The 57,493-nt window shown below is 72.7% G+C and carries 52 protein-coding genes (1 of these 52 cut by a window edge); 19 read left to right on the top strand and 33 right to left on the bottom strand.

Features of this window, described 5'->3' with window-relative positions; translation table 11 throughout:
• Positions 1-2,311 carry the 5' portion of a LamG-like jellyroll fold domain-containing protein gene (locus tag AB0J67_RS08540; protein ID WP_363478102.1) on the bottom strand. The gene continues 1,673 nt to the left of window position 1, outside the view, so only the first 2,311 of its 3,984 coding nucleotides appear in the window; it begins with the start codon at positions 2,309-2,311; its stop codon lies beyond the left edge, outside the window.
• Positions 2,312-2,413: 102 nt separating this feature from the next.
• Here AB0J67_RS08540 and AB0J67_RS08535 point away from each other — a divergent pair, with 102 nt between their 5' ends.
• The 3 genes from AB0J67_RS08535 to AB0J67_RS08525 are packed head-to-tail and all read left to right on the top strand — an operon-like array spanning position 2,414 to position 5,697.
• Entirely contained in the window at positions 2,414-3,283 is an 870-nt protein-coding gene (locus AB0J67_RS08535; RefSeq protein ID WP_363478099.1) for an AfsR/SARP family transcriptional regulator, read from the top strand.
• Positions 3,284-3,337: 54 nt separating this feature from the next.
• Positions 3,338-5,449 (top strand): caspase family protein, encoded by a 2,112-nt coding sequence (locus AB0J67_RS08530; RefSeq protein ID WP_363478096.1) that lies wholly within the window; start codon positions 3,338-3,340, stop codon positions 5,447-5,449.
• Positions 5,446-5,697 carry a hypothetical protein gene (locus tag AB0J67_RS08525; protein ID WP_363478093.1) on the top strand — a complete coding sequence of 84 codons (252 nt, stop codon included), beginning with the start codon at positions 5,446-5,448 and terminating at the stop codon, positions 5,695-5,697. Before AB0J67_RS08530 ends, AB0J67_RS08525 begins: the two co-directional genes overlap by 4 nt.
• Here the strand turns inward: AB0J67_RS08525 and AB0J67_RS08520 are convergent.
• Both AB0J67_RS08520 and AB0J67_RS08515 read right to left on the bottom strand, forming a co-directional pair.
• Entirely contained in the window at positions 5,638-6,672 is a 1,035-nt protein-coding gene (locus AB0J67_RS08520) for a hypothetical protein (protein ID WP_363478090.1), read from the bottom strand. The two genes, AB0J67_RS08525 and AB0J67_RS08520, sit on opposite strands and share 60 nt — an antisense overlap.
• A gap of 779 nt (positions 6,673-7,451) precedes the next feature.
• Entirely contained in the window at positions 7,452-8,420 is a 969-nt protein-coding gene (locus AB0J67_RS08515) for a hypothetical protein (protein WP_363478087.1), read from the bottom strand.
• 457 nt (positions 8,421-8,877) lie between these two features.
• Here AB0J67_RS08515 and AB0J67_RS08510 point away from each other — a divergent pair, with 457 nt between their 5' ends.
• Complete coding sequence (locus AB0J67_RS08510; RefSeq protein ID WP_363478084.1) at positions 8,878-11,559, top strand: tetratricopeptide repeat protein; 2,682 nt, start codon at positions 8,878-8,880, stop codon at positions 11,557-11,559.
• A gap of 4 nt (positions 11,560-11,563) precedes the next feature.
• Here the strand turns inward: AB0J67_RS08510 and AB0J67_RS08505 are convergent, their stop codons facing one another.
• Together AB0J67_RS08505 and AB0J67_RS08500 are read right to left on the bottom strand one after the other, a co-directional pair.
• On the bottom strand, positions 11,564-12,406 hold the full coding sequence (locus AB0J67_RS08505; RefSeq protein ID WP_363478081.1) for a hypothetical protein: 843 nt from the start codon (positions 12,404-12,406) through the stop codon (positions 11,564-11,566).
• A complete protein-coding gene (locus AB0J67_RS08500; RefSeq protein ID WP_363478078.1) occupies positions 12,403-13,995 on the bottom strand; it encodes a hypothetical protein in 1,593 nt (530 codons plus the stop codon). The genes AB0J67_RS08505 and AB0J67_RS08500 overlap by 4 nt, the downstream gene beginning before the upstream one ends.
• Before the next feature lie 155 nt (positions 13,996-14,150).
• On the opposite strand from AB0J67_RS08500, the gene AB0J67_RS08495 reads away from it, so the two are divergent.
• Positions 14,151-14,993: a hypothetical protein gene (locus tag AB0J67_RS08495; protein WP_363478075.1), complete on the top strand. Its 843-nt coding sequence runs from the start codon at positions 14,151-14,153 to the stop codon at positions 14,991-14,993.
• A 16-nt stretch (positions 14,994-15,009) separates the two neighbouring features.
• On the opposite strand, the gene AB0J67_RS08490 is transcribed toward AB0J67_RS08495, so the two are convergent.
• Together AB0J67_RS08490 and AB0J67_RS08485 are read right to left on the bottom strand one after the other, a co-directional pair.
• Positions 15,010-15,768, bottom strand: a complete 759-nt coding sequence (locus AB0J67_RS08490; RefSeq protein ID WP_363478072.1) for a hypothetical protein — start codon at positions 15,766-15,768, stop codon at positions 15,010-15,012.
• Between the two features lie 157 nt (positions 15,769-15,925).
• Positions 15,926-16,498, bottom strand: coding sequence for a hypothetical protein (locus tag AB0J67_RS08485; RefSeq protein ID WP_363478069.1), 573 nt, complete (start codon positions 16,496-16,498; stop codon positions 15,926-15,928).
• Positions 16,499-16,577: 79 nt separating this feature from the next.
• On the opposite strand from AB0J67_RS08485, the gene AB0J67_RS08480 reads away from it, so the two are divergent.
• A complete protein-coding gene (locus AB0J67_RS08480) occupies positions 16,578-16,808 on the top strand; it encodes a hypothetical protein (RefSeq protein WP_144121103.1) in 231 nt (76 codons plus the stop codon).
• 16 nt (positions 16,809-16,824) lie between these two features.
• Here the strand turns inward: AB0J67_RS08480 and AB0J67_RS08475 are convergent, their stop codons facing one another.
• The 4 genes from AB0J67_RS08475 to AB0J67_RS08460 form a co-directional block, all read right to left on the bottom strand.
• Positions 16,825-17,295, bottom strand: a complete 471-nt coding sequence (locus AB0J67_RS08475) for a ribose-5-phosphate isomerase (protein WP_363478066.1) — start codon at positions 17,293-17,295, stop codon at positions 16,825-16,827.
• Positions 17,296-17,407: 112 nt separating this feature from the next.
• Positions 17,408-18,601 carry a DUF1015 family protein gene (locus tag AB0J67_RS08470; protein ID WP_363478064.1) on the bottom strand — a complete coding sequence of 398 codons (1,194 nt, stop codon included), beginning with the start codon at positions 18,599-18,601 and terminating at the stop codon, positions 17,408-17,410.
• Between the two features lie 57 nt (positions 18,602-18,658).
• Positions 18,659-18,865 (bottom strand): hypothetical protein, encoded by a 207-nt coding sequence (locus AB0J67_RS08465; RefSeq protein WP_363478061.1) that lies wholly within the window; start codon positions 18,863-18,865, stop codon positions 18,659-18,661.
• A gap of 93 nt (positions 18,866-18,958) precedes the next feature.
• Complete coding sequence (locus tag AB0J67_RS08460) at positions 18,959-19,591, bottom strand: disulfide bond formation protein DsbA (protein WP_363478058.1); 633 nt, start codon at positions 19,589-19,591, stop codon at positions 18,959-18,961.
• Positions 19,592-19,770: 179 nt separating this feature from the next.
• Here AB0J67_RS08460 and pepN point away from each other — a divergent pair, with 179 nt between their 5' ends.
• Positions 19,771-22,326, top strand: coding sequence for an aminopeptidase N (gene pepN, locus AB0J67_RS08455; RefSeq protein WP_363478055.1), 2,556 nt, complete (start codon positions 19,771-19,773; stop codon positions 22,324-22,326).
• A 180-nt stretch (positions 22,327-22,506) separates the two neighbouring features.
• Here the strand turns inward: pepN and AB0J67_RS08450 are convergent, their stop codons facing one another.
• The 14 genes from AB0J67_RS08450 to AB0J67_RS08385 form a co-directional block, all read right to left on the bottom strand.
• Positions 22,507-22,905, bottom strand: a complete 399-nt coding sequence (locus tag AB0J67_RS08450) for a DUF5130 family protein (RefSeq protein WP_363478151.1) — start codon at positions 22,903-22,905, stop codon at positions 22,507-22,509.
• A 49-nt stretch (positions 22,906-22,954) separates the two neighbouring features.
• Positions 22,955-23,239, bottom strand: coding sequence for a hypothetical protein (locus tag AB0J67_RS08445; RefSeq protein ID WP_363478052.1), 285 nt, complete (start codon positions 23,237-23,239; stop codon positions 22,955-22,957).
• Between the two features lie 92 nt (positions 23,240-23,331).
• Positions 23,332-24,072, bottom strand: coding sequence for an alpha/beta hydrolase (locus tag AB0J67_RS08440; RefSeq protein WP_363478049.1), 741 nt, complete (start codon positions 24,070-24,072; stop codon positions 23,332-23,334).
• Positions 24,069-25,076: an amidohydrolase family protein gene (locus tag AB0J67_RS08435; protein ID WP_363478148.1), complete on the bottom strand. Its 1,008-nt coding sequence runs from the start codon at positions 25,074-25,076 to the stop codon at positions 24,069-24,071. Before AB0J67_RS08435 ends, AB0J67_RS08440 begins: the two co-directional genes overlap by 4 nt.
• On the bottom strand, positions 25,073-25,594 hold the full coding sequence (locus tag AB0J67_RS08430) for a 3-hydroxyanthranilate 3,4-dioxygenase (protein WP_363478046.1): 522 nt from the start codon (positions 25,592-25,594) through the stop codon (positions 25,073-25,075). Before AB0J67_RS08430 ends, AB0J67_RS08435 begins: the two co-directional genes overlap by 4 nt.
• Complete coding sequence (locus AB0J67_RS08425) at positions 25,594-26,016, bottom strand: RidA family protein (protein ID WP_363478043.1); 423 nt, start codon at positions 26,014-26,016, stop codon at positions 25,594-25,596. Before AB0J67_RS08425 ends, AB0J67_RS08430 begins: the two co-directional genes overlap by 1 nt.
• 46 nt (positions 26,017-26,062) lie before the next feature.
• On the bottom strand, positions 26,063-26,791 hold the full coding sequence (locus AB0J67_RS08420) for a fumarylacetoacetate hydrolase family protein (protein WP_363478040.1): 729 nt from the start codon (positions 26,789-26,791) through the stop codon (positions 26,063-26,065).
• A gap of 58 nt (positions 26,792-26,849) precedes the next feature.
• Positions 26,850-27,905, bottom strand: coding sequence for a 4-hydroxy-2-oxovalerate aldolase (gene dmpG, locus AB0J67_RS08415; RefSeq protein WP_363478037.1), 1,056 nt, complete (start codon positions 27,903-27,905; stop codon positions 26,850-26,852).
• Positions 27,902-28,807 carry an acetaldehyde dehydrogenase (acetylating) gene (locus tag AB0J67_RS08410; protein WP_363478034.1) on the bottom strand — a complete coding sequence of 302 codons (906 nt, stop codon included), beginning with the start codon at positions 28,805-28,807 and terminating at the stop codon, positions 27,902-27,904. Before AB0J67_RS08410 ends, dmpG begins: the two co-directional genes overlap by 4 nt.
• A gap of 169 nt (positions 28,808-28,976) precedes the next feature.
• The gene (locus tag AB0J67_RS08405) at positions 28,977-29,771 is read right to left on the bottom strand and encodes a fumarylacetoacetate hydrolase family protein (protein WP_363478031.1); all 795 of its coding nucleotides are present in this window, start codon (positions 29,769-29,771) and stop codon (positions 28,977-28,979) included.
• 29 nt (positions 29,772-29,800) lie between these two features.
• Positions 29,801-31,282, bottom strand: coding sequence for a 2-hydroxymuconic semialdehyde dehydrogenase (locus tag AB0J67_RS08400; protein ID WP_363478145.1), 1,482 nt, complete (start codon positions 31,280-31,282; stop codon positions 29,801-29,803).
• A 17-nt stretch (positions 31,283-31,299) separates the two neighbouring features.
• The gene (locus AB0J67_RS08395) at positions 31,300-32,634 is read right to left on the bottom strand and encodes an NAD(P)/FAD-dependent oxidoreductase (protein WP_363478028.1); all 1,335 of its coding nucleotides are present in this window, start codon (positions 32,632-32,634) and stop codon (positions 31,300-31,302) included.
• Positions 32,631-33,911: a kynureninase gene (gene kynU, locus AB0J67_RS08390; protein WP_363478025.1), complete on the bottom strand. Its 1,281-nt coding sequence runs from the start codon at positions 33,909-33,911 to the stop codon at positions 32,631-32,633. The genes AB0J67_RS08395 and kynU overlap by 4 nt, the downstream gene beginning before the upstream one ends.
• Positions 33,912-34,010: 99 nt before the next feature.
• The gene (locus AB0J67_RS08385) at positions 34,011-34,901 is read right to left on the bottom strand and encodes a tryptophan 2,3-dioxygenase family protein (protein WP_363478021.1); all 891 of its coding nucleotides are present in this window, start codon (positions 34,899-34,901) and stop codon (positions 34,011-34,013) included.
• Positions 34,902-35,043: 142 nt separating this feature from the next.
• Here AB0J67_RS08385 and AB0J67_RS08380 point away from each other — a divergent pair, with 142 nt between their 5' ends.
• From AB0J67_RS08380 to AB0J67_RS08370, 3 genes are all read left to right on the top strand, one after another.
• On the top strand, positions 35,044-35,487 hold the full coding sequence (locus tag AB0J67_RS08380) for an Lrp/AsnC family transcriptional regulator (RefSeq protein WP_363478018.1): 444 nt from the start codon (positions 35,044-35,046) through the stop codon (positions 35,485-35,487).
• 239 nt (positions 35,488-35,726) lie between these two features.
• Complete coding sequence (locus tag AB0J67_RS08375; RefSeq protein ID WP_363478015.1) at positions 35,727-36,215, top strand: hypothetical protein; 489 nt, start codon at positions 35,727-35,729, stop codon at positions 36,213-36,215.
• A 5-nt stretch (positions 36,216-36,220) separates the two neighbouring features.
• Complete coding sequence (locus AB0J67_RS08370) at positions 36,221-36,838, top strand: class F sortase (RefSeq protein ID WP_363478012.1); 618 nt, start codon at positions 36,221-36,223, stop codon at positions 36,836-36,838.
• Between the two features lie 3 nt (positions 36,839-36,841).
• Here the strand turns inward: AB0J67_RS08370 and AB0J67_RS08365 are convergent, their stop codons facing one another.
• Positions 36,842-37,360: an HNH endonuclease gene (locus AB0J67_RS08365; RefSeq protein ID WP_363478009.1), complete on the bottom strand. Its 519-nt coding sequence runs from the start codon at positions 37,358-37,360 to the stop codon at positions 36,842-36,844.
• A 200-nt stretch (positions 37,361-37,560) separates the two neighbouring features.
• Between AB0J67_RS08365 and AB0J67_RS08360 the strand changes: the two genes are divergently transcribed.
• From AB0J67_RS08360 to AB0J67_RS08345, 4 genes are all read left to right on the top strand, one after another.
• Entirely contained in the window at positions 37,561-38,580 is a 1,020-nt protein-coding gene (locus AB0J67_RS08360; protein WP_363478006.1) for a mechanosensitive ion channel family protein, read from the top strand.
• A gap of 140 nt (positions 38,581-38,720) precedes the next feature.
• Positions 38,721-40,067 carry an MFS transporter gene (locus AB0J67_RS08355; RefSeq protein WP_363478003.1) on the top strand — a complete coding sequence of 449 codons (1,347 nt, stop codon included), beginning with the start codon at positions 38,721-38,723 and terminating at the stop codon, positions 40,065-40,067.
• A gap of 10 nt (positions 40,068-40,077) precedes the next feature.
• Positions 40,078-40,491 (top strand): globin, encoded by a 414-nt coding sequence (locus tag AB0J67_RS08350; protein WP_363478000.1) that lies wholly within the window; start codon positions 40,078-40,080, stop codon positions 40,489-40,491.
• Between the two features lie 151 nt (positions 40,492-40,642).
• Positions 40,643-41,920, top strand: coding sequence for a PKD domain containing protein (locus AB0J67_RS08345; RefSeq protein ID WP_363477997.1), 1,278 nt, complete (start codon positions 40,643-40,645; stop codon positions 41,918-41,920).
• A 178-nt stretch (positions 41,921-42,098) separates the two neighbouring features.
• Here the strand turns inward: AB0J67_RS08345 and AB0J67_RS08340 are convergent, their stop codons facing one another.
• From AB0J67_RS08340 to ettA, 4 genes are all read right to left on the bottom strand, one after another.
• Positions 42,099-42,566: a YbjN domain-containing protein gene (locus tag AB0J67_RS08340; RefSeq protein ID WP_363477994.1), complete on the bottom strand. Its 468-nt coding sequence runs from the start codon at positions 42,564-42,566 to the stop codon at positions 42,099-42,101.
• A gap of 274 nt (positions 42,567-42,840) precedes the next feature.
• Positions 42,841-43,470, bottom strand: coding sequence for a hypothetical protein (locus AB0J67_RS08335; RefSeq protein WP_363477991.1), 630 nt, complete (start codon positions 43,468-43,470; stop codon positions 42,841-42,843).
• A complete protein-coding gene (locus tag AB0J67_RS08330) occupies positions 43,455-43,856 on the bottom strand; it encodes a thioesterase family protein (protein WP_363477989.1) in 402 nt (133 codons plus the stop codon). Before AB0J67_RS08330 ends, AB0J67_RS08335 begins: the two co-directional genes overlap by 16 nt.
• 101 nt (positions 43,857-43,957) lie before the next feature.
• Positions 43,958-45,634, bottom strand: a complete 1,677-nt coding sequence (ettA, locus tag AB0J67_RS08325; RefSeq protein WP_363477986.1) for an energy-dependent translational throttle protein EttA — start codon at positions 45,632-45,634, stop codon at positions 43,958-43,960.
• A gap of 239 nt (positions 45,635-45,873) precedes the next feature.
• Between ettA and AB0J67_RS08320 the strand changes: the two genes are divergently transcribed.
• Both AB0J67_RS08320 and otsB read left to right on the top strand, forming a co-directional pair.
• Positions 45,874-47,295, top strand: coding sequence for a trehalose-6-phosphate synthase (locus AB0J67_RS08320; RefSeq protein ID WP_363478142.1), 1,422 nt, complete (start codon positions 45,874-45,876; stop codon positions 47,293-47,295).
• Positions 47,296-47,303: 8 nt separating this feature from the next.
• A complete protein-coding gene (gene otsB / locus AB0J67_RS08315) occupies positions 47,304-49,832 on the top strand; it encodes a trehalose-phosphatase (protein WP_363477984.1) in 2,529 nt (842 codons plus the stop codon).
• A gap of 173 nt (positions 49,833-50,005) precedes the next feature.
• On the opposite strand, the gene cobA is transcribed toward otsB, so the two are convergent.
• Positions 50,006-51,199, bottom strand: a complete 1,194-nt coding sequence (gene cobA / locus AB0J67_RS08310; protein WP_363477981.1) for a uroporphyrinogen-III C-methyltransferase — start codon at positions 51,197-51,199, stop codon at positions 50,006-50,008.
• Positions 51,196-52,275 (bottom strand): nicotinate-nucleotide--dimethylbenzimidazole phosphoribosyltransferase, encoded by a 1,080-nt coding sequence (gene cobT, locus AB0J67_RS08305; RefSeq protein WP_363478139.1) that lies wholly within the window; start codon positions 52,273-52,275, stop codon positions 51,196-51,198. The genes cobA and cobT overlap by 4 nt, the downstream gene beginning before the upstream one ends.
• A gap of 153 nt (positions 52,276-52,428) precedes the next feature.
• Between cobT and AB0J67_RS08300 the strand changes: the two genes are divergently transcribed.
• The gene (locus AB0J67_RS08300) at positions 52,429-54,621 is read left to right on the top strand and encodes a transglycosylase domain-containing protein (protein ID WP_363478136.1); all 2,193 of its coding nucleotides are present in this window, start codon (positions 52,429-52,431) and stop codon (positions 54,619-54,621) included.
• An 82-nt stretch (positions 54,622-54,703) separates the two neighbouring features.
• Here the strand turns inward: AB0J67_RS08300 and AB0J67_RS08295 are convergent, their stop codons facing one another.
• Positions 54,704-55,303 carry a GNAT family protein gene (locus tag AB0J67_RS08295; RefSeq protein WP_363477978.1) on the bottom strand — a complete coding sequence of 200 codons (600 nt, stop codon included), beginning with the start codon at positions 55,301-55,303 and terminating at the stop codon, positions 54,704-54,706.
• Between the two features lie 180 nt (positions 55,304-55,483).
• Here AB0J67_RS08295 and AB0J67_RS08290 point away from each other — a divergent pair, with 180 nt between their 5' ends.
• Positions 55,484-56,368 (top strand): SURF1 family protein, encoded by an 885-nt coding sequence (locus AB0J67_RS08290; RefSeq protein ID WP_363477976.1) that lies wholly within the window; start codon positions 55,484-55,486, stop codon positions 56,366-56,368.
• A 17-nt stretch (positions 56,369-56,385) separates the two neighbouring features.
• Entirely contained in the window at positions 56,386-57,411 is a 1,026-nt protein-coding gene (locus AB0J67_RS08285; protein WP_363477973.1) for a hypothetical protein, read from the top strand.
• Positions 57,412-57,493: the final 82 nt, after the last annotated feature.

Below are 57,493 nucleotides of genomic sequence, written 5' to 3'. Positions count from 1 at the left end.
ACGCGGTGGCCCGGAACGCGTACCTGGTGCCGTCGGAGACACCTGTGGTGGCGATGGTCCAGCGCGTGCCCGGGACCGCGCGGGTGCCGGTGCCCGGATAGGCCACCCACACCGAGGTGTTGGGCTGCTTGGCCACGATGTCGGGGTTGCCGTCGCCGTTGACGTCCCGGCTCACCAGGGTCTGGTATCCGGTCCAACCCCCGCCGATCTGGACACGGGTGCCGTACGGGGATCGCGCACCGCTGCCGGGGTAGATCCACATCAGGCCGGCCGCGTCGTAGATGATCAGATCAGGCTTGGTGTCCTTGTCCCAGTCGATGGAGCCGGCATAGGTGACCCCGCTGGTGCTCCAGCCTGAGCCGAGCTGGACCTTCGCGGATGAGGAGCCGCTGGGGTAGAGCCACATCACGCCGGCGCCGTCCCGGGCGATGATGTCCTGGTCGCCGTCGCGGTCCCAGTCGGCGAGGCCGGCGATGGCGTACGGGTTCCAGCCGGTCCCCCGCTGGACGCGGGTGCCGTGCCCGGTGCGGGTGCCGTTGCCCGGGTATTCCCACAGGATGCCGGTGGCGTTCTCGCGCGCGAGGAAGTCCTGCTTGCCGTCGTCGTTCCAGTCGGCCATGCCGGCGATGGTGTAGCCGCTGAAACCGTGGCCGATCTGGGTCCTGGCGGTGCGGGCGCCGCCACTGCTGCCGGGCAGCAGGTAGAGATCGCCGACGCCGTCCACCGCGAGCACGTCGGGGAAGCCGTCGTTGTCCCAGTCCCCCGTCCCGACCATCGTGTCGGAGCCTTCGAGGACACCTGCGGGCAGGTTCACCAGCGCGGTGGTCCCGGACGGGACACTGGACTGCGACACCGTCGACGACGGCGCGTAGCTCACGTCGTCGTAGCGGATGCGGGCCCAGTGGAACGACGCGGTCAGCGAGTTGCCGTCGCCGTCCTGCACACCCGCGCGCAGCGCCGGGGTGGAGGTCTTGACGAAGGGCCGGTCGTCGCCCGTCACGCAGGCCTTGCCGTCCACCGTCAGCTGCGAGGGCGCCACGGGGACCGTGTTGGTGGTGACCACCAGCTTCGCGGTCTTGGCGTCGAACTTCTTCCACCCGCTGTCACTGGTCTCGTCGGCCGCCTTCAGCCCCCAGTTCGTCTCGGTCGCGGTGCCGTTGGCCACCGTCTGCAGCGCGGTGGCCAACGAGCCGCTGAATTCGGTGAGCTTGCGCGCCCCACCCCAGTTGGCGTTGGAGACCGTGGCGGTGTTCGACCCGCTCCACGTCGAGGCGTGGTTGCTCCAGTTGGTGGCGGAGCTGAACGCGCCCACCGCGCGCAGCTCGGTCGTGCTGTTCGCGGTGGCCGCGGACCACAGCAGATCGATGGTCAGCTTCGCGGCCACGATCTGCTTGCCCTTGAAGCCCGACGTCGGGAACCGGAACATGGACCGGTAGTCCATCGTGTTGCTGTCCGGGTAGATGTTGCCCACCTTGGCGCACTCGGTGCTGTACTCGTTGCCGGTGCTGGGATCGGTGGGGCAGTCGTTCTTGTCGTAGGACCAGTACTCCTGCGTCGTGGCCGTACTGTTGATCATCGTCCAGGCGCTGTACCCGATCGTCGGGTCCAGGTGCATGGGGAAGGTCGCGGTGGGATCGGTCAGCAGCGTCGCGTCCGGGGTCAGCTCGATGCGACCGCTCTGCCGAGCCATGCCCATCGGCGCGTGGCGGCCGTTCGCGTCCCACATCATCGGCTTGCCGACGTGCAGGTCGTCTCCGCTGACCGCAGCGTCGAACGCGAACTTGCGCAGCGCCGGGTTGCGCGCCGCCGTGCGGTCCTTGACGACCAGCACCTCGCTGAAGCCGGTGTCCTGCGCCGTCACCACTAGGTCCACTCCCGGCAGCACCTCGGCGTAGGTGGCCTTCGCGCCGTCGACGGAGGGGGCGGGCAGCGTGCCCTGCCAGCTCAGGGTCGCGGCACCGCTACCGCGGCGGGCCTTGACCAGCGAGCCCGCGCCACCGCCGGACAGCGTCATCTCCACCGTGGAAGCACGAGGGGAGAGAGTGCCGTCGGGGTTCGCCACGAGCGTGGCGTCCAGCGCCGCCCAGGCACCGTCCGCGCGACGCACCCGCTGCGGGTGGGCGAACTCCTCCACCGTGCCGGTGCCGTCGGGGTTGGCGAAAATCCGGCGCGTCTCGGTGCGAGCCGAGACGTCCTCGACCGGCGTCTGGCACAGCGCTGCCGCCGTCGCCGCCGCGGTCGGCGACGGAGCAGTGTCGGTACACGCCGGACCCGCCGCCGCGGGTGCCGCCGGCACCGCGACGACCGGCAACAACGCTGCCGCTAAAAAGATCTTGAGTGGGCTTCGGAACATCCGCGCAGTGGATCAGGGGCACCTTGCCGCGCTCTTACCGCAGCCTTACCATTCCCGATCATGTACTTCCGGCTGCTCGGCCCGATGACGGCCAGTCACCCTCATGGCCGCCTTCAGCTGGGCCGCCGCCAGGAACGCTGCGTGCTCGGCCTGTTACTACTCGAGGCCCCACGAGCGGTGACCACCGAGCGGCTGATGAACCTCCTCTGGAACGAGGAACCACCGGCCGGGGCGCGGGCGACCATGCACACCTACGTGGCACGCCTGCGCGCCCTGCTGAAACCGCACGGCGTACGGATGGTGACCCGCGACGGCAGCTACGCCATGGACGTCGACCCCGGCGCCATCGACGCGCATCGGTTCTCCGTGGCGGCCGTACGTGCCCAGAACCTCCGGGACCCGCGGGAGCGTGCCGACGGCCTGGCCGCGGCCCTGCGCCTCTGGCACGGTCCGCTGCTCGCGCATGAGGCCGACGACCTGCTGCGCAGCCGGATCGGCGCCCGGCTGGAAGAGCAGCGCCTCACCGCATCGGAGCTGTATGCCGAAGCCGAGCTGGCCTGCGGCCGGCACCGGCACCTGCTCGCGGCACTGGCCGAGCTCGCCGCACAGCATCCCACCCGGGAACGGCTGACCGGCCTGTTCATGCTGGCCCTCTACCGGGACGAGCGGCAGGCTGACGCGCTTGCCGCCTATCAGCGCACCCGGCGCATGCTCAGCAGCGAGCTCGGCCTGGAGCCGGGATCAGACCTCACCCTGCTGTACAAACAGATCATCACCAAGGATCCGGCGCTGGCGGCCCAGACCCCGCCGAGATCCGCGGTGACCCGCACCGCCAACCCGCTGCACGGTGGTGAGCCGGGCGCAGCTCGCTCGGGCAACGCCGGATACCCCTCGGCCGCAGGGACGTCCCGGCGGAACAGCCGCTGGTAGCGCTGGTCGTCCACACCTTTCGCCGTCGGCAGCCCCGAGCGAGCACGGCCTGCGGTGGCGCACCGCCGGAACGGGCCGAACCGCCGATGGGGGCATCGCACGTTGGTCGGCACCGGGTGGTCCGAGTCGGCTGTCCGTCAGAAGGAGGGCGGATACACCACGACAACCCGGCAGGGAGAACCCGTGAACCGTGTGTACGCCCTTCTCGTGGGGATCGACGCATACCCGGACCCGGTGCGCCCCCTCGCCGGGTGCCGCGACGACGTGGCCGACGCGCGCCGTCACCTGCTCGCTGCGGGCGTGCCCGAGGACGGCATCCGGGAGCTGGTCGACGCTGCGGCGACGAAGGCCGCCGTCGTGGCGGCGTTCCGCGAGCACCTGGGCCGGGCGGGGTCCGGCGACAGCGTGCTGTTCTGGTTCAGCGGCCACGGCTCGACCGCGCCGGTGCTGCCGGAGGGCTGGCACCTGGAGAGCAGCGGCGCCACGATGCAGACGCTGGTCTGCGTGGACAGCCGCGGCCCGGACGGCGCCGACCTGCTCGACAAGGAGCTGGCGATGCTGATCAGCGAGGTCGCCGCGGGTGGACCGCACGTCGCCGTCGTGCTCGACTGCTGCCACTCCGGCGGCCTCACCCGGACCCCGCCCTCGATCGGGATCCGCTTCACCGGCCCCGGCCGGACGCCGGGCCCGGACGCCCTGCTGCCGGGGTTGCGGGAATGGCTGGCCCGCGCGCGGCCGCCGCGGGAGCGGGCCGACCACGTCTCGCTCGCCGCGTGCCAGAGCCGGCAGCCCGCGCACGAGCTGCCGGGCCCGGACGGCGTCCGGCGCGGGGTGTTCAGCCTGGGTCTGCTCGGCGAGCTGCGCCGGCCGGGTGCCGCCCGCACGTACCGGGAGCTGATGACGGCGGTGCGCAGCCGCGTGGAGAACCACGTCGACGGCCAGACGCCGGTGCTGTTCCCGGCGGCCGAGCCGATCGTGGACCAGCCCTTCCTGGGCGGCCAGGTGCGGATGCCGGTGGCGAGCATGGCGATGCGGGAGCTGCACGGCAGGTGGGTCGTCGACGCCGGCTCCTGCCACGGGCTGGACCCTTTGGACACGGCCGCCCGGGTCGCCGTGCACGGCGACGGGCCGTTCCGGGAGGCCCGGGTGGTCGCCGTCTCCCCCGGCCGCAGCGTGGTGGAGCCGCTGGGCTGGGAGCCGGTGCCCGGCACCGTCTACCCGGTGGTGCTGTCCGCGGTGGCGCTGCCGCGTACGGCGGTGACGGTGGGCGGTGACACCGGCGACGACGAGCGCGCGGCGCGGGCGGTCCGGGCGGCGGTCGAGGCGGCGGGGCCCGGCGGTGGCCGGTCGCCCTACCTGCGGCTGGTGCCCCGGGACGCGCTCACCGACCGGCCCGAGCTGGTCGTGACGACCCCGGCCGAGGGCGGCGGGGAGATCCGCAGCGCCGACGGGGTGTTCCTGGCCGCGGCCGCGACGGGGCCCGGCGGGCCGGCGCCCCGGGAGGTGGTCGAGCGCCTGGAGCACATCGCCCGGTGGCGGCAGGTGCGCGCCATCGGCAACCCGACGTCCCGGCTGGCCGGGCTGGTCCGGCTGGAGCTGGTCCCGGCGCTGCCGGGCGACGTCCACGCACCGCGCGACCGGGAGGTCCTGCGGCCGGGTGCGTCGGGCGCCGTCGAGCTGGAGTACCAGCCGTACGAGTACGGGTTCACGCCGCCGGCGGTGTTCGTCCGGATCCGCAACGCCTCGCCGCGGCCGCTGCACTGCGTGCTGCTCAACCTGACCGACCAGTTCCGGATCAAGGCCGGGCTCTTCCCCGGCGACTTCGTCGACGCCGGCGCGGCGGCCTCGGCGGACGAAGGGGAGCCGATCGACTTCCGGCTGCCCGAGGACCTGCCGATCCGGCCTGGCGCGCAGGTGCGAGACTGGCTCATGTTGATTGTGTCGGAGGACAAGATCAATCCAGAGTCGTTCGCCCTGCCCGAGCTCGGCACGCCGGGCCCGGTGCGCCACCGCGGCGCGTCGGCCCTCGACGGCATCGTCGAGCACCTGGCCCTGCGCACGCTGGAGCGCGAGGCCGTGTCCAGGCCGCGCACCGCGGCCGACTGGTGCACGTCGCTGCACGAGGTGGTCACCCGAGTGCCGGATGATGGAGCGTCATGTCCGTGACCGATCCCCAGCCCTCCGGCGACGGCGGCGCGCTGGACGACGCGACACGCGAGCGCCTGCTCGCCCTGCTCCAGGCTGAACTCTCCCGGGCCGGTGCGGAGGCGCTCGCGCGCGGGGTGTCCCCCGCGGCGCTCGCGTCGTACCTGGACGAACGTGCCGCATTGCTGCGCGCGCGGATCGACGAGGCGTCAGCGGCGCGCGGTGCCGCCGTCGAGGATGGCCCGGACCGCCGTGACGACGCGGGCTAGCTCATCCGGGTCGCTCAGCAGCGCGGCGAGCCGGTCGGTGCCGCCGGGCGCGGTGTGCGGCTGTCGGGCCATGTCACCGGCCACGTCCATCCTGCCGAACACGGTGGCGATGACGTCGCCGACGGCCCCGGCCTCGTCGCCGGGGGCGGCCGCCAGCCGCAGCTGGATGGCGGTCAGCGCGAGCGAAGCCAGGTCCGCCATCCGGCCCTCCTCGATCTCATGCGGTTCGGTGAGCACCAGCGGGGGCGGGTCGACCACCGCCGCGTCGCGGTCGACGAAGGCCGGCGCCGACGGCGGCGTCTTGGCGCCGAGCGGCCGCTCCACGTAGTCGGCGTACCACTGCGGGCGGGTGCGCATCGCGGCCAGCACCAGCTCGATGTCGGCGTGCACGGTGCGGGTGTCGCCGGCGGTCACCTCGCCGGTGGTGCGGGCACGGCGCTGCGCCCAGCTGTCCACCGGCCACAGCTGCGCGCCCGCCGTGGCGGGCACCCCCACCCAGACCAGGATCTCCACGGCCAGCTCGGTCAGCCACGGATCGTGCGCCAGCCGGTCGCCGAGCCACTGCGGCAGCCGCGGCCGCTGCAGCGCGCCGCGCGCGCCGCGACGGCGCCGGTGCGCGTCGACCGTCACCGCGCGCAGCCGGCCGGTGATCCAGCCCTCCGCGTTGTAGATCTCCGCGGTCGCGTGCGCCAGCATGTCCTCCACGACCGCCTCCACGTCGTCGTGGAACCGGTCCAGGCAGGCGTCGGCCAGCCGGTTCACCGCGACGGCGCAGGTCCAGTGCCCGCGCCGCTGCTCGTTCACCTTGGTGAGCCGGTGGAACACGACCGGCCAGGCGACCGTGAACGCGGCGCCGCTGAGCCGGGTCCGCTGCCGGGGCGTCGCGGTGCGCGCGTACTCGGCCAGCCGGCCCTCCCGGGCCAGCGTCCGCAGGTGCGCCACCGCGTCCGAGGGCGCCGGAGCGTCTACGACCACGTCGGATCTCCTTTCCTCCCGCTGAAAGGGAATGCGGCAGAGGGTGCCACACACGAGGTGGCACGTGGGGCCACGGGCGCGTACGGGGTTGTCCGGACCCATGTGTGATCGAGATCGATCAAGCTGTGGAAAAGTTAGCCCACGGAATGTAATCGGGTACAGACCCAGCGTTGTTTCTGCCCGGTCAGACCAGGCACTTCGGCATCGAAGAGCCGTTGCCACCCGCCGAATTGGTCGGAGCGTCCGCCGAATTGGTCGGACGGCCCGGCAGAGACGGCGGTCACCCGGCCCGATCGCCGCCGGGCGCACCCGATGGCGCTGAACGATGTCCGATCATCCGGGCTCTCCCTGGGCCGTCGACCTTAATGCGATCGTGGCCAGTCTGCGCCCGCGACGGCCGCCGAAGTAGCCAACTTACTGGCCAATGTGTACCGATCGGCGTTTGTCGAATGGAGCCGGGAATGGGCGGCGCCCCGCGACTTCAGCGCGGGGCCGACCGCGGCTGCGAGGCGACAGCGTTCGACCGAAACCACAGCTCAGCAGGCATGTGGGGGCCGCCCGGCGCAGGGCGGATGACGGAATGGAATGCGCCGGTCACGCAGCGGTGAAACGCCGGGAAACGACCTGTCCCGACCCGTCGAATGGAGCGGTCGACGAGCCGCTCGGCGGCATTCCGGCGACGACCGGCCGACCCGCCGACGATGCCCGGTGCGCCCATCACCACTCCTTCGGCCGCCGCCGCGTCCAGCTGTCCCATCGCACTCTGACGGACCGGCGGACTACGGCCCCGCCGGCGGGGCCCAGCGGACGCCGTACGCCATGCCCTGGCGCAGGTTGGCGAAGGTCTGCCGGACCGCGCCGCGGGCGTCGGGCGCGAGCCGCCCCGGCTGTTCCGGCGCGTGGTCCAGCGCCCGCGGCACCACCCCGTCGATCAGCCACACCCCGCCGGGCGGCCGCGCGGTGTCGAAGCAGACCTCCAGCTCGAAACGCTCACACGGCACCAGCGGCTGGAACACGTAGTACGGGCGCATGCGCTGCCCGGCCGGGATGTCGAAGACCAGGCCGTACTCGTACGTGTCACCGAGCCGCAGGCCCCGCGACAGCCGCAGGGTGAACTCGAAGTCCTCGGGCGAGCTGCGCTGTGCGCGCACGATCACGCCGCCCAGCTCCACGCTCACCCGCAGGTCGCCCGCTGCCGCGCCGGGATCCGGCCGGGGCACGGTCATCCGGACGGTGATCTCCTCCAGCCGGTCGGCGGTCACCACGATCAGGCGCCGCTCGTGCAGCCGGGGGCTCGGCGTGTCCAGCCGCATGCGCGCCCGCAGGGTGCGCACCACGAAACCGTCGGCGTCGCAGCGGGTGTCCGGCATCACCCGGCCGTGCTCCTCCTCGGCGATCGCGGCGACCAGCTCCCGCAACGCCAGGTCCATCCGCCGGCGCGCGGTCCGCGGCTCGAAGTTGCGCAGCTCCGCCAGGTACGCCTCGCGGTCCTTGAGCAGCCGCTGGTCCGCGCCATGGTGCAGGGCGAGCGCCACCAGCAGCGCGGTGCGCAGCTCGGCGTCGCGCAGCAGCCGCTCGATCCGCGCCCTGGTCCGGCGGCGGACCACCGGCGGGCCGTCGCCGTCCTCGATGCCGAAGGCGGCCCTGGTCTGCGGGCCGAGCCGCGCGCACAGGTCGGGGTCGCGCATGGCACGGCCCTTGCGCAGCCGAGCCAGCTCGGCGGCGAGCAGTGTGCTGTCGATCCGCATCGCAGGCTCCGGATCCGGCACCCGCAGGCGCCCCTGTCCACCATCGCGCACGTCCGGTCCACTATAGACAGCCGTCCACCGGCGTCTATCCGTGCGCGCACCCGTCCGGGTGACGACCGGCGCCGTCCGGGCCTGTCCGGTGCCCGGGCCGGGTCCTTCTGCGCGGCGTCCGCCGGCGGCTCTCCTTTCTGCGTACCCCGGCCGGGTCGCCCGGCCGGAAGCCCGCAGGGAAGGGAGGTGACCCGCCATGGAGTCGCACTGCGTCGCCGGTTGGGGCTGGCTGCTCAGCAAGGTGCTGTCCGCGTTCTACGTCTCGTGCTGAGCGTGCGGGCCGGCTGAGGCCGGCGCACGCGCGGCGGGAGGCGCGCGCGAGCCTCCCGCGGCACGGGACATTGACGGCGACCGCGGCGCCCGGTTGGCTTGACCGGTGCGTCCCGACGACGAAGGGCGGCCTGCAGTGACCAGCGACCCGCGGGCCGACGCCGCTGCGGACCCCCGTCGCATCGCCACCAAGGCCGACTTCGCGCGCGAGCTCACCCTCGCCAAGGAGCAGGCCGGCGTCACGGTACGCGAGATCGCCGCGGCGGTGCGGGCGCCCGCCAGCACGGTCGGCGGCTACCTGAGCGGCAAGCACCTGCCCGCGCTGCGCCCGGCCGACCAGTTCCCGAGGATCCTCGCCGCCTGCGGCGTCACCGACGAGGCCACCGTGCAGGCGTGGTGGCGGGCCCTGCGGCGCGCCCGCCGCGCCGTCGGCGACCACAGCTCGCCCGGCTCCTTCCCCGAGCCCCCCGCTCCCCCGGACGACCGGCCCGCCACCGTGCCCGCCGTCGCCCCGGCAAGCGTCCCGCGGGGCGGCCACCGGCTGCTCGTGTCCACCCGCCCGCCGGTCGACCGGCTCGGCCAGACCCCCGCCGTGCGCGGGCGCGACGAGGTGACGACCCGCCTCGCCGGCGCCCTCGACGCGCTGGGCGACCCGGCCGCGCGGGCCGCGCCCAGCGCCTTCGTCCTGCACGGACTCGGCGGCGCGGGCAAGAGCACCGTCGCGCTGACCGCCGCCCGGCTCGCCGCCGAGAAGGGCGTGCAGGCCTGGTGGGTGTCCGGCACGGACGCCGACACCGTCATGGCCGGGATGCAGGCGCTGTCCGCCGAGCTGGGCGCCGACCCCGACCAGATCCGCACCGGCAGCGCACCCGACCTGGTGTGGCGGCTGCTGGAGGCGTACCCGGACCCGTGGCTGCTGGTCATCGACGACGCCGACGACCCGCCGGCGACGCTGGCCCTGCCGGGAACCGCGGTGACCGACGGCAACGGCTGGCTGCGCGCGGTGCGCGGCGGGCGTGGCCTGGTGCTGGTCACCACCCGCGACGGCACCGCCGGCACCTGGGGCGACCCGCCGCCGGCCTGGCTGCGCACGATCGCCGTGCGGCCGCTCGACGCCGACGACGCGGCCCGGCTGCTGTTCGACCTCGCCGGCGAGCGGGCCGGCTCCCCGCAGGAGGCGCGCGCCCTCGCCGTACGGCTGGGCGGGCTGCCGCTCGCGCTGTGCCTGGCCGGCCGGCACGTGGCCGACGTCGCCGCGATCCCGGCCGCGTTCGCCGGCCCGCACGCCGCGCGCACCTTCGGCGACTACCGGCGCGCGCTGGAGCAGGGGCGGCACGCCGAGGTGCTGGCCCGCACCGCGACCCCGGCCGACCGGGCCGCCGGGGAGGCCGTCGGCGACCCCTGGGAGCTGTCGCTGGACCTGCTCGCCGGCCGGGGCCTGCCGCTGGCCCGGCCGCTGCTGCGGCTGCTGTCCTGCCTGGGGTCCGGTCCGGTGGCCTGCGGCCTCGTCCTGCGCCCGGACATCATGTCGGCGTCCCCGCTGTTCGGGCCGGTGTCCGGGCGGCTGATCTGGGAGACCCTGCAGGCGCTCGCGGGCCTCGGCATCGTCGAACCGGCCGGGGCGAGCTCGCCCGACGCCGGGCCGACCGACGTCGTCGCCGTGCACCAGCTGGTCCGGGAGATGTCACGGCGCAGCCCGGACGTGCGCGAGCGGCTCGACGGCTACCTCACCCTGGTGACCGACCTGGTCGCCGCGGCGGCGGCCGGGCTCGACCCCCGCGACCCGGACACCTGGGCGCGCTGGCGGGCGCTGGTCGACCACACCGCCGCCCCGCTGGACCTGGTGCTCGACTTCGGGGTGAGCCCGCGCGCGGTGCCGCCCGGCGTGCTCACCGCGGCGACCCTGTCCGCGCGCTACCTGCGTGCCTCCGGCGAGCCGGGCCGCGCCGAGGCGGCGTACGCCCGGCTGGTCCGGCTCGGGGAGGCCGCCCTGGGCGGCGACGACCCGCGGGTGCTGGAGGCGCGCCACGACCTCAGCCGCGTCTGGTACGACCTGGGCCGGCTCGGTGACGCCGTCCGCGGCTTCCGGGCCGTGCTGCGGTCCCGGTCGCGGACCCTCGGCCCGGCCCACCCCGACACCCTGACCACGCAGCACTACCTGGCCCGCGCGCTGCGGGACGCGGGGCGGCTCGACAGCGCCTGGCGGCTGTTCCGCAGGACGCAGGACGCCCGCCGCGCGGTGCTCGGCGAGGACCATCCGGACACGCTCACCAGCCGGAACAACTCGGCCGACGCGCTGCGGGCGCTGGGCCGCCTCGACCGGGCCGCCGCGGAGCTGGCGGGCGTGCTGGCGGCCCGGATCCGGGTGCTGGGCGCCGAGCATCCGGCGACCCTGGTCACCCGGTATCACCTCGCCCGGCTCGCGCACGACCGCGACGACCTGGCCGGGGCGCGGGCCGCGCTCGAGTCGCTCGTCGGGACGTACACCCGGGTGCTCGGGCCGGAGCATCCCCGTACGCTGCTCAGCCGCCAGGCGCTGATCGACGTCCGGCATGACGCGGGCGAGCCGGACGCCGCCCTGCGCGACGCGCGCGAGCTGCTGGCACAGCGGCGGGCGCTGCTCGGCGACCGGCACCCCGCGGTGCTGGTGACCCGGCACCGGATCGGGCTGCTGCTGGTGGACCTCGCCCGGCACGCCGAAGCCGAGGCCGAGCTGGCCGCCGTCCTGGCCGACCGGCGGCTGGTGCTGGGCCGGGCCCACCCGGACACGCTGCTCGTGCGCGAGGCGCTCGACGCCGTCCGGACCCGGCGGGGCTGAGGGCTCACGAGCCCTTGCCGAGCCGGACGGTGACCTCCTGCCCCCGGAGCGCGTCGAGCCGCCCGGACGCCGGCAGGGCGACCCGCAGCTGCCGGGCCAGCTCCGTGCCGTGCAGGTCGTACGCGCTCTCGATGAGGTCGGCGCGGTAGGCCAGGCAGCGCCGCCCGGCCGCCCAGGACCAGGCCGCGAGCGCGACGGCCACCCCGAGCACGGGCCACCGGAGCAGGCCGAGCAGCCCGAACAGCGCCGCCCAGCCGCCCCAGACGCAGGCCGCGTGCCAGCCCGCCGCGGCCGCCCGCAGCTCCGCCCGGACCGGCTCCGGGACCAGCAGCCACAACCGCGGCCAGGTCACCGCGACGGCCAGGCCGTACGCACCACGTATCCGGTCGTCGAGGCGGGCCCACCGGTCCGCCGCCCAGGTCGCCGCGATCGGCCGTTGCGGCGAGACCGCCCAGCGGCGCCGGGCGTGGCGCGCGGCCGACCGGGCAGCGTCTGAGTGGGCCTGCTCACCGGCGGTGTCGGGTTCGGCGGCACGGGCGAGCCGGTCGAGCCGGTCCCAGCGCCGTTGCCGGGCCCTGACCAGCCACGCCGCCACCCGGTCCCCCCGCGCCAGCCGCACCCGCTCGACCACCGTGCCCAGCGCGGAGGCCGCGAACCCGGCCGCGCCCCAGGCGGCCAGCCCGCCGAGCAGCGTCCACATCGGCCGGGGCAGCGCGCCGGGCAGCCCGTCCGGCAGCCACCGCCCGCCCGTGACCGCCTGGAGCACGAGCACCCAGACGGCCCCCGCGGGCGGGAACAGCCGGCGCCAGCCGCCCGGCGACACCTCCCACGTCTCGTATCCGGTCACCCCGGCGGCTCCACGACCAGGTTCATCTCGCCGTACTGCACGAAGCAGACCGGCGTCTCGCCGCGCGGGCCGCGCCCCTCCACCCGGGCGCACGGCGAGCCGAGCGGGCAGTGGAACGACTCGTGTCCGGCCGGCCCGCCGCCGGCCAGTCCCGGCAGAGGTCCGCGCCTGTCCTCGTGCCCGATCGCCGCCATCAGCGCCTCGTACGCCGCCCGGACGTCGTCGCCGAGCCGGGCCCGGTCCACCAGCCGCCGGAACTGCTCGCCCCGCCCGGCGGCGTCGGCCTTGCGCCGCTTCACCAGCATGTTCCGGCACAGGTCGCCGAGGCCGGTGTCGGCGGGACCGGGACGGGAGGGCAGCCCGCCCACCGGTCCGTCCGGCGGGGACGCCGGCCTGTGGTCGAGGGCCGCCGACCCGAGATGCCCGCGCGCCGCGCGCGCCGCCAGGCGCAGGAACCACTCGGGGTCGGACGTGCTCCGCCGGGCCGCGAACAGCAGCGCCACCGCGAGCACCGACAGCGGCCGGATCCGCCGCCACTCGCCGCCGAAGCCCGACTGCCCGATCCACCGCAGCTCCGCCTCGCCGACCCGGCGGATCAGGTCGGTCAGCCACGGCGGCAGCATGCTCCAGCGCACGTTCGCGGGCGGCTCGGTGAACGCGTCGAGCAGGATGCGCCGCTGCGGGCCGCCCAGCTCGTCGAGGGTGCGGTTGACGACCGACAGGACCAGGTACAGCGGGTCCTGGGTCAGCGGCGCGTCGGCCCGGTAGCGCGCCAGGTCGATCAGCACGAACCGCTTGCGGTCCTCGCTGACCAGGATGTTCTCGGTGTGCAGGTCGCCGTGTCCCCGGCCGAGCAGAGCCAGCACCAGGCCGTCGAGCTCGGGGGGCAGCCCGGTGGCGAACCGGAACGGGTTGGGCAGCGCGGCGGGCTCGTCCGGCAGCAGCACGGTCGGGCCGGGCCAGCGGTGGGAGAGCTCGTACAGCGCCCGCCCGGGCTCCATCCGGTCGTCGAGGTGGCGGCGGACGAACTCCGACGCCGTCAGCCGCGCCAGCACCGGCCGGCGGGCCCACTCGGCGAGCACGGTGTGCGCCACGTCCACGCACACGTCGGTGACGGCCTCCCGGGGGCAGCCGACCGGCTCCACGGTCAGCCCCGAGATCACGGCCCCCTCCTCGCCCGCCAGCAGCGAGGTGAGCACGTGGAACGGCTCCGGGCCGCCGCCGACGACCTCCTGGAAGGTGATCCAGGCGGCGCCGCCGGCGTGCACGGGCTCGTGCGCCGGGGTGCCCAGGTGCGCGTCGCGGAAGCCGTCCGGCGCCTCCTCCCGCGCGGCGACCTGGCGAGCGTGCTCGGCCGTGTCGGCCGCGTCCGCGTCGACCGCGTCGTGCTTGAGGATCAGCTTGCGGGCCGTCCCGTCGTGCCGCAGCTCGTACACCTCCGCCACGGTGGCGCCGGAGCGCCCGTTCACCAGCGTGCGCTCGTGGACGAGGCGGACCCGCATCAGCCGCGCCCAGGTCGCCAGCGCGGCGGCCGCGGCCGGGCCGAGCAGGGCCGTCAGCACCGGATCGACCGGTTCACCGGGATGCATCACTGGCCCGCCCTCCGCGTCGGCTTCCATCACCTGCAGATTGACGGACAGCCGGCGCCGCCCCGGTGTCCGTCGTTGTCGGACAGTTGATTTCCGCACGTCGCCGCATGGCACAGACTGCGTCGGGACGACTACTTCCAGCGAGAGGGATCCTGATGAGACTCCGCGCCATCCTGTGTGCGGGAGTGCTGGTCGCCACCGGCACCGCCGTCACCGTCGAGCCGGCCGTCGCGGCGCCCGGCGACCTCGCCGCCGCCGTCCACCTCGACCTCGCGCCCGCCGCGCGGGTGCACCCGTCGCGCGGGCTGACGCCGCAGACCTTCCAGATCCTCAAGGGCAGCGGCCTGCCGCCGGACACCGAGGTGCGCATCGTGCAGTGCGACCAGCCGTCGTACGAGGTCGACGGCGACGTCCTCGGCTGCCCGGCCGCGCGGACCGTCCGGTCCACCCCGGACGGCACGGTGAACGAGCAGGTCTACCCGAGCGACCCGGTCTACCGCAGCCTCGAGTACGGCGACCCGGTGCCGGTCTACTGCCGCGCCGACATCTGCCGCTACCACCTGGAGTGGCGCGACCCGGCCACCGGCGAGCTGCGCTCGGTGGCCGGCAACCTGATGTACTTCACCGGCTCCCCGGCGACCATCGCCGTGTCGCCGGCCACCGGCCTGACCGACGGCCAGATGGTGACGGTGACCGGCACGGCGAAGGGCTCCCGCGGCCGCTACGTGACCATCAGCCAGGCCAGCTGCTTCCAGCTGGTGCAGGGCAGCGGCTGCACCGGGCAGCTGCCGCTGGCGTCGGTGCGGCTGCGGGCCGACGGGACGTTCAGGGTCCGGGTGCCGGTCTACCGCTACCTCGCCGACCTGCAGGACTGCGTGGGGGCGTTCTACGGCTGCCGGCTGGTCGTGACGGTCCTCGATCCCGACGGGCGCCCGGACGACTCGTTCGGCGTGAGCGCCCTCGGCGACGCGGGCGCCCACCTCGAGCTGGTGTCCTGATCCCCCGCGGGCGGGCTCAGGCGTTGCAGAGGCGCTGGTGGGCGTACTCGTTGGCGGCGGCGCCGCAGCGGTACGGCGTACCCATGATCTGGCGCAGGTGCTCGGTGAGCGGCACCAGCTCGATGACGCCGGGGGCGAACACGCGCAGCCGGTAGCCGTCCCCGGCCACGGGCAGCCCCTCCAGGCTGTCGGGCACCACGGTGGCGCCGCTGTCGTCGGTGTACCGGAAACCGGTGTAGACCAGCTCGGGGGTGCCCTTGCTCAGGTCCAGCCGCAGCGTCGCGTGCGAGGTGCAGTTCACTCCCGCGGACAGGCCCCGGCAGGGACCGAGCCGGATGATCTCGGTGGCGCCGCCGGGCGCGACGGTGAGCTCCGAGCCGTGCGCGAGCCAGGTGCCCACGTAGGGCGCGATCACGGACGGCACCGCGGCCGGGGTGGGGGTCGGCGCGAGCACCGGCGCGCCGCCGCCCCGCCCGGAGCCGTACGGCGCGGCCGTGGCGGCCCCGCGCTCCGGTGCGGGGGTGGCGATCCGGGACGGGCCGTCCGGTGCGGCTTCCGTCCTGCGCTGCGTGGGCGGGCCCTCGCGGCCCGGGTCGGGCGCCAGGGCCGGTGCGCGCGGCGGGGTGCCGGTGACCGGGGTGCCCAGCACGGGGCTCGGCGCGACCTCGACCGCCGCCCCGGCCGTCACGATGCCGAACACGCCCCGCCCGACCTCGATCACGCCCACCGCCAGCACCACGGAGGCCGCGATGATCAGTGGATAACCCCGTTTCACCGCGCCTCCCCCGACGTAGGACCGAGCCTGCCTTGCGGCATTTGACCCTATTTCATCCTCGCCGATCGCGGCCCGGAAACACGAAGATCGCCGCCTTCGGCCGGAATCCGCGGTGCGACGCGCGGACGACGGCCGAGGACGGCGATCGTGGAGATGCTCAGCGGACGCCGCGGAGGAAGTTCCAGGCGTCGACCACCCAGCCGATGCTGCTCAGGTAGGAGATGCCGGCGGCGACCAGGAAGACGCCGATGAAGGCGTGCGACAGCCAGGCGCTGCGCCGCGTCCGGCCCATGATCTTCTCCAGCACCACGCTGCCGACCAGCCGGCTCAGCGCGAACAGGCCCACCCCGACCAGCAGGATCAGGAAAAGGGCCAGCGTCGCCACGCCGTGGTCGCCGTCGCCGGCCGAGGCCGCCCACAGACCCCAGCAGACGAGCAGGAAGATCGCGCCCGCCACGCTCCAGCGGCCGCCCGCCTTGAGCTGGCGCATGCGCACGCCCAGCGGCACGTCCGGCCGCTTGAGCTGGCCCGACGTGACGATCTGGCCCGGCACCAGCGTCGGCTCGAAGGAGACGGTCTGCTCCACCTGACGCTGGGCGGGCACGGCGGCCTTGCCCGTCTTGAAGTCGGTCTGACCGGCCCTCGGCTGCTGGGTGTGCAGCGTCTCGGTCGGGATCTCCTGCGTACGGTCCAGGCGTAGCTCGTGTGTCGGCTCGGTCCCCTCAGTCACGCCGCACATGCTAGTCGGCGCGCACGACACCGCCAGCCGAGTATCGCGGCGCTCACGTGCGCTCGGTTAGCCTGGCGGGATGCAGGAGTACGAGCGACGTCGGCACCGTGGCCGCTCCGACGACGATGACGACCACGATCTCGAACGCGGCCTGCGCGGCCTGATCGGGCCCGGTGCGTCGCAGATCAGCCTGTCCGCGGCGCTGCGGGCGCGCGACGCCGCCCGGCCCACGGCCGATGACCTCGCCCGCGCCGAGGCCGAGCTGGAGATCGTCCGCCGCGGGTGGGTGCCGCGGGATCCGCTGCGCTGACGCAGTCGGAAAGCCGTCAGTTCGGCAGCGGCGGCAGCTCGCCGGTCTTCTCGAACAGGGCGACCTGCTCGATGCGCCGCGCGTGCCGGTCGGCCTGCGAGAACGGGGTGCTCAGGAACGCCTCGACGATCGCGGTGGCCTCCTCCAGCGAGTGCTGGCGGGCGCCGATGCCGACGACGTTGGCGTCGTTGTGCTGGCGCGACAGCGTGGCCGTGTCGATGTTCCAGGCCAGCGCGGCGCGCACGCCCGCGACCTTGTTGGCGGCGATCTGCTCGCCGTTGCCGGAGCCGCCGATCACGACGCCCAGGCTGCCCGGGTCGGTGACCACGCGCTGCCCGGCGTGCAGGCAGAACGAGGGGTAGTCGTCCTCGGCGTCGTAGTCGTGCGCGCCGACGTCGACCACGTCGTACCCCTTGGCCTGCAGGGCGGTGAGCAGGTGGGCCTTCAGCTCGAAGCCGGCGTGGTCCGCCGCTAGATAAACGCGCATGGTCAAAGTCTGCCAGCCGCCCGGCCGCCGCCCACCCCCAGGTCTCATGATCGGAGCCCCGGCCGCGCCGTCGGAACGGAGTGGCCGGGGCTCAGGTCACGCGGGCGGAACGTCAGGGCAGCTGCGCCACGACCAGGCCCGCGCGGGCCTTCGGGGTGAACCAGGTGCTCTTGCGCGGCATCTTCTGGCGGGCCAGGTTGACCTCGACGAAGTCGTCCACGGTGACCGGCGCGATCAGCACCGCGAGCGCGGCGCGCCCGGCGTCGACCTCACCGGTCAGCCAGGAGGCGGGATAGTCGCCGCCGACGTAGGTGATCCGCTTGTCGCCGGGCTCCAGGTCCAGGGCCTCGCCGAACAGCACCCGCTCCACCAGCGCGTGGTCGATGTTGTCCACCACCGACCCGGCCGGGTCACGCGGGAGGGTGACCGCGTAGGCACGGCCGTCGGCGTACAGGTGGATCACGCCGCCGGTGGCGGGGACCTCGGCGCTGCCCGCACCGACCTGGGCACCGGCCTTCTCCAGCCGGCTCAGCAGCTCCTCGACGGTGACGTCGAGGGTGTGCACCAGGCGGTTGTAGGGCTGGATCGCCACCGACGCCGGGGTGGTCACCACGGCGAGGAAGCGCTCGTAGCCGCCGGTCTGCGCGGCCAGGCTGCGGTGGTTGCCGTCGGCGACCACCAGCTCGCCGCCGCCGGCCAGCGCGCGCAGGGCGTCGGCCTGCGGCCCCGCGGGCAGCGGCCAGATCGCGTGGGTGCGGCCCGACGGGTCCACGTCGGTCGCGGCGGGCTCGCCCGCGTGCACGACCGCCTCGGCCAGCGCCGCGTGCAGCTCGTCGCCGCGGCCGGTCTGCAGCAGCAGCACCGGCGACAGCAGGTGACCCAGCGCCTGGGCCAGTGCCACGCGCTCGCGCACCTTCTCGATGAACACGTCCTCGTTGCGGATCACCAGGCCGGGCTCGTCGGCGCTGGTGGAGATCTGGTCGGTGTCGACCATGCACCACAGGCCGTACGCGGCGGCGCCGTCGGGGGCGGTGATGGCGTAGAGCACCACCACGTCCTCGGCGGACCGGTAGGCCCCGGCGTCCTTGGCCGAGGCCAGCCGCGCCACCGCGTCGGGCAGGCTGTCGGCGAACGACTTGCCCAGGCTGTCCGGCGCCCGGTGCGGCATCTCGACGGCGAGCGCGCTACGCGGGTTGAGGGCGATGATCTCGGTGATCTCGGCGTCGTCGGCGAACTCGTCGTAGTTCTGCGCGCCGGTGGCCCCGGTGGTCAGCCAGGCCGTGTGAATCGGGTGTGCGACTGTCACGCCTGCTCACGCTACCGCCGTCCACCGGCTGGGACGCCGTGCCCCCGCGCGGCGCGCTCAGATCCGGTGGCCGACTCCGAAGCCGGCGGGCGAGGAGCCGACCACGACGGGCTCGGCGAGGAACGCGGCGATCTCGGCGGGCAGGTTCGGCTGCCACGTCGCCCACCTGCTCTCCTCCACGCTGACGTACGAGGTGCCCAGGCTCTCCGCGACGGCCTGGGCCGGTGCGGTCAGGCGCCAGGGGTCCGCGGCGACGTCCGCCATGTCTTGTCTCCCGACTCGTCGGTGAAGCGGTATGTGGTCCACTTCACCAACGACCGGGAGCGCGCACGGGTGCACCGCGTCACACGGCGGGGGTCACTCGAAGATCGGGCCGAGGTCGCGGGAGCGCTTGAGCTCGTAGAAGCCGGGGGTCCCGGCGACCAGCAGCACGCCGTCGTAGAGCCGGCCCGCGTCCTCGCCCTTGGGCGCCGGGGTCACCACCGGGCCGAAGAACGCGATCGTGCGGCCCTCCGGGCCGGGCGCGTGGATGACCGGGGTGCCCACGTCGGTGCCGACCGGCTTCATGCCCGCGTTGTGGCTGGCGGTCAGCGCCTCGTCGAAGTCGGTCGAGGTGGCGGCGGCGGCCAGCGCCGGGTCGAGGCCCACGTCGGCCAGCGCGGCGGCGTGCAGCTCCGGGCCGATCTCCTGCTTGCCCAGGTGGATCCGGGTGCCGTACGCCGTGTAGAGGTCGCGCAGCACCTGCTCGCCGTACTTCTCGGCGGCGGCGATGCACACCCGCACCGGGCCCCAGCCCTTCTCCATCAGGGCGACATACTGCTCGGGCAGGTCGCGGCCGGCGTTCAGCACGGACAGGCTCATCACGTGGAACTCGACGTCCACCGGGCGGACCTTCTCGACCTCGAGCAGCCAGCGCGAGGTCATCCACGCCCACGGGCACAGCGGGTCGAACCACATACCGATGGTGGAAGTTTCAACTACAGCGGTCATGCGTGAAATCATGACGCGCTCTGTTCACCCGCGCGCGTGACCTTCCCCACGATCGCTCGCGGCAATGTGAAACAGTTACTTCGCGCCCACACCCCGGGTCGCGATGAAAGACTGCTACGGGCAGCCCGAGACTGCCCTGGCATGCTGCTCAAGACCGCAGCCGACAGGAGTTACACGCCGTGACCGGTACGCGCAATCTGTTCCAGGCCGAGGCCGCCGAGAGGGCCCGGCTGCTGGACGTCCACTCGTACGACATCTCGCTGGACCTCACCGACGGTGCGGGCAACCCCGGAGACGGCACCTTCCGGTGCGTCACCACGGTGAGCTTCACCGCGTCCGAGCCGGGCGCGAGCACCTTCATCGAGGTCGCCGCGAGCAAGATCCTGCGTGCCGAGCTGAACGGCGCCGCGCTGGACACCGGCGCCTGGACCGCCGACACGGGCCTGGTGCTGCCCGGCCTCGCCGCGAACAACACGCTGGTCGTCGAGGCGGACTACCCGTACTCGCAGCAGGGCCAGGGCCTGCACCGCGCGGTCGACCCGGCGGACAAGGAGGTCTACCTCTACAGCCAGTTCGAGACCGCGGACGCGCAGAAGGTCTTCGCCTGCTTCGACCAGCCCGACCTCAAGTCGGTCTACACCTGGCACGCGACCGTCCCGAAGCACTGGAAGGTCGTCTCCAACGCGCCGATCGCCTCGGTCACCACCGAGGGGTACGGCAAGACCGTCCACTTCGAGCAGTCGGCGCGCATGTCCACCTACGTCACCGCGCTGTGCGCCGGGCCGTACCACGAGGTCCGCACCACTCACGACGGCGTCGACCTGGGCGTGTTCTGCCGGGCCTCGATGGCCGAGCACCTGGAGCCCGACGAGCTCTTCGAGATCACCAAGCAGGGCTTCGACTTCTTCCAGAGCCAGTTCGGCGTGCGCTACCCGCTGCCCAAGTACGACCAGCTGTGGGTGCCCGAGTTCAACGCCGGCGCGATGGAGAACTTCGGCTGCGTCACCCACGCCGATGCGTCGTACATCTTCCGCTCCGAGGTCACCGACTTCGAGCGCGAGCAGCGCGCCAACACGATCCTGCACGAGCTGGCCCACATGTGGTTCGGCGACCTGGTCACCATGCGCTGGTGGGACGACCTGTGGCTGAACGAGTCGTTCGCCGAGTGGGCCTCGCACTGGTGCAACGCCGAGGCCACCCGCTTCTCCGACGCCTGGACGACCTTCCTGTCGGTGCGCAAGAACTGGGGCTACGGCCAGGACCAGCTCTCCAGCACGCACCCGGTGTACTGCGAGATGACCGACGTCGACGCGGTCGAGGTCAACTTCGACGGCATCACGTACGCCAAGGGCGCCAGCGTGATCAAGCAGCTCGTGGCGTACGTCGGCATCGACGCGTTCGTCACCGGCCTGCGGTCGTACTTCAAGCAGCACGCGTGGGGCAACGCCACCTTCGGCGACCTGCTCTCCGCGCTGGAGGCCTCCTCCGGCCGGGAGCTGCGCGCCTTCGCCGCCGCCTGGCTGGAGACCGCCCAGGTCAACACGCTGCGCCCGGCCGTCGAGATCGGCCCGGACGGCACCTACCAGCGCGTCGCCGTGCTGCAGGAGGCGCCCGCCAGCCACCCGACGCTGCGCCCGCACCACCTCGCCATCGGCCTGTACGACCTGATCGACGGCAGCCTGGTGCGCCGCGAGCGGATCGAGACCGACGTGGCCGGCCCGGAGACGGTCATCGAGCAGCTCGGCGGCGTACGCGCCGCGGACGTGCTGCTGCTCAACGACGAGGACCTCACCTACGCCAAGCTGCGGCTGGACGACCGGTCGCTGGCCGTCGTGGTGGACAACCTCAGCGGGTTCGACTCCTCGCTGGCCCGCGCGCTGTGCTGGGCCGCCGCCTGGGACATGGTGCGCGACGCCGAGCTGGCCGCGCGGGACTACGTCGCCCTGGTCACCGGCGCGCTGCCCGGTGAGCGCGACATCAACCTGGTCACCGCCACGCTGCGCCAGGTGCAGCTGGTCCTCGGCCAGTACGCCGACCCGGCCTGGGCGCCGACCGGCTGGGGCCGCCTGGCCGACACCGCCCGCGCCGCGCTCGCCGTCGCCGAGCCCGGCAGCGGCTTCCAGCTCGCCTGGAGCCGCGCCTTCATCAACGCGGCGCGCACCGCCACCGACCTGGCCGTGCTGCGCGGCTGGCTCGACGGCACCGGCGTGCCGGAGGGCATCAGCATCGCCGGTGAGCTGCGCTGGCAGCTCGTGCAGGCGCTCGTCGCCAACGGTGCGCTGGAGCCCGAGGCGATCCAGGCCGAGCACGACGCCGACCGCACCGCCTCCGGCGACATCGGCGCCGCGCTCGCCTGGGCGCTGATCCCGACCCCGGAGAACAAGGCCGCGGTATGGGCCGAGCTCACCGGCTCGGCGACGCCGCCCAACTGGCGCAACCGGGCGCTGGTCCAGGGCTTCCAGCACACCGCCCAGGTCGCGCTGACCAAGCCGTACACCGGCCGGTTCTTCGCCGACGTGGCCGGGGTCTGGGCCGCCCGCGACAGCGAGCCGGCGCAGGAGTTCGTGGTGCTCGGGTACCCGGTGCTCGACGTGTCCGACGAGACCGTCGCCGCCGCCGGGTCCTGGCTGGCCGAGGAGGGCCACCCGGCCCCGCTGCGCCGCCTGATGGCCGAGGGCAACGACCGGGTCCTGCGCGCCCAGAAGGCCCGCGCCAAGGACGCCGCCTCCGCCTGAGTACGCACCAAGGGGGCCGGACGCACCCGCGTCCGGCCCCCTTGTCACGCACCGCGCGCACCGCCGCGCCGCACTGAGTTGCTAATAGACGTTGGCCTATCTGGATGACAAAAACAAGATCGAAGTCATCCAGATAGGCCAACGTCTATTAAAAAAACGGGTGGTGCAGACGCGCACCGGTCAGGAGGGCTTGCCCGCCAGGCCGGTGAGCTGGGCGAGGCCGCTGACGATGCCGCCGGCCAGGTCGCCGCCGCCGAAGGCCGCCGCCATGGACAGCGCGGCGAGCTTGCAGTCCCGGTCGGACAGGCGCTTGCGGGCCTGCGAGCCGGTGACGATCTCCAGCTGGCGCTGCTCCGGCGCGACGGCGAGCAGCACCGAGTTCGCCGGGTGGGCGAGCCGGGCGTGCAGCTTCTCCGCGCCCTCGCGGATCGGCTCGCTGATGTCGCCGACGTACACGCTGAAGGTGAAACCGGTGGCCCGGTCGGCCTTGCTCAGCGCGTCGTCGAGCCGCAGCAGCTGACGGGTCGTGAACGGCCCGTCGAGCACCTCGTGCACCGCCACGTCGTGGCTGTCGTGCACCGCGAGGTCGTGCGTGTCGCGCACCTCCACGAGGTGGCCGTCGTGCTTGTCACCAGCGGTCACTTGCGCCCCCTGTCACGTCCACGACCGGCGACGCGTCGCCGGCCGCGACCAGCTCCGCGCGGGCGGCGGCGTCGAGCGCCGCGTGCCCGTCGGGGCCGTCGGCTTCGGGCCGGGCGAGGAACCACACCGGCTTGAACTCGTACGGCCGGCCGGGCCGGTAGCGCTTGGCGTTGCGGCCGCCGGCCGCGTAGACCCATGCGAAGACGATCGCGATCACCGCGAGCGGGATGCCCGCGTAAATCAGCAGATCGGGTAGATCTGGCGTGGACACCGTGAAGCCCTCCGGCTCTCGTCCGATCCTGAACATCTCAACGCTAGCGGAGTGAGCGCCGTCACCTGCCCAGGGGTGGTCAAATGCCCGGCTCAATCACCGAGCCGGCCGAGCTCGGCGAGCACCGCCCGCCACGCGGACGACAGCGGGTCGATGACCGCGAAGTGGGCCGCGCCGGGCACCGCGACGAGCCGGCTGCCGGGGTGCGCGGCGGCGTACGACTCGGCGACGGCGATCGGCACGATCTCGTCCAGCAGGCCGTGGAGCAGCACCGTCGTGCTCGCCGGGGCGGGCAGCAGGGCCGGATCCAGATCCGGGTGGATCGATGCGTCGTCGCCCAGGAAGTCGGGCACCGCCCCGCCGTCGAGCCCCAGTTCCTGGGCCAGCCGGAGGTCCGCGACCGGCGCCAGGGCGAGCGTGCCGGCCAGCCGCGCCGCCGGGGCCGCGCTCGCCGCCCACAGTGCCAGGTGCCCGCCGGCCGAATGACCTACCACGATCACGCGGCCGTCGTATCCGCCCAGCTCACCGGGGATGACCGCGAGCGCCTCGGCGACGTCGCGCACGGTGTGGCCGGGCCGGCCGGGCTCGCGACGGTACTCGATCGAGCACACCGTCCAGCCCGCGTCGCGGATCGCGGCCGCCATCGGGCGGGTGTGGGCACGGTCATAGTCCGGCCGCCAGAACCCGCCGTGCACGATCACGACCAGCGGCCGGTCCGCGGCCCGCGCGTCGCCGTGCCAGGCGTCGGCGACGTGATCGTGCAGCCGGCCGTAGCGGAGCTCGGCGTCGGGGCCGGTGGCGGCACGGGAGAGCACCGAGCGGTCCTCCGTCACGCGCTCCTCCCCAGGAACGTCAGGGCGTTGCCGCCGAGCAGCCTGGCCCGCTGGTCGTCGGTGAGGAAGTCGGACTTGCGCACCACCGCGCCGACCGGGCGCTCGCCCAGCGGGTAGGGGTAGTCGCTGCCGAGCAGCACGCGCTCCTCGCCCATGGTGTCCACCAGCAGCCGCAGCGCGGCCGGGTCGAACACCACCGTGTCCACGTAGAAGCGGTGCGTGTAGTGGCTCGGCGGCAGCGCGGACTGCCCGCGTACCACGTCGCCGCGCCGGTGCCAGGCGTTGTCGGCGCGGCCCAGCCAGAACGGGAAGCTGCCGCCGCCGTGCGCGAAGCACAGCCGCAGCGTCTCGGGCACCTGGTCGAACACCCCGCCCAGGATCATCGACAGCACCGACAGGTGGGTCTCGGCGGGCATCCCGGTCAGCCAGCGGGCCATCCACCGGTCCAGGCGCGGGCCGGTCGGCATGTCCCACGGGTGTACGAACACCGGGGCGCCCACCTGCGCGCAGTGCTGCAGGAACTGCACGATGCCCGCGTCGTCCAGGTCGCGGTCGCCGACGTGGTTGCCGATCTCGACGCCCGCGTGCCCGTTGGCCAGGCAGCGGTCCAGCTCGGCGCAGGCCAGGTCCGGGTCCTGCAGCGGCACCTGGCAGAACGGCACCAGCCGGTCGCCGCCGTCCGCGCAGACCTCCAGGGCCAGGTCGTTGAAGATCCGGGCCACCTTCATGGCCTGCGCGGCCGGGCGCTCGTACGAGAAGAACACCGGGGTGGGCGAGACGACCTGCACGTCCACCCCGTCGTCGGCCATGTCGGCCAGGCGGGTGGGCGCGTCCCAGCACTGGGCACCGATGGGGCGGAACTCGGTCTCCCCCACCATGATCATTGCTTCGCGCTCGGAGTCCACGCGCAGCCAGGGCCAGCCGTCGCCGCCGCACTCGGTCGACAGCTCCGGCCAGCCCTTCGGCACGACGTGGGTGTGCACGTCGACGACGGGCGCCATCAGCCCTTGCCCGGGTGCAGCGTGCCGCAGTTGCCGCAGGTGCGCGCCTGCTCGTCGCCGTAGAACGCGGCGAACACCGGCGGCAGGTCGGCGACGATGTCGCGCACCTGCAGCTCCACCTCGTGCACGATCTCGTGGCAGCTCGGGCAGTACCAGCGGAACTTCTCCAGCGTGCCCTCCTCGCGCACCCGCTCCATGACCAGGCCGATCGAGCCGGCCTCGCGCTGCGGCGAGTGCGGGGTGAGCCGGGGCAGCATCCACATGCCGCCCTCGGGCACGGTGATGGTCCGCGGGCCGTCCGGCGTCATCAGGTTGATCCGCAGCGTGCCCTTGATCTGGTAGAAGAACTCCTCGTACGGGTCCACGTGGAAGTCCGTGCGCTGGTTCGGGCCGCCGACCACCATGACGATGAAGTCGTCGCCGGTGGGGAACATCTGCTTGTTGCCGACCGGCGGCTTGAGCAGATGCTGGTTCTCCTCGATCCAGCCGGGGAAATTCACCGGCTCGGTGATCTCGGTCATCACGACTCCTTCTCGGGCAGCAGTGCGACGGCTTGGATCTCGATCAGCAGGTGCGGGTGCGGGAGCTGGTGCACCGCGACCGTGGTGCGGGTGGGCCCGGTGGCGTCGAAGAACTCGCCGTACACCTCGTTGTACCCACCGAAGTCGTTCATGTTGACCAGGTACGTGGTGACCTGGACCAGGTCGGACAGGTCCGCGCCGACCGAGCGCAGGATGTCGCCGATGTTCTCGATCACGGCCCGGGTCTGCTCGCGGATGTCCAGGCTGGTCGTGCCCATCGCGTCGACCGACGCGCCCGCGATCGAGTTGTCCGGCCGCCGGCTCGACGTCCCGCTCACGAACGCGAACCCACCCGCGACCTTGACGTGCGGAAACCTCCCGCGCGGCGTGGCCTTGCCGGCCACCACCTTCGCCCCGCTCATGCCCGCGCCTCCGCTCGCTTCACGGCCGGTGCCGCGTACCCCCTGGTCATGATGCTGCCTTCAGCGAGGCGGTGCCGATGCCCTCGACGACGGCGCGGACGTGGGCGCCGGGGGTGAGGGGGACGGCGGCGGTGGCGGCACCGGCCAGGAAGACCCAGCCGGGCTCCAGGGCGACGCCGTAGCGGGCGGTCAGCGCGCGGCCCTCCTCCAGCGCCCGGCGCGGGTCGCCCAGGATCGCCGCGGTGGAGCCCGCCTGCACGACGTGGCCGTTCACTTCGAGCAGCACGCCCAGGTTGTCCAGGCCCGCGGGCACCGGCTGCCAGGCGCCGATCACGAACGCGGCGCCGGAGGTGTTGTCGGCGACCACGTCGGGGTGGGTGAACCGGAAGTCCGCGTACCGCGAGTCGATGATCTCCAGTGCGGGCGCGACCGCGGCGATGCCGTGCTCGCCGAGCAGGAACGCGACCTCCGGCTCGATCCGCGGGTGGATGAACCCGTCGAGGGCGAGCTGCCCGCCGTCGGGCACCCGCATCGCGTCGGTGAGCCGTCCCCAGATCACCTCGTGTACGCCGACCTGCGCCATCTTGGCCCGGCTGGTGAGCCCCATCTTGATCCCCACCAGGCGCTCGCCGCGGTCGAGGCGGCGCGCGATCAGCGCCTCCTGCACCGCGTACGCGCCGTCGACGTCCAGCTCGTGGCCCAGGGTGAGCTGCGGGATCGCGGTGGCGTCGACCGCCGCGCCGTCCAGCAGCGCGGCCATCTCGGTGATGCTCATGCCTGCTCCTCGCTCAGCGCGACGGCGGCCCGCGCTGCGGCCCGCGTGGTCTGCTCGCTCATGCCCGCTCCCCCGCGCCCGCCGCGGCCTGCTCGGCGTCGCGGACCAGGTCCAGGGCAACGTCGACGATCATGTCCTCCTGGCCGCCGACCATGCGGCGGCGGCCCAGCTCGACCAGGATCGAGCGCACGTCCACGCCGTACTTCGCCGAGGCGCGCTCGGCGTGGCGCAGGAAGCTGGAGTAGACGCCCGCGTAGCCCAGCGACAGCGTCTCCCGGTCCACCTGCACCGGCCGGTCCTGCAGCGGCCGCACGATGTCGTCGGCCGCGTCCATCAGCGCGAACACGTCGCAGCCGTGCTGCCAGCCCATCAGCTCGGCGGTGGCCACGAAGACCTCCAGCGGCGCGTTGCCCGCGCCCGCGCCCATGCCCGCCAGGCTCGCGTCCACCCGCACCGGCACGCCGGGGCGGTCGCCGTGCTCCACGGCCACCACGCTGTTGGCGACGCCCAGCGACAGGTTGTGGTGGGCGTGGATGCCGACCTGCGTGGTCTCGTCGAGGACCTGCCGGTACGCGTCGACCCGCTCGGCGACGTCCCGCATGAGCAGCCGGCCGCCGGAGTCGGTGACGTAGACGCAGTGCGCGCCGTACGACTCCATCAGCTTGGCCTGCTTCGCGAGGCCGGCGGGGTCGTTCATGTGGGACATCATCAGGAAGCCGGAGACGTCCATGCCGTTCTCCCGCGCCCAGCTGATGTGCTGGGCGGAGATGTCGGCCTCGGTGCAGTGCGTGGCGATGCGCACGCTGGTCACGCCGAGGTCGCGGGCGGCCTTCAGGTCGGCGATGGTGCCGATGCCGGGCAGCAGCAGCGTGGTCAGCCGGGCGTTGGGCATCACCTCGGCCGCCGCGGCGATCCACTCGGCGTCGGTGGCCGCGCCGTGTCCGTAGTTCACGCTCGACCCGGCCAGGCCGTCGCCGTGCGCCACCTCGATCGCGGCGACGCCCGCCGCGTCCAGCGCCGCGGCGATGCGCCGCACCTGGTCCACCGTGTACCGGTGCCCGATGGCGTGCATGCCGTCGCGCAGGGTCACGTCCTGTACGTAGATCTCCGTCATTTCTTCATCTCCACCAGGCGCTCCGCGGTACGCAGCGCCGCCGAGGTCATGATGTCCAGGTTCCCGGCGTACGCGGGCAGGTAGTGCCCCGCGCCCGACACCTCCAGGAACACCGACACCTGCAGCGCGGGCGCGTCGAGCATGGGCACGGTCACCGTGTCGAACTGCACCTGCTGCTTGAGCCGGTAACCGGGTACGTACCCCTGCACCTGCTTGACCATGTCCTCCACCGACGCGGCGATGGCGGCGCGGTCGGCACTGGCGTCCGGGCACAGGCAGTACACCGTGTCGCGCATCAGCAGCGGCGGCTCGGCCGGGTTCAGCACGATGATCGCCTTGCCGCGCGCCGCGCCGCCGACGACCTCGATGGCCCGCGCCGTGGTCTCGGTGAACTCGTCGATGTTCGCCCGGGTGCCGGGTCCGGCCGAGCGGGACGCGATGGACGCGACGATCTCGCCGTACGCCACCGGCGTCACCGCGCTGACCGCGGCCACGATCGGCACCGTCGCCTGCCCGCCGCAGGTCACCATGTTCACGTTGGGCTGGTCGAGGTGCTCGTCCAGGTTCACCGTCGGCACGACGTACGGCCCGATCGCGGCCGGCGTCAGGTCGATCACGACCTTGCCGTGCGCGCGCAGCACCTCGTCGTGATACCGGTGCGCCTTCGCGGAGGTGGCGTCGAACACCACGTCCACCTCGGCGAACTCCGGCATCCGCACCAACCCGTCCACGCCTTCGGCGGTGGTCGCCACCCCGAGCCGCGCGGCCCGCGCCAGCCCGTCCGACTCCGGGTCGATCCCCACCATCGCCACCATCCGCAGCGACTCCGACAACCGCAACACCTTGATCATCAGGTCGGTCCCGATGTTGCCCGACCCGATGACCGCCACTCCGGCCTTCACCGCATTCCTCCCTTACCGTTTGCCCGACCGGCCGCACGACCGCCGGCCCGGCCGCCCACCCGCGAGCCGGAGGCCGGCAGCGACCCGGCCCCGCGCTCCGTCTCGATGATCACGGCGCCGGGGTGGCGACGCGCCGTCGAACACGTCCACAAGTTCATGATCAACGCACTCATCGGGTGAACCTGGTGCGGACGGAGCCGAGGCCGGAGATGCGGGCCTCGTAGGCGGCGCCGGGGGTGACCGGGACCATGGGGCCCAGGGCGCCGGAGAGGATGACGTCGCCGGCGCGCAGGGGGGTGCCGGCGGTGGCCATGGTCTCGGCGAGCCAGGCGACCGCGTGCAGGGGGTTGCCGAGGCAGGCGGCGCCCGCGCCGACGGAGACCGGCTCGCCCTCGTGCTCCATGACCATGCCGCACAGGCGCAGGTCCACGTCGCGCAGCGGCACCGGCCGGTCGCCGAGCACGAACATGCCGCTGGAGGCGTTGTCGGCGACCGTGTCGACGATGGAGATGTCCCAGTTCGCGATGCGCGAGCCGACGATCTCGATGGCGGGCAGCAGGTGGTCGGTCGCGCGGATCACGTCGGCGACGGTGACCTGCTGGTGCGGCAGGTCGTCGCCGAGCACGAAGGCGACCTCGGCCTCCACCTTGGGCTGCAGGACGCGGGTGACGTCGACCTCGGCGCCGTCGAAGGCGGCCATGTCGGCGAAGAGCACCCCGAAGTCGGGCTGGTCCACACCGAGCTGCCGCTGCACGGCCGGGTTGGTCAGGCCGATCTTCGCGCCGACGGCGCGCCGCCCGGCGGCGACCGCGTCCTGCGTCATGGCCCGCTGCACCGCGTACGCCGACGCGACGTCGCCGACCGGCAGCAGCCGCTCGCGCAGCGGGGCGCACGGGGTGCGCGTCTGCTGCGCCTCGCGCAGCAGCCGCACCGCCTCGTCGACGGTCTCCTTGCCGATGGTCATGCTCTCTCCTCGCGTGGCGAGCCCGCCGGTCATGACAGCTCCACGCAGACGTTGGTCAGTTCCGAGTAGAAGGCCAGCGAGTGCACGCCGCCCTCGCGCCCCACCCCGGAGGCCTTCACACCGCCGAACGGGGTGCGCAGATCGCGCAGGAACCAGGTGTTCACCCAGACCAGCCCGGCGTCCAGCCGTGACCCGGCCCGGTGCGCCCGGCCCACGTCCCGCGTCCACACGGTCGCCGCCAGCCCGTAGGCGCTGTCGTTGGCCAGCGCGAACGCCTCGTCCTCGTCGTCGAACGGCATGAGGCTGCACACCGGCCCGAAGATCTCCTCGCGGTTGGTCCGCGCGTCCTGCGCCAGCCCGGTCAGCACGGTCGGCTGCACGTACGCGCCGCCGTCGCGGGCGTCGCCGAACACCGGCACCCCGCCGCCGGCCAGCACCGTGGCGCCCTCGGCGCGGGCGAGGTCGTAGTACGACAGCACCTTCTGCCGGTGCTGCCGCGAGATCAGCGGCATGTTCGCCGTGGCCTCGTCCTGCGGCCAGCCGAACGGCAGCTCGGCGGCCTTAGCGGCGAGCTTCGCGGCGAAGTCGTCGAAGATCGAGCGGTGCACGTACAGCCGCTCGGTGCACAGGCATACCTGGCCGCCGTTGGTGAAGCTGGACCGCACCGAGCCCGCGACGGCCGCGTCGAGGTCGGCATCCGGGAAGACCAGGCCCGCGTTCTTGCCGCCCAGCTCGAACGAGACCGCCTTCACCCCGTCGGCGGCGGCGCGCATGATCGCGCTGCCGGTGGCCGACTCGCCGGTGAACGTGATCGCGTCCACGCCCGGGTGCCTGGTCAGGAACTCGCCCGCCGAGTCCGGGCCGAAGCCGTGCACCAGGTTGAACACGCCCTCGGGCACGCCCGCCGCGGCCATCACCTCGGCCAGCAGCGTCGCCGACGACGGGGTCTCCTCCGACGGCTTCACGATGACCGCGTTGCCGCAGGCCAGCGCCGGGGCGACCTTCCAGGTGAGCAGCAGCAGCGGCAGGTTCCAGGGCACGATGATCGCGACCACGCCGACCGGCTTGCGCACCGCGTAGTTCAGCGCGCGCCCGCCCGCGGCGGTCGCGGTCATGAACGATTCGGTGGGTGCCGTCGCCACGATGTCGGCGAACGACCGGAAGTTGGCCGCCCCGCGCGGGATGTCGAGGGTACGCGCCTGCGAGATGCTCTTGCCGGTGTCCGCGACCTCGGCGGTGACCAGGTCGTCGAACCGCTTCTCCAGCTCGTCGGCGACCCGGCGCAGCACCGCCGCGCGCTCGCCCTCGCTCATCCGGCCCCAGGGTCCGCGCAGCGCCCCGCGTGCCGCGTGCACCGCCGCGTCCACGGTGGACGCGTCCGCCTCGGCGACCTCGAAGATCTTCTCGCCGGTGACCGGGGAGACCTTCGCGAACGTCTTGTCCGCCGGGACGAACTGCCCGCCGACGAAGTTGCGCAGCAGGCCGGGCTCGCCCGCCGGGCGGCCGGTCATCAGTGTCGGGTCCCAGTTCACGCGCCCGTCCCCTTCCGGAAGGCGTACGCCGCGAGCGCGCCCGCGGCCAGCACGACCGCGCCCACCGCCGCGCCGAGCAGGCGCTGCTGGCGGCGCACCCGGCGCTGGACCTGGGCGTACGGCGTGGTGGAGAACGACACCATCTCGTAGCGCGAGACGTAGCGGCCCGGCAGCGCGCGCTCCAGCGCGTGCTCGACCTTCTTCTGCAGCTGGAACACCGGGGAGGCGACCTTGTCGCGCATCTCCACGAAGTTGGCCAGCGCCATCTGCGCGATGGCCTCGGTGTGCTCGCGGCGGCGCGCCTCGAACTCGGGCAGCGCCCGGTCCCAGTCGTCGCCGGTCTCGTCGAGGATCCGGTCCAGCTCGACCACGTCCTCGAACGCGCAGTTCGCGCCCTGGCCGTAGAACGGCACGATGGCGTGCGCGGCGTCGCCGAGCAGGCCGACCCGGCCGTGCGCGTGCCACGGGTGGCAGCGCACCGTGCCCAGCACGCCGACCGGGTTGTGCAGGTAGTCGTCGACCAGGTTCGGGGCCAGCTCGATCAGGTCCGGGTACACCTCGGCGAAGTGCTTCTCGATCGCCGCCGGGCTGCTCAGCGACGCGAACGCGTTGGTGCCGCCGGTCGGCCAGAACAGCGTGCAGGTGAACGAGCGGTCCGGGTTCGGCAGCGCGATCATCATGGACGCGCCGCGCGGCCAGATGTGCAGCGCGCCCGGGTCCAGCGCGAACTCGCCGTCGCGGGCCGGGATGGTCAGCTCCTTGTAGCCGTGCTCCAGGAAGTCCAGGCTCTCGGTCAGGCCGGTGTGCGCGAGCAGCTGCCCGCGTACCGCCGAGCTGAACCCGTCGGTGCCCAGCACGATGTCCGCCTGCGCGATGACCGCACCGGTGGGGGTCTCGAACCGCATCTCCCCGGTCTTGGGGTCGAGGCCGACGAGGCGGTGGTCGAAGTGCGCGGTCACGTTCGGCAGCGACGTGGCGGCCTCCAGCAGCGCGTTGTTGAGCGCGCCGCGGCTGATCGAGTTGATCGCCCGCTGGCCGTCGGCGCTGTACTGCTGGAAGTCGAGCTCGCCCGCGACCGGGTGGATCATCCGGCCGCGCATCGGCAGCGCGTCGGCCATCACGGTGGTGTCCAGGTCGATGCGGCGCAGCGCGTCCAGGCCGCGCTCGGACAGCGCCAGGTTGATGGAGCGGCCGCGCTCGACCTTGCCGGTGCGCGGGTCGGGGCGGCGCTCGTACATCGTCACGGTGTAGCCGCGCCGGGCCAGGTAGCAGGCGAGCAGGCAGCCCGCGAGCCCGGCGCCGACGACGGCGACGTGCTTCTCCCGCGTCATGCGGAAACCTCCGGGAAGATCGCGGCGAGGGCCTGCGCCACCCGCCAGCAGTCGTGGTACGTCGAGTACAGCGGCACCGGCGCGAAGCGCACGATGTCGGGCTGGCGCGCGTCGGCGATCACGCCGTGCTCGTGGCGCAGCCGCCGGGCCAGCTCGTTCGCGCCGATTTCGGTGGTGCGCACGGACAGCTGGCAGCCGCGCCGCTCGGGGTCGCGCGGGGTGACCTGGGCCAGCGGCCGCCCCGGCAGCACCTCGTCCAGCAGCGACTCCAGGTACGCCGTCAGGCGCAGGCTCCGGGCGCGCAGCGCCTGCATACCCACCTTGTCGAACAGCTCCAGCGAGGTCCGCACCGGACCCATCGCGAAGATCGGCGGGTTGGAGATCTGCCACGCCTCGACCGTCGCCGGGGGCCGCGAGGTCGGCGTCATCTCGAACCGGGTGCCCGCCGCCGTGCTCCACCAGCCCTCGAACCGGGGCAGGTCGGGGTCGCCCAGGTGCCGCTCGTGCACGAAGACGCCGGACAGCGCGCCCGGCCCGGAGTTCAGGTACTTGTACGAGCACCAGGCGGCGAAGTCCACGCCCCACTCGTGCAGCCGCAGCGGCACGTTGCCGGCCGCGTGCGCCAGGTCCCAGCCGACCACCGCGCCGGCCTCCCGGCCCGCGTCGGTGATCGCCGGGATGTCCATCAGCTCGCCGGTCAGGTAGTTGACCCCGCCCAGCAGCACCAGCGCGACCCGGTCGCCCTCGGCGCGCAGGTACGCCAGCACGTCCTCGGTGCGCAGGCAGTCCTCGCCGTCACGCGGGCGCAGCCGCACCACCTCGGTGTCCGCGTCCAGCCCGTGGAACCGCACCTGGCTGCGCACCGCGTAGCTGTCCGACGGGAACGCCGCGTCCTCGATCACGATCCGGGTCCGCGCGCCGGACGGCCGGTAGAACGACACCATCAGCAGGTGCAGGTTGACCGTCAGCGAGTTCATCACCACGGTCTCGCTCGGCAGCCCGCCGACCAGCCGCGCCGCCTGCTCGGTCAGCAGCTCGTGGTACGGCAGCCACGGCCGCCCCGCCTCCAGATGCCCCTCGACGCCGAGCCGCGCCCAGTCGTCGAGATCCTCCAGCAGCTCGTCCCGGGTCGCCCGCGGCGGCAGCCCGAGCGAGTTGCCCGCCATGTAGGCGACCTCCGCGTGCCCACCGCCCTCCGCGGGCGGCACCCGGAACAGGTCCCGGTGCCCCGGGTCGGCCTCATCACGCCGCAGGGCGTCGTCCTCGCTGAAAACCATCTGCTGCTCTCGCTGTTCTACTGCTGACTGACGTTCCCTGATCAGGAGGTTATGGCACCGACACGCCGTCGAACCGTGCCATAAGTTCATGATCGACGATTACATGTGGGTGCGGGCGGACCAGAGTTCGGGGAAGACGGTGCGGGCCATGCTGCGCTGGAGCCAGGCGTAGCCGTTGGAGCCGCCGCTGCCCACCTTCGCACCCATGGTGCGGGCCACGGCCTTGAGGTGCTTGTGGCGCCAGTCGTCGAAGCGGTCGGCCACCTCGGTGAGGGCCTCGCCGAGCAGGCGGAGGTGGTTGTCGGGGCTCTCGTCGGCGTAGATGGCGACCCAGGCCGCCTCGACCGCGGGGTGGGGCTCGTGCTCCTGGGCGAAGTCGCGGGACAGCAGGTCGGCGGGGATGTCGTGGCCCCGCCGGGCCAGCAGGGCGATCACGTCGTCCCAGACGCTCGGCCCGTTGAGGGTGGCCAGCAGGGCGTGGTAGACCTCGTCCTGGCGCTTGAACGGCCGGATCAGCGACGCGGTCTTCAGGCCGAGCAGGAACTCCAGGTGCCGGTACATCGCCGACTGGAAGCCCGAGCCCTCGCCGAGCAGGTTGCGGAAGCGGTTGAAGTCGGCCGGGGTCATCCAGCGCAGCGTCTGCCAGGCCGCGTTCAGCCCGTCCAGGTGCAGGGCGGTACGCCGCAGCGGGGCGAGCGCGCCGTACACGTCGTCCTCGCCGAGCAGCCGCTGGGTCTCCCGCAGCTCGAAGCGCACGAGCCCGAAGTAGAGCTCCATCACCTGGCTGATCATCAGGAAGGACATCTCGCCGGGGTCCTTGCTCAGCGTCTGCTGCAGCGTGTGCAAGGTGTCCGCGTGCACGTAGGCCTCGTACGGCGTGCGCTGGGCGAACTCCAGGGTCGGCTCGCCGCCGTTGGCCTCGGCGCGCGCCGCGCGTTCGGCCGCGGTGGCCGGGCGTACGGCCGGCGTCGTCGTCGATGTGGCGTTCACGCGTTCCTCCAGGTTCTCCGGACCAGGTCATGATCTCTCCGGAAGGGCGCGCGACGGAATGCCGGTTCAACGGCGCTCGGGTCGGTCGGCTTAACGTTCATACTGGGGTCGGGGCTTTTCGTTTACGAAAGGAAAGCGCGTCGTGGACGACATGGACTGGGCGCTGCTGCGCGAGCTGCAGGCGGACGCGCGGCTGTCCTTCAGTGAGCTGTCCCGCCGGGTGCACCTGTCCCCGCCGGCCGTCGCCGAGCGGGTCCGGCGGCTGGAGGAGGCCGGGGTGATCACCGGCTACCACGCCCACGTGGACCTCGCCCTGGCCGGGCGCCCGGTGATCGCGCTGATCCAGATGTCCTGCTACGGCGCCGGCTGCATCCTGCGCGACCCGGCCGTGTCCACCTGGCCCGAGATCCTGGAGATCCACCGCATCACCGGCGACGCGTGCAGCATCCTCCGCGTCGCCGCGACCTCGATGGACGCCTTCGAGGAGGTCATCGACCGCCTCGCCCCCCACGGCCGCCCCTCCAGCACGATGATCCTGTCCACCCCCCTCCCCTGGCGCCCCCTCACCCCGCCCACCACCCCCTGACCGAGTCGACCGCCCCGCCCCCACCCGCCCCACCATGCCGCAACTCTTAAAGAGTCGCGGCCACTGAGCCCTGTGAGGGCGCAACTCCCTGAGAGTTGCGACAGGGCGGCGGGTCAGGGGGCGAGCGTGAGGATGGTTCGGGGCGGGTTTCATGTTTTGGGGCGAAACCGGACTTATCGGTGAGAGGATGCGTGGGAGCCCCGGGTGGTTCGGGGGCGGGTTACCGGTTTGGGGGAATCATGCGGTCTGCTCTCCGGGTGGCGGCCGGCGCGACAGCGCTGGTCGTGGCGGCTCTCACGGCGCCTTCGCCCGCGCACGCCGAGAGTGTCTTCGTCGAGGTCAATCCGAGCACCATCCAGGCCGGGTTCCAGGTGGCGATCCGGGCGAGCTGCGGTGACGCGCTGAACAACGCGAAGGTCCACTCCGACGCGTTCGGCGAGGTGACCGTCGAGCCGGTCAACTCGTACCTGATCGCCGCGGCCTCGGTGCCGGAGGACAAGAAGGCCGGCGGCTACAACGTGAAGCTGACCTGCCCGAGCCGGCAGACCGCGACCACCACGCTTTGGGTGGTCAACCACGACAGCCCGCACCACGGCCCCAACACCGGCGGCGGCGCGCTGGCCGACGACGGCTCCACCATGATCGGGGCGGGCGCGGCGGCCGTCGCCCTCGGCGTCGGGCTGCTGCTGTTCCGGCGGCGCGGGCGCAGCCCGCTGACCCCCGCCTGACCGCCGTGCCGCGCCGTCTGAGCGGTCCGCTGGCCGTGCTGCTGGTGCTGGCCGGCCTGTTCGGGGTCGGCATCGGCCTGGGCCGGGCGCACGGGTTCTCGCTGGCCGAGCTGTTCCGCGGACCGGCCAAGGCGCCGCCGGGCGAGTTCCCGGTGCTGGGCCCGAGCCGGCCGCTGCGGATCCAGATCCCGGACATCGAGGTCAAGGCGTACATCCACGGGGTGGGCCTGGACGAGCGGGGCGCGATCGACACGCCCTCGCTGCTGCTGCGCAACGAGGCGGGCTGGTTCGACGACGGGCCCTCCCCCGGCCAGTACGGGCCGGCGATCATCGTGGGGCATGTCGACACCCGGGACAAGCCCGGCGTGTTCCACCGGCTGAACGAGCTGAAGCCCGGCGCGAAGATCGAGATCACGCGCCGGGACAACCGGATCACCGTGTTCGAGGTGAACAGCATCGAGCGGTTCAGCAAGGAGAAGCTGCCGGTGGACCGGATCTACCACGACTTCAGCAGGCCGGGGCTGCGCCTGATCACCTGCGGCGGGCGGTGGGTCGGCGGCGAGCTGGGCTACGCCGACAACATCGTGGTGTTCGCGAGCCTGGTCAGCGCCCGCAAGGCCTGAGCGTCAGGCCGTCTCCAGCCACTCGGCCCAGCGCGGGTCCGGGGTGCGGTGCCCGAGCACCCGCCAGATCGCGCCGTGCGGCACGGTGGGTTTCACCGGCAGCCGCCAGCCGAGGTCGCCCAGCGTCTTGTCCCCTTTGTGGTGGTTGCAGCGGGCACAGGCGGCGACCACGTTGTCCCAGGAGTGCTGGCCGCCCTTGGATCGCGGGTGCACGTGGTCGATGGTCTCGGCGGGGCCCTGGCAGTAGACGCAGCGCCCGCCGTCGCGGGCGAAGATGGCGCGCCGGGACAGCCCGACCTGGGTGCGGTACGGCACGCGGACGAAGCGGGTGAGCTTGGCGACCAGCGGGACCGGCACGTGGTGGCGGGAGCTGTGCAGCACCCCGTCGCCGTCGGCGACGCAGACGGCCTTGCCGGAGAGGATGAGGATGGCGGCCCGACGCACGGACACGACACACAGCGGTTCGTAGGTCGCGTTGAGGAGCAACGCGGCGGAGGAGGCTGCGGGTCGTATGTCAGGCATCGGTCTCACCCTCCGGGGTCACTCACATCATGGCGTCATTGTGACCATCGTCCCCGATAGATCTGGTGAATGCACCTACAATTTGCGGCGGTCTCATGAATTCTCGACCGCGCTTTGCCCAGCTCATTGGCATTTGCGAGGAAAAGTCTGCGAGAGACCCGCCTGAGCCCGACCCCGACCGATGAGGTACTTACGTAGCCATGCTGAGCGTGTTCGCCCCCGACCCCTCCGAGACGCCCTCCGTCGCGTGCATGGAGGACAAGATCTGTAAGGGCGTCTACGAGTTGTCCGACTCGCAGTGGCTGGCCGACGGCGGCTATTACCTCCTCATCAAGCCGATCCGCGTCATCATCATCATCATCGTCGCGATGATCGCCCGCGCGCTGCTCAACCACACGATCAACAAGATCGTCGCCCGCACCGCGCAGGGCCGGGTGCCCACGATGCTGCGGCCGATCCGGGAGAAGATCCCGACCTCGGTGGTCACCGCCACGACGGTCTTCCCGGAACGGCGACGCCAGCGCGCCGAGGCCATCGGCTCGGTGCTCAAGAGCATGGTCACGGTCGGCGTCTTCTCCGTCGCGTTCCTGATCGTGCTGAGCGAGTTCGCCATCAACGTCGGGCCGCTCATCGCGAGCCTGGGCATCGCCGGCGTGGCCCTGGGCTTCGGCGCGCAGTCGCTGGTCAAGGATCTGATCGCGGGCCTGTTCATGCTGCTGGAGGACCAGTACGGCGTGGGCGACGTGATCGACACCGGCGAGGCGGTCGGCGTGGTGGAGTCGGTCGGCCTGCGCACCGTCACCATCCGCGACGGGCGTGGTGTCATCTGGTACGTCCGCAACGGCGAGATCATCCGGATCGGCAACAAGAGCCAGGGCTGGGCCACCGTCATGATCGACGTGCCGATCGGCTTCGTCGGCGTCGAGGAAGCCACCTCGGTGCTGCGCCAGGCCGTGGACGCGTTCGCGCACGACCCGGAGTGGTCCGCCGACTTCGTCGAGCCGCCGCAGGTGCTGGGCGTCGAGAACATCAGTGTGGACGGAGCGGTGATCCGCACCGTCTGCAAGACCTCCGCCGACCGGCAGTGGGATCTGCAGCGGGAGATGCGGCGCCGGCTCACCGAGGCGCTGGAGGCCTCCGGCATCGCCGCGCAGATGCAGGCCGCCCGGATGCTGCGCGCCTCGGTCCCGGCCGACGAACCGGCGGCGAAGAACGCCTGATGGAACTGCGGGGCATCATCCGTAGAGGCTAGCGCTTTATCCACCGATCGGGCAGAATCAACCGACGAGTTCCCGTATGGGACGGTCATTCGGCGTGACTCTGCGACAGGATGACGGTCCTCGACAGCATGTCGTGATCCATGGAGGACCAACCGGTGGTGCACCACCCCACACGCACCGAGAATCCCCCGCCGAACGAACCGTCCGCCTCGCAACCCGAGCAGCGCGCGACCTTCGGTGAGGTGCTCGCCAACCGCGAGTACCGGGGTGTCTTCGGCGCGAGCGTGCTCTCCTGGGTCGGCGACTACCTGGCCAAGGCCGCCGTCACGGCGCTGGTCTACCAGCAGACCCAGTCGGCCGGCGCCGCCGCGGCCACGTTCGCGATCAGCTTCGCGCCGTGGGTGCTGCTCGGGCCGCTGCTCGCGGCGGTCGCCGAGCGGTATCCGTACCGCACGGTCATGATCGTCAGCGACCTGGCCCGGATGGTGCTCATCGCGCTGGTCGCGGTGCCCGACCTGCCGGTGCCCGTGCTGATCGGCCTGCTCTTCCTGACCGCCCTCGGCAACCCGCCGTACGACGCGGCGCGCTCCGCCCTGCTCCCGTCGATCCTCACCGGGGACCGGCTGGTGGTCGGCCTGTCGCTCAACCTCAGCGCCGGCCAGGCGGCCCAGATCGCCGGCTACCTCGCGGGCGGTTTCCTCGCCGCGCTGAACCCGCGGGCGTCGCTGCTGCTCGACGCCGCCACGTTCGGCCTGTCGGCGCTGCTGCTGGCCACGTTCGTCACCAGGCGCCCCGCCGCCAACGCCCGCGCGGCGCGGCGCAACCTGCTGCGCGAGACCGCCGACGGGTTCCGGGTGGTGTTCGGCATCCCGGCGCTGCGCGGCATCGCGATCCTGGTCTTCAGCGTGACCCTGTTCGCGATCGTGCCGGAGGGCCTGGCCGCGGTCTGGGCACACCATCTCGAACCGGGGGCGAGCGACGCCGAGCGCGGTTTCGCCCAGGGCCTGATCATGCTCGCCAACCCGGCGGGCTTCGTGCTCGGCGGCATCGTGGTGGGCCGGATACTGGCCCCGGACACCAAGCGGATGCTGATCCGGCCGCTCGCGCTGCTCTGCCCGCTGGTGCTGGTGCCCGCGCTGCTGAACCCGTCCCTGACGATGGTCTGCCTGATGGCCGCCGCCTGCGGCTTCTGCGTCGCCGGCATGATGCCGACCGCCAACGGCCTGTTCGTGCAGGCGCTGCCCAACGTCTACCGGGCGCGGGCGTTCGGGGTGATGCAGAGCGGCGTGCAGGTGATGCAGGGCTCCGCCGTGCTGATCACCGGCCTGCTCGCCAACCGGTGGGCGCTGCACGAGGTCGTCGGCCTGTGGAGCGTGGCCGGCGTGGTGCTGGTGCTGGTGGCGCTCAGCGTGTGGCCGCCGCAGGACCGGTTCGCCGCCGCCATCGAGCGCGCCCGGCGCCTCAATGAGGCTCCCGCCGCCGGGTAGCCTAGGCCGGGTGAGTGACCAGCAAGCCGCCCCCACGACGTCCCTGCCGGTGCCGAACTACTTCGAGCTGCTCGGCGGGGAGGACACGTTCCGACTGCTCGTCGACGAGTTCTACGCCGGGGTGGCCGGCGACCCCGTGCTGCGCCCGATGTACCCCGAGGAGGACCTGGGGCCGGCCGCCGAGCGGCTGCGGCTGTTCCTGGTCCAGTACTGGGGCGGTCCGACCACCTACTCGCAGGAGCGCGGCCACCCGCGCCTGCGCATGCGCCACGCGCCCTTCGTCATCGGCGAGGTCGAGCGCGACGCCTGGCTGCACCACATGCGCCACGCGGTCGACGTGCTGGAGCTCTCCCCCGAGCTGGACAAGATGCTGTGGGACTACCTGGAGCGGGCCGCGTTCTTCATGGTCAATGCGGAGCACTGAGACCACGGCTCGCCGGGTGATCAGAGGCCGCTGACGGCTCCCGTGTGACCTGGGGCACTTTCCTGACCGGACCGGTCGGGAGGGTGCCCTACTTTTCGGTCGCCTCGTTAAGGCAGGTGAAGTATGCCCTGAATTACGAGGAGACGTCCTGATGCGCCGTCGCGTTGTGTCGCTGGCCGCCCTGGCCGCGATGGCACTGCCGGCCGCGGTGTGGGCCGCGCAGAGCCCCCAGCCCGAGAACCTCGGCGCCCGCCCGGTCCGCACGGTGGACGAGGATCCCGCCGACTGGACGCCGCACATCCTGGACGGCGAGGTGCACGCGCTGGCCGTGGTCGGCGACACCGTGGTGGTCGGCGGCGACTTCACCCGGGTGGCCGACGCCGTGCTCGAACAGGAGCACGAGCGCGAGCACCTGTTCGCCTTCGACCTGCGCACGGGCGAGGTGCTCGACTTCGCCCCGGAGCTCGACGGCGTGGTGCTCTCGCTGACTCCGGGGCCGGCCGGCTCCGTCTTCGTCGGCGGCACGTTCGAGGAGGTCAACGGCGACGAGCGGCGCGGCCTCGCCCGGCTGGACCTGGCCACCGGCGAGCAGGTCGAGGGCTTCGACGCGTCGATCAACTGGGGTGACGTGCGCGGCCTGGCGGTCTCCGGCGACTGGCTGTACGTCGGCGGCTCGTTCACCGCGATCGACCAGGTGGCCCGGCCGGGCCTGGCCCGGCTGGACGCGTTCACCGGCGAGGTCGACCCGTGGTTCGACGCGCGGCTGGACGCCCCCGAGATCGGCCGGGTCAAGGTGGAGGACATCGCGGTCTCCCCGGCCGGCGACCGGCTGATGGCCATCGGCGCGTTCACCCGGGTGGGCGGCGCCCGGCGGGTGCAGGCGGCGATGTTCGACCTGACCGGCAACCCGCCGAAGGCCGCGAACTGGTGGACCGACGCGTACGTGCCGCTGTGCCGGGAGGGCTTCGACACGTACATGCGCGGAGTCGACTTCTCCCCGGACGGGGAGTACCTGGTCATCGTGACCACGGGCCGGTTGAGCGGGGTCGAGATCGCGTGTGACACCGCGGCGCGGTTCGAGACGTACGCCACCGGCCGGGTCCGCCCCACCTGGATCAACCACACCGGCGGCGACTCGCTGTACGCGGTCGAGATCGTCGGCGGCGCGGTCTACGTGGGCGGGCACCAGCGCTGGCTGGACAACCCCTACGGCATGGAGTCGGCCGGGCCGGGCGCGGTGGAGCGCCCCGGGGTGGCCGCGATCCACCCGGTCACCGGGATGGCGCTGCCGTGGAACCCGACCCGCAGCCGCGGCGTGGGCGTGCGCGCCTTCGCCCCCACCCCGCTGGGCCTGCTGGTGGGCTCGGACACCGACGAGCTGGGCCGGGAGTACCACGGCCGCATCGGGCTGTTCCCGCGCATGGAGTGAGCCGCCTGGCGACCACCTCGGGACACCGTGCCGCCGTCCGCCCGCGCCCTCGCCGCCGGAGACGGCCGTGCCGCCCGCTCAGGCGGCCGACACGAAGACAGCCGCCTGTCCGGGTGTACGAGCCCCGGTCAGGCGGCTGTCGCCGTCCGCGCGCCCGTCACCGGCCGCGCGGGCGCGGTCAGAGCAGGAGGCCGCCGTCGCTGTGCATCCAGTCCACGAACGTGGTGGAGACGGAGGCGGCGCAGTCGAGGATCTCCATGAGCAGCGCGTCGTGCGCGCCGGACCGCAGCGGCACCTGCCACTCGGCGTAGATCGGCAGCTGGCCCCGCTCGGTCGGGTCGCCGACGTACGCCTTGGCGAAGCGGCGGGTGTGGTTCCACTCGTTGACGGCGCGGTAGGCCAGGTCGGCGAGCTCCGGCGGCACGGTGGCGTGCGGCCGGGCGCGGATCACCAGGATCTCGTCGTCGGGGCCCTCGACCGCGAACAGCAGCGCGTGCCGCTCCCAGAGCGCCAGCAGGCTCTCCTCGCCGTCGGAGAGGTAGCGGATGTCGAGCAGGTCCAGGGTGGCGGCGATGCGGCGCAGGTTGACCTGCGGCGTCTCAGCCGAGGCGAGCGTGGTGGGTGCCGGCGGCAGACTGTCCATCATGGACAGATCGTCCGGGACCTCGAAGAGACTGCGCTGTTGCGGCACGGTGCGCTGCCGCGCCGTCTCCGTTGTTGACTGACCCACCCGCAAGCGTTGCCACGAGAACCACGCCATCGCCAATGCTCCTGTCCGACCGTAGCCTGAAGCCGACAGATCAATGCTGAGGGAGATTGCTTGCCTACCCTCAGTTCCATCCCCGGCGAGGAGGCTACCCGGACAGCCGTCTTTCGTCATCCCCTTACCGAAGGTCCCAGGCTGAACAGACGATGCCCGATCATCTGATCGTACTGGGGACAATAGGCCGTACGGCCAAAGTCGGTGTCCGGAACCAGGCTGTCCCGTAGGAGCCGGCGAGCCCCGTCCACGGACCTGCGGTGACGACGGTCACCTCCGCCGTGCCGAGGAACCCCATCTGCACCAACGCCTGCACCAGGCGCTGGGGTACGGCGAAGGGTACACCGTCCACATCGGACACACCACTGACCGCCACGTGGTCGAGCAGCGCGTCGCGCAGCATCCGCTGCCCCACCGCACGCCCGTGCAGACCCTCCGCGGTGACCTCGCGCAGCGCTTGCGCGGCGGCCGCGGCGGCGCCGCTGATCACCGCGGCGGGCAGCCGCTCCACCGGGGTCTGCCGCTGTGGCGGCAGCGCGCCGCGCCAGTCGGCGTCCCGCACGGCCGGCTCGGTGGACCCCTCCAGCAGCGCCGACGCCGCCGCGACGCGGTCGCGGTCGACGGTGCCGGCGACGGTGCGGGTGACCAGCACGCCCCACGGCAGCGGCGCCCACAGCGCCACCCGGCCCGCCCCGGCCGGGCGCAGCCGGACCAGGGTCGCCGGGTCGAGCCGCAGCAGCCGGCGCAGGAACACCGCCGCGTCGGCGCGGTCGGTCAGGTCGACAGCCATGGCTTCAGGAAACTCTGCTCCGACTCGCTGAGCCGGCGCGGCCGCTGCCTGACCAGGTCGTAGGGCACCAGCACCGAGCGCGCGCGGCTGGCCAGCAGGTCACCGTCGAACAGCTCGTAGCAGACGGTGAACCGGGACGGCCGCAGGTCGGTGATCCAGAGCTCGATGCGCACCGGGTCGCCGTAGTCCACCGGCCGCAGGTAGTCCACCTCGTGCCGGGAGACGACGATCCCCTCCTCGAAGGAGGTCACCCCGGCCTCGCGCGCGCCCACGAACATCATCGCGACGCGCGCCTCCTCGTAGAGGGTGAGGAAGCGCGCGTTGTTGACGTGCCCGTACGCATCAAGATCGGACCACCGCAGCGCGCAGTGGTAGGTGAATCTCATCGTTCTCCGCTCGCGTTGATCGTCCGACCTGCCAGACACCTGGGCGAAAGAGCGGTCAAGATACGCCCAGGTGCCTGGCAAATCGGTTGATCATGAGGTGGTCAGTCGCGCGTCAGCTTGCGGTGCGTGACGCGGTGCGGGCGGGCGGCCTCGACGCCGAGGCGCTCGATCTTGTTCTTCTCGTACGCCTCGAAGTTGCCCTCGAACCAGAACCACTTCGACTCGTCCTCGTCGGTGCCCTCCCACGCCAGGATGTGGGTGGCCACGCGGTCGAGGAACATGCGGTCGTGGGAGATGACCACGGCGCAGCCGGGGAACTCCAGCAGCGCGTTCTCCAGGCTGGAGAGCGTCTCCACGTCCAGGTCGTTGGTCGGCTCGTCGAGCAGCAGCACGTTGCCGCCGATCTTGAGGGTGAGCGCCAGGTTGAGGCGGTTGCGCTCGCCGCCGGACAGCACGTTGACCGGCTTCTGCTGGTCCGGGCCCTTGAAGCCGAACGCGGCGACGTACGCCCGCGACGGCATCTCGACCTTGCCGACCATCAGGTAGTCCAGGCCGTCGGAGACGACCTCCCACACGGTCTTGCCGCTGTCCAGGCCGGCCCGGTTCTGGTCCACGTAGGACAGCGACACGGTCTCGCCGACCTTGACGCCGCCCTCGTCCGGCTTCTCGATGCCCACGATGGTCTTGAACAGCGTGGTCTTGCCCACGCCGTTGGGGCCGATGATGCCGACGATGCCGTTGCGCGGCAGCGAGAACGACAGGTCGTCGATGAGGACCCGGTCGCCGAAGCCCTTCTTGAGGTCCTTGACCTCGATCACCGTGTTGCCCAGGCGCGGGCCCGGCGGGATCTGGATCTCCTCGAAGTCGAGCTTGCGGGTCTTCTCGGCCTCGGCCGCCATCTCCTCGTAGCGGTCCAGGCGGGCACGGGACTTGGTCTGGCGCGCCTTGGCGTTCGACCGGACCCACTCCAGCTCCTCGGAGAGGCGCTTCTTCATCTTGGCGTCCTTGCGGCCCTCGACCGCCAGACGCGCCGCCTTCTTCTCCAGGTAGGTGGAGTAGTTGCCCTCGTACGGGTGGGTGCGGCCGCGGTCGAGCTCGAGGATCCACTGCGCCACGTTGTCGAGGAAGTACCGGTCGTGGGTGATCGCGATCACCGTGCCCGGGTACTTCGCCAGGTGCTGCTCCAGCCAGAGCACGCTCTCGGCGTCCAGGTGGTTGGTGGGCTCGTCGAGCAGCAGCAGGTCGGGCTGCTCCAGCAGCACCTTGCACAGCGCCACGCGGCGCTTCTCGCCGCCGGACAGCGGGCCGACCGGCAGGTCGGGCTCCGGGCAGCGCAGCGCGTCCATGGCCTGCTCGAGCTTGGAGTCGAGGTCCCACGCGTCGCCGTGGTCCAGCTCCTCCTGGAGCCGGCCCATCTCGTCCATCAGCGCGTCGGAGTAGTCGGTCGCCATCAGCTCGGCGATCTCGTTGAACCGGGCGAGCTTGCGCTTGGTGTCGGCGACGGCGAGCTCGATGTTCTCCAGCACCGTCAGCGACTCGTCCAGGCGCGGCTCCTGGGCCACCATGCCCACGGTGTAGCCGGGCATGAGCCGGGCCTCGCCGTTGCTCGGGATGTCCTGGCCGGCCATGATCCGCAGAAGGCTGGACTTACCCGCGCCGTTCGGGCCGACCACACCGATCTTGGCACCCGGCAGGAAGCTGAGCGTGACGTTGTCGAGCACAACCTTGTCGCCGTGCGCCTTGCGTGCCTTTTCGAGCGTGTAGATGTACTGGGCCACGGTCGGGCCAACCCCCTTCAGACGTCTTCACGTCAATACTCCCAGGTGGCTCGGGACGCCCCGACCCGGGGTTTGGCGCGGGACGGGACGGGCATCACGGACCGGGTTGTGATCAATGCGCTCCGCTGGGATGATCTACACGTATCGCCACCGCAAGCCGCGCCGTTGATCCTCCTTCCGGACGACTTCAGTAGTCTCAGAGGATGGCCAACGATCCACCGATCGGAGGAGAGGCAGCGATGGCCGATCGCAGCCCCTTTGTCGTCGTCGCCAACCGGCTCCCCGTGGACGAGGTCCCCGTGGACACCCCGGGTGGGCGCGTGACCGGCGAAGACGACCAACGCCGCCGCTGGCGGCGCAGCCCCGGCGGGCTGGTCACCGCCCTTCATCCCGTGCTCGTCGAGCGGCACGGCACCTGGATCGGCTGGGCAGGGTCGCCCGGGCCGGCTCCGGAGCCGTTCGAGCTGGACGGGATCAACCTGCGCCCCGTGCCGCTCTCCGAGGAGGACCTCGAGCGCTACTACGAGGGCCAGTCCAACGCCACGATCTGGCCGCTCTACCACGACAACGTCGAGCCGCCGGTCTTCCGGCGCCGCTGGCGCGAGGCGTACCGGGTGGTCAACCGGCGCTACGCGGAGGCCGCGGCGGAGGTGGCCGCCCAGGGCGCGACCGTCTGGGTGCAGGACTACCAGCTCCAGCTGGTCCCCGCGATGCTGCGCGAGCTGCGCCCCGACCTCAAGATCGGCTTCTTCCTGCACATCCCGTTCCCGCCCATCGAGCTGTTCATGCAGCTGCCGCAGCGAGCTGAGGTGCTGCGCGGGCTGCTCGGCGCCGACCTGGTCGGCTTCCAGCAGCGGCTGGCCGCGCAGAACTTCATCCGGCTGGCCCGCCACCTGCTCGGCACCCCGTACCACGGAAACGTGATCGAATACGAGGGACGCCAGGTCAAGGCCGATGCGTTCCCGATCTCCATCGATGTGGGCGAGATGCAGCGTCTCGCGGACAACCCACTTGTCCGCGAACGGGCCGTGCAGATCCGGGCCGAGCTGGGAGACCCCAAAACGGTTATTCTGGGCGTGGACCGGCTCGACTACACCAAGGGCATCGAGCACCGGCTGAAGGCATATCGCGAGCTACTGGCCGCGGGAAGGCTTTCCGTGCCCGAATCGGTGATGGTGCAGGTCGCGACGCCGAGCCGGGAACGGGTCGAGCACTACCAGGCACTTCGCATCAAGGTCGAGCGCGAGGTCGGCCGGATCAACGGGGATTTCGGTCGCGTCGGCGTGCCTGCCGTGCATTACCTGCACCAGTCGTACAGTCGCAGTGAGTTGGCCGCGCTGTACTGCGCGGCCGATGTGATGATGGTGACCCCGTTGCGGGACGGTATGAACCTGGTGGCCAAGGAGTACGTGGCAGCGCGCCTCGAACATGGGGGCGCGCTTGTGCTTAGTGAGTTCGCGGGCGCGGCGGGGGAGCTGCGCCAGGCGTTCCTGTGCAATCCACATGATCTGGACGCGGTCAAGGACGCACTCATGCGCGCGGTCACCGTCGACGAGCACGAGGCCCGGCGCCGGATGAGCGTGATGCAGCGGCACCTGCGCCGCCACGACGTGGCGCGCTGGGCGTCAGACTTCCTGACCGAACTGGGAGCCATACCATGACCCTGGGCATGACCGTCGATCTCGATCGCGACGGCTTCGACCCCGCCCTGCGCTCCGCGCTGACGCAGCTGGCCCGTGTACCCCACCTGCTGGTGGCGTGCGACTACGACGGCACCCTGGCGCCGATCGTGGAGGACCCGTCAGCCGCCGCCCCGCTGCCGGAGGCGGTGGCGGCGCTGCGCTCGCTGGCCACCCTGCCGCAGACCACCGTCGCGGTGGTCTCCGGCCGGGCTCTGCGCGACCTGGCGGCGCTGTCCCGCCTGCCCAGCGAGGTCCATCTGATCGGCAGTCACGGCTCCGAGTTCGACATCGGCTTCGTGCAGCGCCTCGCGCCCGACCAGGTCGACCTGCGCAGCCGGCTGCAGGCCGAGCTGGAACGCATCGCCGCCGAGCATCCGGGCGTACGCCTGGAGAACAAGCCGGCCAGCGTGGCGGTGCACCTGCGCACCGCCTCCCGGGCCGTCGCCACGGCGGTGACCGACGCCATCCGATGCGGCCCGGCCGCCTGGCCCAACGTGCACACCACCGAGGGCAAGGAGGTCGTCGAGCTGTCGGTGCTCGCCTCGAACAAGGGCACCGCCATCGACGAGCTGCGCCGCCAGGTCTCGGCCGGCGCCGTGCTGTTCATGGGCGACGACATCACCGACGAGAACGCCTTCCGCACCCTGTCCGGCAAGGACGTCGGCGTCAAGGTCGGCACCGGCGAGACCGCCGCCGGCCACCGGGTCACCGACCCGCTGCAGGCCGTACGCATCCTGGCGCTGCTGCTGGACACCCGCCGGCACTGGCTGTTCGGCGAGCGGGCGGTGCCGATCGAGCGCCACTCGATGCTCGCCGACGGGCGCACCGTCGCGCTGATCAGCCCGGACGCCCGGGTCAGCTGGCTGTGCCACCCGCGCCCCGACTCGGCGGCGATCTTCGCCGACCTGCTCGGCGGCGCACCCGCGGGCCACTTCACCGTCGCGCCGCAGCGCGGCGGGCACCCGCTGGGCCAGCGCTACCGCACCGGCACGATGACCGTGGAGACCCGCTGGTCCGGGCTGACCGTCACGGACTGGCTGGAGGGCGACAGCCTGATGCGCCGCCTGACCGGCAACACCGTGGTGCGCGTCGAGTACGCCCCGCGACCCGAGTTCGGGCAGGTGCCGGTGCAGCTGCAGCCGCTCACCGACGGGCTGCTGGTGCTGGGCACCAGCGAGCACCTGTGCCTGTACTCCCCCGGCGTGGAGTGGGACGTCGTCGACGACGGCGGGCACGACACCGCCCGCGCGGTGATCGACCTGTCCAGGATGAACGGCGAGGCGCTGCTGGAGATGCGCATGCGCAGCCACAACCTGACCCCGAACGCGCTGACGGTCGGCGAGCGGCTGGAGAAGGCCGAGTCGTCCTGGCGGGAGTGGGCCAACTCGCTGGAGCTGCCGTCGGTCGAGAAGGAGACGGTGCTGCGCAGCGCGCTCACGCTGCGCGGCCTGTGCCACTTCGAGGGCGGCGGCGTCATCGCGGCGGCCACCACCTCGCTGCCGGAGACGCTGGGCGGCATCCGCAACTGGGACTACCGGTTCTGCTGGCTGCGCGACGGTGCCATGACGGTCAAGGCGCTGGTCGAGCTGGGCTCGCTGACCGAGGCCGAGGCGTTCCTGCGCTGGGTCGACGGCGTCGTGGACCGCACCGGCGGGCACCCGGAGCGCCTGCACCCGCTCTACACCGTTGACGGGTACGAGCTCGGCCCCGAGGCGGTGATCGAGAGCCTGCCCGGCTACGCCGGCTCCCGGCCGGTGCGCGTCGGCAACGCCGCCAACAAGCAGCTGCAGCTCGACGTGTTCGGGCCGGTGGCGGACGTGCTGATGGCGGTCGCCGACAGGCGCGGCAAGATCCGTCATGAGGAGTGGCGGGTCATGGAGGCCATGGTCCAGGCGGTCGGCCAGCGCTGGCACGAGCCCGACCACGGCATCTGGGAGGCCCGCCTGCCTCCGCGCCACCACGTGTACTCCAAGGTCATGTCCTGGATGACGGTGGACCGGGCGATCAAGGTGCTGGAACGGCACACCAACGAGGAGCGGCCCGAGTGGGTCGAGCTGCGTGACCGGATCGCCGACAACGTCCTGCACCAGGGCTGGCACGAGGGCACCAAGGCGTACACCGTCGCGTACGGCTTCCCGGAGATGGACGCCTCCAGCCTGTGGATCGGCCTGTCCGGGCTGCTCGCCGACGACGACCCGCGCTTCCTGGACACGGTGCTGGCCGTCGAGGCCGAGCTGCGGTCCGGGCCGGTGGTCTACCGGTACAAGTGGGACGACGGCATGCCCGGCAAGGAGGGCGGCTTCCACATCTGCACCGCGTGGCTGATCGAGGCGTACCTGCGCACCGGCCGCCGGGCCGACGCCCAGGAGCTGTTCGACCAGATGCTGGCCACGGCCGGGCCGACCGGGCTGCTGCCCGAGCAGTACGACCCCGACCTGGAGCGGGGCCTGGGCAACCACCCGCAGGCGTACAGCCACCTCGGCCTGATCAGGTGCGCCCAGCTCCTGGCCGCCTGACCCGCTGCACCGCACGGGCCCGCCCCACCCCGGGGCGGGCCCGCTTTTTCATGGACGGGTCGAGGGCGGGGCGGGGCGGCGAGCCACGCCAGGCATGGACGTTGGCCTACTACATCGACTCCGGGGCGCGAGAATTCGACGTGATAGGCCGACGTCCATGGAAGACGGGTGGGTCAGGGTGCGAGGACGTCGACGACGTCGCCTATGACCACGATGGCGGGTGGGTCGAAGGACTTCGCCAGGGCGGGGAGGTCGGCGAGGGTGCCGTGCACGGAGCGCTGCTGGTCGGTGGTGCCCTCCTGGATGATCGCCGCCGGGGTCGCGGCGGCGCGGCCGTGGGCCAGCAGGGCGGCCGTGATCGCGGGCAGGTTCTTCAGGCCCATGAGGATGACCAGGGTGCCGCGCATGCGGGCCAGCGCCGACCAGTCCACCAGCGAGTCGGGGTGCTCGGGGCCGATGTGCCCGCTGAGCACGGTGAACTCGTGTGCGACCCGGCGGTGGGTGACCGGCACCCCGGCCGCGGCGGGCACCGAGATGGCGCTGGTCACACCGGGCACCACGGTGACCGGCACGCCCGCCTCGGCGCAGGCCAGCACCTCCTCGCCGCCCCGGCCGAAGACGTACGGGTCGCCGCCCTTGAGGCGCACCACGAACAGTCCGGCCTTGGCCCGCTCGACCAGGATGCGGTTGATCTCCTCCTGCTGGGCGGCCGGGCCGTACGGCAGCTTCGCCACGTCGACCAGCTCGACGTCGGCGCGCAGCTCGTCGAGCAGCAGGCCGGGCGCGAGCCGGTCGGCGACGACCACGTCGGCCGCGGCCAGCAGCCGGCGGCCCTTGACGGTGATCAGCTCGGGGTCGCCGGGGCCGCCGCCGACCAGCGCGACGGTGCCCTTGACCTCGTCGGGCACGGTGGCCTCGTCGGTGGCGAGCAGGCTCGCGATCCGGTCGCGCACGGCGACCGCCCGGCGCGGCTCACCGCCGGCGAGCACGGCCACGGTGACCGCGCCGTGCCGGGCCACCGCCGGGGTCCAGGCGCTGGCCGCGTGCCGGTCGTCGGCGCGTACGCAGAAGATGCGCCGCTGCTCCGCCGCGGTCGAGACCCGCGCGGCGGCGTCCGGATCGTCCACGGCGACCTGGACCAGCCAGACGCCGTCCAGGTCGTCCTCGGTGAACGGCCGCCGTACCCAGTCGAGCCGGCCCGCGTCGGCGAGCCCGCGCAGGGCCGGGGTCAGCGCCGGCGAGACCAGGCGCACCACGGCGCCCGCGGCCAGCAGGGCGGGCACCCGCCGGGTGGCGACGGCGCCACCGCCGACAACCAGCACCGACCGGCCTTCCAGCCGCAGGGCCAGCGGATACAGATCGCTCACTGCTTGTGCTCATCCTTTGAGGAGACGCCTGCGCTGTCGAACGTCGCCATCTCGTGCATCACCCGCACCGATCCGGCGGCGACCGGGTAGGCCAGCACCGCGCCGGTGCCCTCGCCCAGGCGCAGGCCGAGGCTCAGCAGCGGGTTCAGTTCGAGCTGCGACAGCGCCACGCTAGCGCCCGGCTCGACCGACTCGTGCCCGGCGATCATCGCGTCCCGGCTGCTGGGCGCGAACGCGACCGCGGTGAGCGCGGCGGCCGCGGCGATCACGCCGTCGAGGATGACGGGCGTGCGGCGGGCGGCCGCGCCGAGGATGAACCCGGTGAGCCCGGCGTGCTCCAGCCCGCCGACCGCGGCCAGCACCGCCAGCGGGTCGCTCGCGGGGTCGTCCTGCCAGGACGGGCCGTGCAGGGCCAGCGCCCGCCGGATCACCTCGACCTTGCGCAGGTGGGTGGGCGCGTCGATGCCGGTGCCGTAGCCGGTGACCACGCCGGCGTCGCGGCCGGTGAAGGCGGAGATCAGCGCGGCGGAGGCGGTGGTGTTGCCGATGCCCATGTCCCCGGTGAGCAGCACCCGCGCCCCGCCGTCGATCAGCGCGTGCGCGGTGGAGACGCCGACCTCCAGCGCGGCCTGCGCCTCGGCCCGGGTCATCGCGGGCTCGACCGTCATGTCCCGGGTGCCGGCGCGGACCTTGGCGGAGACGAGCCCGTCGGCGGGGGGCAGGTCGGCGGCGACGCCGACGTCGACCACGGTCACCGTCACGCCGGTCTGGCGGGCCAGCGCGTTGACCGCCGCGCCGCCGGCCAGGAAGTTCGCCACCATCTGCGTGGTGACCTCCTGCGGCCACGGCGTGACGCCCTGGGCGTGCACCCCGTGGTCGCCCGCAAAGATCGCCAGGTGGGCGGGCTCCAGCAGCGGCGGCGGGCACAGCGCGGCGAGGCCGGCCAGCCGCACGGACAGCTCCTCCAGCTCACCCAGGGAACCGGCCGGCTTGGTCAGCCTGGCCTGGAGTTCCCGGGCCTGCGTCATGGCGGCGGCGTCGAGCGGCCGGACCGCCCCGATCGTTAGTCCCAACAGCTCACTGGTCACGCCCCCAACCTCATCACGTCGGCTGTCGTGATGCCGACTCGGGGGGAGAAAACGTCGCGTCTTTTACTGCTTTGAATCCATCGTCTGCGTAGTTTGTCCTACCTTTGTAGGGTGAAGCCGCTAAGCCGCCTAAAAGACGCAATTTCTGCCACTGGCCGTCTCGCACCGATCCTGCGCTCGGGCCTGCTCGCCGGCGTCGTCGTGGCCGCGGTCACGTACCCGCTGGCCGCGGTGGGCGGCCTCGGGCTGAAGGCCGGCGCAGATTACTACGACTCCCTGCCCTCGGAGCTCAAGAGCCTGCCCCCGGCGCAGACCAGCTATGTGTACGCCTCGGACGGCAAGACGCTCCTCACGAACTTCTACGAGGAGCACCGCAAGTACGCGCCGATCGACGAGATCTCGGAGAACATCCGCAAGGCGATCGTGGCCAGCGAGGACGGGCGCTTCTACCAGCACAACGGCGTCGACGCCAAGGGCATCGCGCGGGCCTTCGTGGCCAACCACACCGCGGGCGAGGTGTCCCAGGGCGCCTCGACGCTGACCATGCAGTACGTGCGCATGGCGCTGCGCGACGGCGCGCAGACCCCGGCCGAGGTGATGGCGGCGACCGAGCAGACCCCGATCCGCAAGATCCGGGAGGCGCGCCTGGCGATGAAGGTGGAGAAGGAGCTCAGCAAGACCGAGATCCTGGAGCGCTACCTCAACGTGGCGTACTTCGGCCACCGGGCATACGGCGTCTTCGCGGCGGCGCAGATCTTCTTCTCGAAGCTGCCCAAGGACCTCACGCTGGCCGAGTCGGCGACGCTGGCGGGCCTGGTCAAGGCGCCCAGCGCGTACGACCCCGCGGGCAGCGACCAGACCGCGGCCACCCAGCGGCGCAACTACGTCATCGACCGCATGGCGGAGCTCGCCTACATCACGCCCGAGGTCGCGGCGGCCACCAAGCTGGAACCGATCAAGCTGAAGATCACCGAGCCGCCGAACGACTGCATCTCGGTGGCGAAGAAGAACAACAGCTGGGGCTTCTTCTGCGACATGTTCAAGAACTGGTGGCTGTCGCAGCCCGCGTTCGGGGCCAACCCGGGCGAGCGCGAGGACAACCTGCGCCGCGGCGGCTACCGGATCACCACGTCGCTGGACCCGAAGATCCAGGACATCGCGATGGAGCACGTGACCAAGCGGCAGCCCATCGGCAGCGCGTACGCCCTCGGCGAGGTCGTGGTGCAGCCCGGCACCGGCCTGGTCAAGGCGATGGCGGTGAACCGGACGTACTCGCTGGACCAGGCGAACAACGGCGCGCACACCGACCCGAAGCGCTACGGCAAGATCAAGGGCAACTACCCGAACACGGTGAACCCGCTGCTCGGCGGCGGCAACCTGCCCGGATACCAGGCCGGCTCGACCTTCAAGGTCTTCACGATGGTCGCCGCGCTGGACGCCGGGATGAAGATGAACACCTGGTTCTACGCCCCGCACCGCTACAAGTCGCAGTACTTCGCCGGCTGGGGCGAGCGCGGCTCCTGCGGCGGCGGGCACTGGTGCCCGAGCAACGCCAGCGGCTCGATGACCGGCAACCACGCCATGTGGTCCGGCTTCGGCAAGTCGGTCAACACGTACTTCGTGCAGCTGGAGCAGAAGGTCGGCGCGGACAAGGCGGTGCGGATGGCCGAGCGGCTCGGCCTGAAGTGGCGCACCGAGATCGACAAGCTGCAGGCCTCGCCCGGCAAGTCGAAGACCTGGGGTGCGTTCACCCTCGGCGTCGCCGACACCACCCCGCTGGAGATGGCCAACGCGTACGCCACCATGGCCGCCGACGGCAAGTTCTGCGAGGCGCTGCCCGTCACCGGGATCATGAAGCCCGACGGCAGCCCGGCCATGATGGACGTCAAGGGCCAGCAGGTGCCCGTCGCCACGCCCCGCTGCCGGCAGGAGGTCAGCAAGGACGTGGCCCGCGCCGCCACCGACGCGATGCGCTGCGTCACCGGGTACGGCGCCGCCAAGGGCGCGTGCGGCGGCTGGTCCACCGCGCCGGGCGTGTACGGCATGGTCGACCGGCCGGTGGCCGGCAAGACCGGCACCACCGACGACACCCGCGCCGCCTGGTTCGTGGGCTTCACCAAGGAGCTGGCCGCGGCGAGCTTCATGGCCGACCCGGACAACCCGTTCCACGCCACCGGCGACTACAACTCCTGGAAGCCGATCGAGACCGTCGCGTACACGCTGAAGGACGCGCTCAAGGGCCAGGACGTCCAGAAGTTCACCCCGCCGTCGGACAAGATCCTCGGCAAGAAGCCGGCGAACCTGCCGAACCCGAAGAAGAAAAAGAAGAACTGATCCGGCCCACACGAAAGGGGCCCCCGCCGACCGGCGGGGGCCCCTTTCGTCGTCTGCCCGGTTTCGGTTGCTCGCGTCGCGCTCAGCGCAGGTCGGCGGCGACTATCGACCAGATCTCCAGGTCGACGCGCCCGCTGTGCACGTAGCCCGCGTTGCGCAGCAGGCCCTCGTAGGTGAAGCCCGCCTTCTCGGCCACCCGGCGCGAGGCGGTGTTGCCCGGCGCGACCCGCAGCTCGATGCGCTGGAAGCCGTGCTCCAGCACCAGTGCCAGGGTCAGCGCGTCCACCGCCTCCGGCGCCATGCCCAGCCCGCGCGTGTCCGCCGAGACGGCGTACGAGATCTCGGTGACCCGGCCCACCCAGTCGGTCCGCTTGGTCCACAGGCAGCCGACCAGCCGCTGGTCCTCGCGCCGCACGACGCCGTAGTGGTCGCCCATGCCGCTGTCGCGGCGCTCCCCCGCCATCTCGGTGCACCACGAGCGCCCGTCGATCTGCCCGAACTCCTTCGGGAACGGCAGCCAGCGCTGCGTGTGCTTGTCGGCGAAGATCTCGGTCACCGGATCGGCGTCGGCCGCCGTCAGCGGGCGCACGTCCAGCCGCGGCGTCTGCACGGTGAGCGTCGGAAAGCGGCGTACGGCGAGGTTGCCCAGCCCGGCGAAGCCGGAAGTGGGATTGCCAGACATACGGGACTCCAGACGTTGCGCGGCACCCCGCCGCGGCGAGGCGCTCGATCCGTACCCTCGGACGCGGGGCGGCTGTCCGAAGCTGCACCATACCCGCTGTGTCCGCCGGACGCCCGAGTGGCCGTTCCACCGATCGTCCGTGATAGAACTCACAGCTCAGGGCCTGGGTAGACTGCCCGCGTGCGCTCCCTCCTGACCCGTCGCTGGTTGACCGTCTTCGCCGTCGCCCTGCTCGCCTCCTTCGTGATGGTGCTGCTCGGCCAATGGCAGTGGGGCCGCTACGAGCTGCGCAGCGCGATCAACGACCGGATCGACGCCAGCACCGTGGTCGACCCGGTGCCGGTCGGCGACGTGCTGGCCGCGGCCCCGCCCGGCCGTGGCGCGGCCCCGTCGCCCGGCGAGGACCGGGCCTGGACCCGCGTCACCGCCACCGGGCGGTACGACAGCAGCCAGGAGATCCTGGTCCGCAACCGCACCGTGGACGGCCAGGTCGGCTACGAGGTGCTCACCCCGCTGCTGCTGGCCGACGGCTCGGCGCTGCTGGTGGACCGCGGCTGGGTGCCGCCCCACCCCGACGGCATCACCGTCGCCCCCGACTTCCCGGCCGCGCCCGGCGGCACCGTCACCGTCGTCGGCCGCGTGCACCTGACCGAGTCCGGCGCGGGCGCCGTCGAGCAGCGCAACGGCCACTGGGAGACCCGCCGCGTCGGCGTGCCCGCCATCGCCGAGCGGCTGCCCTACCCGGTGCTCGGCGCGTACGTGCTGGCCGACGAGGACACCCCCGGCGCGCAGGGACTCACCGCCATCCCCGTCGACCACGAGAACGACTGGCTCAACCTCGGGTACGCCGTCCAGTGGTGGATCTTCGCGGTGGGCGCGCTGGTCGGCGTGGCGTACCTGGCCCGCCGCGACCTGCGCGCCGAGCGCGAGCAGGCCTCCGCCGCCGCAGGTCCCGACCCGGACGGCACGGACGGCGACGGCGTGCCGGGCGACGGTCCGTCCGGTCCGGACGGCGCCGCCGACCGGAAGCCGACCGCTCCTGCCGGGAGTCCGGCAGGCGCGTAGCCGATATCGTGCCGGGTGTGACCGACGAGCAGCCCGACCAGCCCGACCACCGCGACCTGCCGCCGACCCTGCCGCTGCCCACGGAGCCGCTGGCCGCGTTCGGCGCCCGCGCCCGCGCCGAGGCGCCCGACCAGGCCCAGGCCAAGCTGCCCGTCCCGCCCGCGGAGCCGACGCATCGCATCACCCCGCCCGCCGACGCGATGCCCACGACCCCGGTCGTCTACCTGCCCGCGCCTCCGGTCGCGTCCGCTCCCCCGGCCCCGCCGCACCCGCCGGTCGGGTCCGAGCCGACGGTCGCCGCGGATCCGTCGCCGACGGTGCCGTACACGCCGCCGGTCGCCTCCGCCCCGCCGGTCGCATCGGCCCCGCCCGTCGCCTCCGCGCCGCCTGCGGTGTCCGGGCGTGCCGCGGTCTCGGCGCCGGTTCCGCCGGTCGCGCCCGCGCCGCGTGTGGCCTCGGCACCCGTACCGCCGGTCGCGTACCCGCCGCCGGTCCCGTCGGCCCCGCCCGTGGCTTCGGCTCCACCGGTCGCCTCGGCGCCGCCCGTGGTCTCCGCCCCGGTGCCGCCGGTCGTGCCGCAACCGCATCCCGCGCCGGTGACGCAGCCGGCGCCGCCGCGCCTGCAGATGCCGCACACCCCCGCCCCGGCGCCACGGGTCCAGCCCGCCCCACCCGCTCAGCCCGCCGGCCCCGGGCCGGTGCTGGTGCAGCTCGGCGACGTGCGAGTCACCTCGACCACGATCCACACGCCCACCGGTGACATCCCGCTGCGCGGCTCGCAGTGGGCGGTCAGCGACCAGTGGCACACCCAGCAGCGCATCCCCACCTGGGCCGTGGTCTGCGCCGTGCTCGGCTTCTTCCTGCTCTGCTTCCTGAGCCTGTTCTTCCTGCTGGCCAAGGAGACGCGCTACTCCGGCACGGTGCAGGTGATGATCAGCAACGGCGGGCGCCAGTACGTCACCCGCATCCCGGTCACCGACCAGCGCGTGGTCGCCCACATCCACGCCCAGGTCAACTACGTACGCTCCCTCGCCGCCCTCTGACCCCTCCCGTCCCGCTTTTGCATAGACGTTGGCCTATCTGGATGACTCCGAATCGCAAATTCGTCATCCAGATAGGCCAACG

This window comes from Catellatospora sp. NPDC049609 (genome assembly GCF_040675365.1).
Taxonomy (GTDB): Bacteria; Actinomycetota; Actinomycetes; order Mycobacteriales; family Micromonosporaceae; genus Catellatospora.
This window is presented reverse-complemented; position numbering and strand designations above follow the sequence as displayed.

Bases quoted from the DNA above. Each gene is read 5' to 3' on its own strand.
- AB0J67_RS08480 (WP_144121103.1), top strand. From the start codon at position 16,578: ATGCAGGAGTACGAGCGACGTCGGCACCGTGGCCGCTCCGACGACGAT.
- dmpG (WP_363478037.1), bottom strand. From the start codon at position 27,905: ATGACGGAGATCTACGTACAGGACGTGACCCTGCGCGACGGCATGCAC.
- AB0J67_RS08400 (WP_363478145.1), bottom strand. From the start codon at position 31,282: ATGACCGGCCGCCCGGCGGGCGAGCCCGGCCTGCTGCGCAACTTCGTC.
- AB0J67_RS08320 (WP_363478142.1), top strand. From the start codon at position 45,874: ATGGCCGATCGCAGCCCCTTTGTCGTCGTCGCCAACCGGCTCCCCGTG.
- AB0J67_RS08365 (WP_363478009.1), bottom strand. From the start codon at position 37,360: ATGCCTGACATACGACCCGCAGCCTCCTCCGCCGCGTTGCTCCTCAAC.
- otsB (WP_363477984.1), top strand. From the start codon at position 47,304: ATGACCGTCGATCTCGATCGCGACGGCTTCGACCCCGCCCTGCGCTCC.
- AB0J67_RS08355 (WP_363478003.1), top strand. From the start codon at position 38,721: ATGGAGGACCAACCGGTGGTGCACCACCCCACACGCACCGAGAATCCC.
- AB0J67_RS08345 (WP_363477997.1), top strand. From the start codon at position 40,643: ATGCGCCGTCGCGTTGTGTCGCTGGCCGCCCTGGCCGCGATGGCACTG.
- AB0J67_RS08405 (WP_363478031.1), bottom strand. From the start codon at position 29,771: ATGACCATCGGCAAGGAGACCGTCGACGAGGCGGTGCGGCTGCTGCGC.
- AB0J67_RS08475 (WP_363478066.1), bottom strand. From the start codon at position 17,295: ATGCGCGTTTATCTAGCGGCGGACCACGCCGGCTTCGAGCTGAAGGCC.
- AB0J67_RS08430 (WP_363478046.1), bottom strand. From the start codon at position 25,594: ATGACCGAGATCACCGAGCCGGTGAATTTCCCCGGCTGGATCGAGGAG.
- AB0J67_RS08495 (WP_363478075.1), top strand. From the start codon at position 14,151: ATGAGACTCCGCGCCATCCTGTGTGCGGGAGTGCTGGTCGCCACCGGC.
- AB0J67_RS08500 (WP_363478078.1), bottom strand. From the start codon at position 13,995: ATGCATCCCGGTGAACCGGTCGATCCGGTGCTGACGGCCCTGCTCGGC.
- AB0J67_RS08395 (WP_363478028.1), bottom strand. From the start codon at position 32,634: ATGACGCGGGAGAAGCACGTCGCCGTCGTCGGCGCCGGGCTCGCGGGC.
- AB0J67_RS08460 (WP_363478058.1), bottom strand. From the start codon at position 19,591: ATGACCGCTGTAGTTGAAACTTCCACCATCGGTATGTGGTTCGACCCG.
- AB0J67_RS08420 (WP_363478040.1), bottom strand. From the start codon at position 26,791: ATGAGCATCACCGAGATGGCCGCGCTGCTGGACGGCGCGGCGGTCGAC.
- kynU (WP_363478025.1), bottom strand. From the start codon at position 33,911: ATGGTTTTCAGCGAGGACGACGCCCTGCGGCGTGATGAGGCCGACCCG.
- AB0J67_RS08375 (WP_363478015.1), top strand. From the start codon at position 35,727: ATGCGGTCTGCTCTCCGGGTGGCGGCCGGCGCGACAGCGCTGGTCGTG.
- AB0J67_RS08340 (WP_363477994.1), bottom strand. From the start codon at position 42,566: ATGATGGACAGTCTGCCGCCGGCACCCACCACGCTCGCCTCGGCTGAG.
- AB0J67_RS08425 (WP_363478043.1), bottom strand. From the start codon at position 26,016: ATGAGCGGGGCGAAGGTGGTGGCCGGCAAGGCCACGCCGCGCGGGAGG.
- AB0J67_RS08465 (WP_363478061.1), bottom strand. From the start codon at position 18,865: ATGGCGGACGTCGCCGCGGACCCCTGGCGCCTGACCGCACCGGCCCAG.
- AB0J67_RS08515 (WP_363478087.1), bottom strand. From the start codon at position 8,420: ATGCGGATCGACAGCACACTGCTCGCCGCCGAGCTGGCTCGGCTGCGC.
- AB0J67_RS08535 (WP_363478099.1), top strand. From the start codon at position 2,414: ATGTACTTCCGGCTGCTCGGCCCGATGACGGCCAGTCACCCTCATGGC.
- AB0J67_RS08330 (WP_363477989.1), bottom strand. From the start codon at position 43,856: ATGAGATTCACCTACCACTGCGCGCTGCGGTGGTCCGATCTTGATGCG.
- AB0J67_RS08360 (WP_363478006.1), top strand. From the start codon at position 37,561: ATGCTGAGCGTGTTCGCCCCCGACCCCTCCGAGACGCCCTCCGTCGCG.
- AB0J67_RS08295 (WP_363477978.1), bottom strand. From the start codon at position 55,303: ATGTCTGGCAATCCCACTTCCGGCTTCGCCGGGCTGGGCAACCTCGCC.
- AB0J67_RS08335 (WP_363477991.1), bottom strand. From the start codon at position 43,470: ATGGCTGTCGACCTGACCGACCGCGCCGACGCGGCGGTGTTCCTGCGC.